Consider the following 57,671-nt stretch of genomic DNA (forward strand, 5'->3'; position numbering starts at 1 on the left):
TTGCAAGAGCAAATAGAACGCCTGAAAGCCAAAGTGCGCGCCAAAGTCGAGCATCCCTTTCACGTGGTTAAAAATCTGTTTCATTACCGCAAAACGCGCTATCGCGGTCTGACGAAAAACACGGCGCAGCTGTTCAGCCTGTTTGGCTTCGCGAATTTGCTGCTATCCAAGCGACATTTGATGCGTGCTCACGGGATAAATCCGTCTTGCTGACGGGAAATGGCCTCTACGGAGGCTGCGCTAACGCCAAAAGGCGCTAGTCATGCGGGGAATCGAGCTGGTTTTCTGATTTTGCGCTGCGAATCGGCACTGGTGCTGGTGTGAGGCTTAATAAATCAGCGTTTCCCTAGGAGTAACAGTGTTGTTTTTATTTTCATGTGTTATCTCGCTGTTGTTCTACGTGATTGTGGGTGAGCTTGTTGTGCTGTTTTTGCTAAAAGCTTTTAATTTTTCGTTTGTTATGTCTGTTCTCTGGTTTTGCCAGGAGGCAGTAAGAGTGAGTGTAAAAACATGAGTTGAGAAAATAAGATCTTTAGCAGCGCTGTCGGTGGTAAGTTGCTTGGTTCTTAAAGTATCTATATCGACAATAAACGACTCCCACCAACCCAGTCCACCACACCGTCAACCAGAACGCCTAAAGCTCCCTAGCAATAACCCCACAAACCGCCTCATAAAGCTCCACCTGTTCATCCCCCGAGCAGTCCGTGCCGTAGCGTTTTTTCAGGCCATGTTCACTCAACACTAAGGCCACGCTGGCGCTCACGCCGCGTTCGCGCAGGCAGCCTTGTACGCATTTCAGTGGGCAGCCGTCGAGGGCCAGAATGGGGCGGCCGCTTTGGGCTTTTTTTACCAGCATGGGCACGTTGCCGCCAACGCCGGCGATGCACGACATCTCGGCTAGGCCTTCACGGTCTAAGCGTAGGGCGATGTGGTTGGCCAGTTGCGCGACGTTGGAGCAACCGGAGCAGGCGTATACCAAGGGCAACGGGCTGGTCATGGCTGTTTTACGACTCGCAGTAGTGGGCCAGGCCGTGGGCGTCGATCACGTCGATACGCCGGCGGTCCATGGCGATCAGGCCGGCGTCGATCAGGCGGTGCAGGATGCGCGAGAAGGTTTCCGGCTGAATGCCCAAGCGCGAGGCAATCAGGCGTTTGGGTGCGTTGAGTTGAATGGTGCCGGCGTGATGGGCTTGCTCTTGGCAGAGGAAGCGCGCCACGCGGCGGCCGGCGTTGGCCAGTGTCAGGGTGTCGATTTCTTGCAGGCGTTGGTGCAGGCGCAAGCTGAGGTGGGCGAGGATGTCGAAGCAAATCGCCGGTTGCTCTTCCAGCAGGCGGCGGTAGTTGGCCGAGTCGATGCTGATCAGCGTGGTTTGCTGCATGGCGCTGGCGCTGACGGGGTATTGGCGCATGCCGCTGAACATCAGGGCTTCGGCAAAGGTGTGGTTGAAGGGGATGACCTCGACCAGTTTTTCTTGCCCTTCGGGCAACAGACGCAGCAGTTTGACTTGCCCGCTGACCACTAAATAAAAGCGCTCGGCGCTGTCACCTTGTTGGAAGATCGGTTGGTTGGCATCGACTTGGCGAAGCAGGGCGGTTTTACACAGTTCATCGAAAGCGGCTTGGGGCAGCTTGTGAAATAGATAGTGCCGGCGCATCTGCGCAAGCGCTTGCGGGTCGGTCAACATAAGCAACTCCTTGATGGTATCGGGGCCCATCGTTATCCCGATACTACGAAGCGCTGCTGGCTGTGCCCATTCCTCGCCGGCACTACCTCTTAGGGGTTAGGGAAACACTGATTTAATGCCTGCACGATCCAATCACTGCGTTGTGCGGTGTGGTGCGGTGCTTGAACCGTTCGGCGCTTAAATCAGCGCTTGCTTAGCTTTGCGGCAGCGCGGTGTAGGCCTTGGTGAGGGTTTCCATGTTGTGCAGCAGGCTTTCGCTGGTGGTGCCAATCAGCGTGGGCACAAACCGCGCATCGCCAGAGAGGGCAAACCCTTTACGGGAGAACTGCCACTGCGCGTCGGCTTTTTTCAGCAGGGCGCGGGTTTCGTTGGTGTTGTGGGCTGATTGCTCTAGCTGGCTGAGAGCCTGGTCGAACTCGCTCACCGCTTGGTTAAAGCGCTCGCTGTAGCTGGGCTCGGCAAGCTTCCACGACAGGGCCATGTAGTACAGGGCAATGCGCTGGCTAAGCATGCGCTGGCGGCCGGAGCGGTTGATGATCTCGGCGCTGGCAAGGCCGGTGTCTTGCTCGATGAGCTTTACGCTGGTTTCGGCGGCGCTCAGCAGCGCTTCGCTGAGTGTGATCACGTTATTGGCTTGAGCTTTGTCGGGCGCTTGCAGGGCGGCTTGGCGAAATTCTTGCCACACAGCGCCACTGTTTTTTAGCGCGGCACGGGCGGCAGCGCTTTTGGCGTATTGCTCTAGCCACAGTTGGTTTTCTTCAAAACGCGCGAGGCTGTCATCCAGCTGGCGGTTGGCAATGTCGGGGCGAATGTCTTGCCCGAGCATCAGGTAATTCTTGGTGATGCGTTGGCTGAGCATGCGCTGCTGGCCGGCGCGGTTAACCGCTTCGGCGTCGTTGCTTAGCTCGGCATGGCTGCTGAGGCTGGCGAGGCCCAGTAACAGGGCGAGGGCGGTGGTAAGCCAGTGTTTGATGGTGAGGCGGGGCATAGTTGCGTCCTTGTCGAAATAAAAACGGGGCTGCGCCGGATGCACAGCCCCGTTTGGGCGGGTGATTAGTAGGTGTACTGCAGTTGTACCCAGAGTTTTTGTGTGTCGACGGCGTAGTCGTCAGCGTTGTAGTCGGCGTATTTCACCAGCGCGCTCAAGCCTTTAACCCAAGGCAGCGGGCGGCCGTAAGCGACGTTAAATTCATCACCGTAGTGGCTGGAGCCGGCCTCAGCGCGGAAGTCGTGGTACCACGACTGCACGTTGCCACCGAGCAGCGGCATACTGCCGCCAAAGTAGGCGTCTTTCACACCGCCCTGCGGGGTGGCGAGGAAGATATCCGCCCAGCCTTGGAACATGTGCTTAGTGGCCAGCGGGGTTTGGAAGGCGCCCTTGCTGTTGTCTTTGTCACCTTCAAGCACTTCATAACCGCCTTTGAGCATCAGGCTGTTCAGGTCTTTAAAGGTGTAACCGGCTTCGACTAAGTAGTAGTCGGCGTCGATATTTTTCGGGTTGCTGGCGTATTCACTTTGGCTGGCGTATTCCGCCGCGTAGGTGACGCCAGCCACCGTGCCGTTTAAACGCAGGCCATTGGTGGTGCTGGATTGGGTGCGGTTGGCGAGGTTATCCAGCCCCAGCATGTAGCGGTACGCGGTGACGGTAAGTTCCGGCGCAAACACGTACTGAGCGTTCATCAAATGGCTGTGGCCGTCGATGTTGGCGGGGTTGCCAGCAGCGGTGAAACGGTTGTCGTCGGGGCCAAACAGGGTGTTGACCTGATCGATGTAGGCGTAGGTCAGGGTCAGGTTGTCCAGCGGCTTGAACTGGGTCAGCGCGCCGTCGTAAGTCTGCTCGTTTTGCCGCCATGCCACGCCACCGACAAAGCGTTGGTTGTCGAGGTTAATGCGTTGGCGACCGACCACCACGTTGCCCATGCTGTAGTCATAACGCAGCAGCGCTTGGTTGACTTCGCTGCCGTCCGGGTCGGCGACGATCGAGTACTGGCCTTGGCCGTTACGGGTGTCGTTGTAGTTGTCGCTACCAATGCGGCTGACGTTATCGCCTTCCACCAAGGCGGACAGGCCGTACCACTTACCCGATTGCAGGGTGATGCGGGTGCGTAAGGTTTGCGCGTTGGCGTTGTTTTTGCTGTTGTCTTCGTCGACATGCTCGTAGCGGTAGCGAGCGTCGATACCGACCTTGCCGCCTTCCCACAGTTGGCTCAGGTCTTCGGCGTGAGCTTGCCCGGCGATACCGGCTAACAGCAGTGCGGCACTCAGTGCACTTAATTGCGGTTTAAACATGATGGGTGACTCCCCGTTGGCAGATGGCGCCACGCTAACGTGCTGTAACATTCAGTAACATGACCGAGATCAACTCTGCCGTTGAATACGCTGAAACCTTCTAGCTAGAGCGTTTGCTGGGACAAGAAAGCGTGCACTGGCTACAGCCTTGGCAACCGCTGTTGGCTTGCTGCCAGAGGTGGCGCACTAACAGCACACTGGGAATGATCAACACCAACCAGATCGGGCTCATAGCCATGCTCCTATCAAGGTGACGGCATAGGCAGACAGCCACGCCGTGGTTAAGCCAAAGCCCATGCTCATTAGCGGCAAGCGCCAGCCGCCAAGGCGGCGTAGGGTGCCTAGGGTGGCTAAGCAGGGGAAATACAGCAGGGTAAACAGCATGAAGGCCAAGGCTTGGCTGGGGCTCATTTGCTGGCTTAGGGCGCCGGCCCAGCCGAGGGTTTGCGCGTCGTCATCGCCATCCACGCTGGGCAAATTGCGGGTCATCACCATGGTGGAGACAATCACTTCTTTGGCCACCAAACCGCTGAGTAGCGCTACGTTGTCTTGCCAGGTGAAGTTCAGCGGCGCGGTCACGGGGCTCAGTACTTGCCCGGCTTGTTCTAGGTAGCTGGGGCCTTGCAGTTCGCCTTGCTGGTTGGCGGGGTAGCTTTGCAGAAACCAAATCAGCATGGCGCCGAGCAAAATCACTTGGCCAATTTTGCGCAAAAAGTCGCTGCTGTGGCGGTAGGCATCGCCAAACACTTGGCCAACGCTAGGCACTTTCATGGGGCTTAAGCTGGGTTGCACGGCAATCAGCGTGGGCGCTTGCTTGCGGCTAATAAACCAACTCAGGCCCAGCGCCAAGGCTACGCCCCAAGCATGCACGGCCAAGATCACCAGCACGGCGTTGTCTTTAAAACAGGCGGCGGCCAGCAGCACATACACCGGCAAACGTGCCGAGCAGCTCATTAGCGGGGCGCTCAGTAATAACGCGGTGCGCTGTGCGCCGCGAGGCAGACTTTGCGCCGAGAGCACCGACGGCACATTGCAGCCAAAGCCCAGCGCCAGTGACAGCAGCGCTTGGCCGGGTAAACCAAAGCGCGCCATTAACGGGGCGAACAGCTGCGCGGCGCGTTGCAGGTAGCCGCTGTGTTCGAGCACCGCGAGGCCGACAAATACGCTGGCCACGGTGGGTAAAAACACCAACACCGCCGCCACGCCGGGCACGATGCCCTCGACCAATAAGCGCGTCCATTCGCTGGCGGGTAGCTGGCTATTCAGCCATTGGGCAAGGCTGGCCAGCGCGCCGTCGATAAGCTCCATCGGCCATTCGGTCAGGGTGTAGGCGAGAAAGAACAAGCCATACAGCAGCACGGCAAACAGCGCGCGGCCCCAGATGGGGTGCAGCAGCCACGCATCTACATCACGGTGCAAGGGGAAGAGGGCGGCAAGCATTGAGAATCTCCAACAAGTGTTGTTGGGAAGCATTCTCGACTTTTGTGAGTGTTTAACCTTGATGCCAATCAAGCTGCGTCGTGGCTGGTGGCTTTTTTACGCAGGTTATTACCGATGGTCAGCTGCGACTAAAGGGCTAGCGCTTAAGCGCAATTTTGTTGACGTGTATCAGCATGTTTCCGGGCCATGCGGGCACAGTGCGCCGGTCAAAAATTTAGCCGCCTTCACAAGAGGTGTGCGAGCACAGGTGATCCCATGACCGACGCCATCAGCCATAGCATTCAGCGCCTTTTGCGCGCTTTGGGTTTGCGCAGCATTAATGCGCAGTTTTTCTTCTCGTATTGTTTGATTTTTTGCTGCGCGGCCCTCACCGCAGCGGTGCTGTTTTTCTCCGAACAAGACGCTAGCCAGATCGATCGCGCCGGCGCGCAGCGCATGCTGAGCCAAAAGGTGACTAAAGAAGCCTTGTTGGTTGCGCAGGGTGTGCTGCCCATGGCCGAGCTAGAGGCCAGCATTAGCCGCTTTAATGAGGCCCAGCGCTTATTGATTGAAGGCGATGCACGACAGGGCATTGCGCCGATTAGCCACCCCAAAGCGCAGCAAGATCTCGCTCGCGTGGCGCGCCTGTGGCAGGACGTCAGTGCTGACGCCCTGCAAATTGCCAGCGGTAAGGCGCTGGACTTAGCCGCCTTTAACCAAGCGTCGCTGGAGGTGCTTAAGCAAATGCACCAGATCGTTGGCGAGCTGTCGGCCGATGCCAATGCTACGGCTCAGCAACAACTATGGCTGGCGCTGGGCTCTACTGTGCTGATTTTAATCTTAGTGGTGCTGGGCCGCGTGGCCGGCATGGGCTGGCTGATGAACCGCATCAGCCAACTGCGCGAGTGTTTGGAAAAAGTCGCCGAGGGTGATTTTTCCCGCGCGCTGAATACGCCCTACAACGACGATTAGATGGGCCAAATCACCGCTTCTTACCGGCGCTTGCGTCAGCAGGTAGGCGAGATGATTCGTGAGGTGGGCGAAGCCGCCGTCACTGCCGATGACCAGTGCCAGCGTTTAGCCGGCATGGCTGCGGACACCGCCAATAACGTGCAAGGCCAGCAAGCCGAGCTTGATCAAGTGGTTACCGCCATGAATGAAATGCTCGCCACCAGCCATGAAGTGGCGCGCAGCACGGTGGAAACTGCCAGCGCCGCCGATCAGGCAGAGCGCGAAACCGAAACCGGTGAGCGCTTGATGAGCACCTCACTCGGCGCGATTCGTGGTCTGTCGGAACATATCGAAGGCTTGGCCGAGGTTATGCAGCAGCTGATTCGCGATAGCCAAGAAATAAGCCAAGTGCTGGATGTGATCACCGGTATCGCCGAGCAAACTAACTTACTGGCGTTGAATGCGGCTATTGAAGCAGCGCGAGCTGGCGAGCAAGGCCGTGGCTTTGCCGTGGTGGCCGATGAGGTGCGTAACTTAGCAGCACGCACCCAAACCTCCGCCGGCGAAATCAACAGCCTGATTGCGCGCCTGCAAAACGGTGCCAATGCCGCCAGCGATGCCATGCAGGCCTCGAAAAACAGCAGCGAACTAACTCTTGAGCAAATCGAGCAAGCACAGCAGGCCTTTGCCCATATTGTCGAGGCCGTGCAAACCATCCGTGGCATGAGCGCGCAAGTGGCCACCGCCGCCGAAGAACAATCGCAAGTGGCGGAAACCATGAACGAGTCTTTGCACCGCATTGCTCAAGCCAGCGAACACACCGCCAGCAGCAGCCAGCAAACCGCTGCCACGGGGCAGAACATCACTCAGCGCATGGATAGCCTGCGTAATTTGACCCTGCGCTTTACCGTTTGATCTAGAGCAGGGCGCGCGGGGTTAGTTGCATAGACTTGACCCCGCGCAAGGTTAGCCGCGCGCAACCCCGTAGCCTGTACAGCAAGACTGCGAGGAACACATCATGACCGCCTGTGCTTGCGATGTATGCCCACCACAGGGCCTAAGCCCCATAGCCGATGTTCTGGATCAGCTGCGCCATGAGGCCGAAAAGTTGCCGCGCACCGAAGTGATCACCCTGCCGCTATTGGCTGCCTGTGGCAGCGTGCTGGCCTGCCATGTGCTGGCGCAGGTGACCGTGCCGCCAGCGGATAACAGCGCGATGGACGGCTATGCCGTGAACAGCGCGCAGTGCGTGGATGGTGCCTTGTTGCCAGTCAGCCAGCGGATTGCCGCCGGCCAAGCCGGTACGCCGTTGGCCAGCGGTAGCTGCGCGCGGATTTTTACCGGCGCGCCGATTCCGCTGGGTGCCGATGCGGTGATCGCCCAAGAGCAAGTTGAACTACTGGCCGATGGCCGCGTGCGTTTGCCTGCGGTGCAGCCCGGTAGCCATATCCGCCGCGCTGGCGAAGATGCGCAAGTGGGCCATGTGCTCAAACGTGCTGGTGAGCGTTTGCGGCCAGCCGATTTGGGCTTGCTGGCCTCGTGCGGGGTGGCTGAGGTGTTGGTGTATCGGCGCTTGCGGGTGGCGGTAATTAGCACCGGCGACGAGCTGCGCGAGCCGTGGCAGCCGCTCTCCGCCGGCCAGCTGTACAACAGCAATAAATACGTGTTGCTCAGCCAGCTCGATGAGCTGGGCTTCGATGCTTTTGATGCAGGCACGTTAGATGACGATTACCAGCGCACTTGTGAGCGTTTAGAGGAGCTGGCCGGGCAGTTTGATCTGTTAATCACCACTGGCGGTGTGTCGGTGGGTGAAGAAGACCACGTGAAAGCCGCGGTCGATCATCTCGGTCAGTTGTTGCTGTGGAAACTCGCCATCAAGCCCGGCAAGCCGCTGGCCTTTGGTTATGCCTGTGGCACACCGATTATGGCCCTGCCGGGTAACCCGGTGGCCGCTGCGGTGACCTTTCTGTTGGTGGTGGTGCCGTGGCTGCGTTGGCGGCAAGGCGAGCATTACCAACTGCCCACGCCGCAGTGGCTGCCGGCGAGCTTTAGCTGGCGCGCGGGGCCGCGCCGCGAATACCTGCGCGTGCGCAGCGAGCAGGCTGGTTTGGCGCGCTATGCCAATCAAGGCTCTGGCGTGCTGAGCTCGATGAGCTGGGCCGATGGCTTGGCCTATGTCGAACCCGACAGCCAGATTCAAGCCGGCGATGCCTTGCCGTATTTCAGTTTTGCGCAGCTTTTAGCCTGATTTTTGCCTGACCTGCTTGTTGAGGTGCCGCCATGGCCTTAACCGATTTACTGCAACAAAACCGCTACTGGTCGGAAAGCCTACGCGCTCGCGACCCCGATTTTTTTAAGCGCTTAGCCGCGCTGCAAAAGCCCGATTACCTGTGGATTGGCTGCTCCGACTCACGCGTGCCGGCCAACGAAGTGGTGGGCATGATGCCCGGCGAGCTGTTTGTGCACCGCAACGTGGCTAACATGGTGGTGGCCACCGATATGAACTTGCTCTCGGTGCTGCAGTTCGCCGTCGAGGTGCTCAAGGTTAAGCACATCATCGTTTGCGGTCACTATGGCTGCGGCGGCGTGCGGGCGGCGTTAAGCCATAAAGAGTTTGGTCTGATCGATAACTGGCTACGCGCCTTGAAGGCTTTGTATCACCAGCAACGCGACTTGTTTGAGGGGCTGGGTGAAGACGCCCGCGTCGATCGCTTATGTGAACTCAACGTGCTGCGCCAAGTGCGTAACGTGTGCCACACCACCATTGTGCAAAACGCTTGGTTAGAAGGCCGTGAGCTGTGTGTGCATGGCTGGATCTACGGCCTAGAAGATGGCCTGATCAAAGACCTTGAAACCACGATTTGCAGCGCCGCGCAGCTGGACGACACCTTTCTTTACGAGCTGTGAGGTTGTGGCTGGTATCAGCACTGGGCGCTTAACCGCGCTCAGTGCTTGAGTTTTTCCAGCGCCCACACGGCAGCCTCTACGCGTGAGCGTAAGCCGAGCTTATGCAGCAGATTTTTCACATGCACTTTTACCGTGCCTTCGGTGATGCCCAGCTTGCGGCCGATCATCTTGTTGCTGTTGCCGCCGGCAATCATCTTCAGCACTTGGCGTTCGCGGTCGGTTAAATCCACCGCATGGCTTTGCGCCGGTTGTGGGTCGCGCAGCGCTTGAGCGAGCACGCGGGTGAGGGTGGGGCTCACCACTAAGTCGCCGTTTAACGCATCGCGCACCTGCTGAATCAGCTGCTCGGGCTCCATGTCTTTAAGCAGATAACCATCGGCGCCGTGGCGCAGCGCGGCGCGCACGTCTTCTTCGGCATCCGACACGGTAAACAGCAGCACGCGGCCAGTAAAACCGCTTTGTCGCAGCTTCTTTAAGGTTTCTAGGCCATTCATCTGCGGCATGTTGTTGTCCAGCAGAATCAGCTCGGGGTGATGCTCTTTGAGCATCTCCAGCGCTTCTTGGCCGTGGTTGGCTTCGGCAATCACCTTGAGGTCGTCTTCCATTTCCAGCAGTTGGCGCATTCCTCGGCGCATCATCGGGTGATCGTCCACCAGCATGATGGGGTGTGCGGCGGTCATGCGACGGACTCCTCTGTGGCGGTTTGTAAAAAGTCGGGGCTAAAGCGCAGCTCGACCAGCGTGCCGCGCGGTTGGTGGGGGCCGATGTGCAGCTCGCCGCGCAGGCTGCGCGCGCGCTCTTGCATGATGTGCAAACCGTGGTGCAACCGTTGGTCGACGTCTTTACTCAGGCCAACACCGTTGTCGGCAATGCGCAGGGTCAGGCTGTGCGTGTCGTGGCTGAGGCTCACCCAGACTTCATCGGCTTGCGCGTGGCGCACGCAGTTCGACAGCGCTTCGCGGGTGATTTGCAGCACATGGATTTGTTCGTTGGCGGCCAAGCTGAATGGCAATGGCTGGGCTTCTAGGTGAATGGCCAGCGCGCCGCGCTCGGCAAATTCTTCGGCGGTTTCTTGCAGCGCTTGCGCTAAGCCGCTGCTGGGCACTTGCAGGCGGAAGGTGGTGAGCAATTCGCGCAGCTGCCTGTAGGCGCTGTTTAAGCCATCGCGGATGTCATCGCTGACTTCGGCGATGTCTTCTTGCGGGCTGTCGCGTTTGATCAGCGCCTGCAGGCGGCTGACCTGCAGCTTCATGTACGACAGCGCTTGCGCCAGTGAGTCGTGCAGTTCACGGGCAATGATGGTGCGTTCCTCCAGCAGTAACAGGCGGTGGTCCTGCTCGCGTTGTTTTTCCAGCGACAGCGCGGTGCCGACTAAATCGGCCAGCGCTTGAATCAGCTCGTGCTCCAGCGGTAGCGGCGCATGGCCATCGGTAAAGCGTGCGCGCAGCTCGCCCAGTTCGCGGCCTTGGTTGGCAATGGCGAAGGTGCGCAGGTTGGGTGTTTGTTTGCGTTCGCATCCGTGGCAATCGTTGCTGGTGCAGATATCGCGCACGCGGCTGCCGTGCAGGGCAATCAGCACTTGGGTGCCGCTGTCTTGCACGGGGTTATGCAGGCACAGGCTTAGGCTTAAACCGGGCAGGCGGCTTTGAAAGTCGCTTAACAGCTGATCGAGCCGCGCGGCGTTGACTTGCTCGCTGGCTAAGCTGCGGCTGCTGCGATAGAGCAGGGCGAGGGCGTTGTTGGCGCTTTCTAGGTAGGCGGTTTTCGCTGCCACGCGGCTTTCTAGCGTGCGGTGCGACTCTTCAATGGTGGCGGCCATGGCGTTAAAGCTGCGCGCCATCTGGCCCAGTTCGTCGTCGCTTAAAAACTCCACCCGCGCGCTGTGATCGCCACGGCGAAAACGCTCGGCGGCGCTGACCAGCTCTTGCAGCGGGGCGATCACATTGCTTTGCAGCTCAAACATGCCGACTAACAAGATCACCACCGTGATCAGTAACGCCGCGCCCTGAATGGCCTGCTGCCAGCTTTGCTTGCGCTCGCTGTGGCGCTGTAGCAGCAGCACAAAGGTATCGAGCTGCTCGACAAAATTGTCGGCATTTTTTTTAAACAGGCTGTAATCGCGGCTGATTAGCGCCGGTTTTAACTCGTTTTTCCAGCGGCTAGTGAGGGTTAAGTAACTGCTGTGCAGCGGGCCTTGCGGGTTGCTTTCCAGTACTTGGGTCAGGTCGCTGCTGTGCAGGCGCTGCTCAAGGTTATCGCGCAGCTCGTTAATGCGCGGGGTGTCGGCTTGCGCTTCGAGCTTCCACGTCAGGCGGTAGGTGGCCATGCGTAGCGAGCCGGCGGTGTTGATGGCCGCCGCGTCATCTTCGCTCAGCCAAGCAATCACCCCAGCGCTTAAGGCACTGGTAAAGGCCAAGAGGGCAATCAGAGCCACCGCAAGGCCGGCACGGGCGGGAAGTGATGAGCGCAGCCAGCGCAGCATGGCTACCTCCAAAGAGGTTAAGGGTTAGAAAAGGTCTTAGTGGCTTCCTTGAAATGTTGCTAACCAGCTGATTTTGCTTGGGTTTTCCGCTGTTTGGCGGGCTATCCCGAAAGTGGTAGGCGTGCTCATGGTAGGCGCAAAAGCGCCAGACACATCTTGATACAGGTCAAGTCTCAGACGGGGACTGGCTCCTAGTGTTCGCTCAGGAAAACCTGAAACGAGGAGTCCCATCATGGCCAGTGAGAAGATGCAGCAAGGTCTAGTGCTCGGCATGAGCACGATGGCGTTCACCATCTGCTTCATGATCTGGATGATGTTTGCCGTACTCGGCGTGCCGATCAAAGAGCTGTTGCAACTCAACGAAACCCAATTCGGCTTAATGGCCGCCACCCCAGTGCTGACCGGCTCGTTGGTGCGTTTGCCGCTGGGCATGCTCACCGACAAGTTTGGCGGGCGCATCGTGTTCTTCGTGCTGATGCTGGTGTGTGTGTTGCCGATTTATCTGATCAGCGCCGCCACTGAGTATTGGCACTTCTTAGTGCTGGGCTTGTTTGTCGGTTTGGCCGGCGGCTCGTTCTCGGTGGGTATCGCCTATGTGGCCAAGTGGTTTGGCAAACAAACCCAAGGCACGGCGATGGGCGTGTTTGGTGCCGGTAACGCCGGTGCCGCGCTGACCAAGTTTGTCGCCCCGGCGATTATCGCCGCGGCCAGCTGGCAGATGGTGCCGAAGGTGTATTCGGCCATCATGTTTATCACCGCCTTGCTGTTCTGGTTCTTCACCTACCAGAAAAAAGAACACCTGGTGCCCAGCTCAGTGTCCTTTATGGACCAGCTGAAAACCCTTAAAGACCCGCGCGTTTGGCGCTACTGCCAGTACTACTCCATCGTCTTCGGTGGCTATGTGGCGCTGTCGCTGTGGATGACCAAGTACTACGTGCAGGAGTACGGCTTCACTCTGCAAACCGCAGCGTTGCTGGCTGCGTGTTTCTCCCTGCCGGGCGGCGTGTTGCGCGCCATCGGTGGCTGGATGAGTGACAAGTGGGGCGCGCATCAGGTGACTTGGTGGGTGATGTGGGTGAGCTGGATTTGCTTGTTCATCCTCTCGTATCCGCAGACTGAGCTGGTGGTGCAAACCGTCAACGGGCCGAAGCAGTTCTCCATTGGCCTGAACGAATACGTGTTCACCGCGCTGATGTTCATCATCGGTATCGCTTGGGCGTTCGGTAAGGCCTCGGTGTTCAAGTACATCTCCGATGACTACCCGCAAAACATCGGTGCCATCAGCGGCATTGTCGGTCTGGCCGGCGGCTTGGGTGGCTTCATTCTGCCGATTCTGTTCGGCGCTCTGGTGGACCTCACCGGCGTCCGCTCTTCCTGTTTCATGCTGATGTACGGCGTGGTCTGGGTCTCTCTGATCTGGATGTACCTCAGCGAAGTTCGCAAAACCCCTGTGCTGGGCACCGGCTCGTCGAGCCCGGTGGGCAGCGCGTCCTGATCGCCTGAAGGAGACACGACCATGGCCAGTAGTAAACCCCTGTCAGCCGGTTCGGACGCCAAAGCGTCCGGCCCGGTGATTCACGATTGGCGCCCAGAAGACGCACATTTCTGGGCCGAAACCGGGAAGAAAATCGCCACCCGCAACCTGTGGATTTCTATCCCCGCGCTGCTGTTAGCCTTCTCTGTGTGGATGGTGTGGAGCGCCGTGACGGTGCGCTTAAACAGCATCGGCTTTACCTTCACCACCGATGAGCTGTTCTGGCTGGCGGCGCTGCCGGGCTTGTCCGGCGCGACCTTCCGTATCTTCTACAGCTTTATGGTGCCGATCTTTGGTGGCCGTAAGTGGACCACCTTAAGCACCGCCTCGCTGCTGATACCGGCAATCTGGATGGGCTTTGCCGTGCAAGACCCCAGCACGCCCTACAGCGTGTTTGTGATCATCGCGCTGCTGTGTGGTTTTGGTGGCGGCAACTTCGCCTCCAGTATGTCCAACATCAGCTTCTTCTACCCCAAAGCGCAGCAAGGCACCGCGCTGGGCTTGAACGCTGGCTTAGGTAATTTGGGTGTGTCGGTGATGCAGTTCACTGTGCCACTGGTGATTACCTTTGCCTTGTTCGGCGGCATTGCCGGTACACCGCAGCAAACCGCCGACGGCGGCCAGCTGTGGCTACAAAACGCCGGTTTTGTTTGGGTGCCGTTCTTACTGCTGGTGACCATCGCGGCTTGGTTCGGCATGAACGACTTAAGCAGCGCCAAGGCGTCGTTCAGCGAGCAAGCGGTGATCTTCAAGCGTAAGCACAACTGGTTAATGTGCTGGCTGTACATCGCCACCTTTGGCTCGTTCATTGGTTACGCCGCAGGCTTCCCGCTGCTGATCAAAACCCAGTTCCCGGGTGTTGATCCGCTGAAGTTCGCCTTCTTAGGCCCGTTAGTCGGCGCCTTGATTCGTCCGGTAGGCGGTTGGCTGGCCGACAAAATGGGCGGCGCGCGCGTCACCCTGTGGAACTTCGTGGTGATGATTGGCGCAGTGTTCGGTGTGCTCAACTTCCTGCCGGTGGGCGGCGAGGGCGGTAACTTCTACGGCTTCCTTGCCATGTTCATGCTGCTGTTTATCACCACCGGTATCGGTAACGGCTCTACCTTCCGGATGATCCCGATCATCTTCCGCACCCATCACGAGCGCGCCTCTGCAGGCGCGAGTGCTGAGGCTAAAGAGCTGGCGATGAAAAACGCCGGTAAAGAGTCCGCCGCGGTACTGGGTTTTAGCTCGGCGGTGGCCGCCTACGGCGCCTTCTTTATTCCCAAATCCTTCGGCACCTCCATGGCCCTGACCGGCGGCCCAGAAATGGCTCTGTACGTGTTCATTGCCTACTACGTGAGCTGCATTTTCGTCACTTGGTGGTGGTACTCGCGCAAGAACGCCGAAGTGCCTTGCTGAGTCGTGCCTTGTTGATTTGCTGAATTACGGGCGCAGGCCAAGACCTGCGCCCAGCCTGAGAGGAAATAACCATGAGCCATATACTCGACCAGCTCCGCTTCTTTAAGCGCAAGCAAGGCGAATTTGCTGAAGGTCACGGCGAAACCCGCAAGGAGTCACGTGATTGGGAGAACGTCTACCGTGCCCGTTGGCAATACGACAAGATCGTGCGCTCCACCCATGGGGTGAACTGCACCGGCTCTTGTTCGTGGAAGATCTACGTAAAGAACGGCCTGATCACCTGGGAAACCCAGCAGACCGACTACCCACGCACCCGTAACGACCTGCCTAACCACGAGCCGCGTGGTTGTCCGCGTGGTGCCAGTTACAGCTGGTACATCTACAGCGCTAACCGCCTGAAGTACCCAAAAATTCGTAAGCCGCTGTTGAAGCTGTGGCGCGAAGCGCGGCGCACGAAGGCGCCGGTCGAAGCCTGGGCGAGCATCGTTGAGGACTCCGCCAAGGCCGAGAGCTACAAGAGCAAGCGCGGCATGGGTGGTTTTATTCGCTCCAGCTGGGACGAAGTGACCGAAATCATCGCCGCGGCCAACGTCTACACCGTGAAACAGCACGGCCCCGACCGTGTGGTGGGCTTCTCGCCGATTCCGGCCATGTCGATGGTCAGTTACGCCGCCGGTAGCCGTTACCTGTCGCTGATCGGTGGCGTGTGCTTGAGCTTCTATGACTGGTACTGCGACCTTCCTCCCGCGTCACCACAAGTGTGGGGCGAGCAAACCGACGTGCCGGAATCGGCCGACTGGTACAACTCGAACTACATCATCGCGTGGGGTTCTAACGTCCCGCAGACCCGTACCCCAGATGCACACTTCTTCACCGAGGTGCGCTACAAGGGCACCAAGACCGTGGCGATTACCCCGGACTACTCCGAGGTTGCCAAGCTCACCGACCAATGGCTGAACCCCAAGCAAGGCACCGACGCCGCGCTGGCGCAGGCCTTTGCCCATGTGATCTTCAAAGAGTTCCACCTCGACAAGCCCAGCGAATACTTCCGCGACTACGCCAAGCGCTACACCGATATGCCGGTGCTGGTACTGCTTAACGAGAAAGACGGCAGCTACCGCGCCGAGCGCTTCCTGCGCGCCAGCGACTTGGCCGATAACCTCGGCCAAGAGAACAACCCCGAGTGGAAAACCATCGCCATTAACGCCGATGGCGAGCTGGTCTCGCCGCAAGGTTCGATCGGCTATCGCTGGGGCGAGAAGGGCAAGTGGAACATCGAAGCGCGTGAAGGTAAGGACGGCCGCGATGTCGATCTTAAGCTCAGCTTGATCGACGGCGGTGAGCATGCCGAAGTGGCCTTCGCCTACTTTGGCGGCCAAGCGCATGAACACTTCATGCACGCCGAAGGCGATGACATCCAACTGCGCCGTGTACCGACCAAGACCATTACCTTGGCCGATGGCACCAGCGCCAAAGTGGCCAGCGTGTTCGACTTGATGGCCGCCAACTTAGGTATCGACCGTGGCTTGGGTGGCGCTAACGTGGCGAGCAGCTACGACGACGCCAGCGTGCCGGGCACCCCGGCTTGGCAGGAAGTGATCACCGGCGTTAGCCGTGAGAAGGCGATCCAGATCGCCCGCGAGTTCGCCGACAACGCCGACAAAACCCATGGCCGTAGCATGATCATCGTCGGTGCGGCGATGAACCACTGGTACCACATGGACATGAACTACCGTGGCCTGATCAACATGCTCATGTTGTGCGGCTGCGTAGGGCAAACCGGTGGTGGTTGGGCGCACTATGTGGGCCAAGAAAAACTGCGTCCGCAGTGTGGTTGGTTGCCGCTGGCCTTTGGCTTGGATTGGCACCGTCCGCCGCGCCAGATGAACGGCACCAGCTTCTTCTACAACCACAGCTCGCAGTGGCGTCACGAGAAGATGAGCATTCACGAAGTGCTCTCGCCGCTGGCTGACAAGAGTCAGTTCCCTGAGCACATGCTCGACTACAACATCCGCGCCGAACGTGCCGGTTGGTTGCCGAGCGCTCCGCAGCTTAACCGCAACCCGCTGCAAATTACCCGCGATGCGGCAGCCGCCGGTATGGACCCGAAAGAGTACGTGCTCAAGAGCCTGCAAGACGGTTCGCTGCGCTTCTCGTGCGAACAGCCGGATCACCCGAACAACTTCCCGCGCAACATGTTCATCTGGCGTTCCAACTTGCTGGGTAGCTCCGGCAAGGGCCACGAGTACATGCTCAAGTACCTGCTGGGCACCAAGAACGGCGTGATGAACGAAGACCTCGGCAAGCGCGCCGATGGCTTCAAGCCGCAGGACGCTGAGTGGGTCGACGAAGGCGCCATCGGCAAGCTCGACTTGGTCACCACGCTGGACTTCCGTATGTCCTCCACCTGCGTGTACTCCGACATCGTGCTGCCAACGGCGACCTGGTACGAGAAGGACGACATGAACACCTCGGACATGCACCCCTTCATTCACCCGCTGTCGGCCGCGATTGACCCTGCTTGGGAGTCCAAGAGCGACTGGGAAATCTACAAACTGATCGCCAAGAAGTTCTCCGCCATGGCCGAAGGGCATTTGGCGCAAGAGAAAGACTTCGTCACCATCCCCATGCAGCACGACAGCGTGGGCGAACTGGCGCAGCCGTTCGGCGGCACCGACTGGAAAACCGAAGGCGTTGCGCCAGTGCCGGGCAAAAACTGCCCGAACATGGTGGTGGTCGAGCGCGATTACCCCAGCACTTACAAAAAGTTCACCTCCTTAGGCCCGTTACTGGAAAAACTCGGTAACGGCGGCAAGGGCATCAACTGGAACACCGACCACGAAGTCGAGTTCTTGGGTGAGCTGAACTACAAAGTGCGCGAAGAAGGCGTTAGCCAAGGTCGGCCGAAGATTGAGTCGGCCATCGATGCGGCCGAGGTGATCCTCTCACTGGCCCCAGAAACCAACGGCCACGTGGCGGTAAAAGCCTGGGCGGCGCTGTCGGAGTTTACCGGTCGCGATCACAGCCACTTGGCACTGCCTAAAGAGCATGAGGCGATTCGCTTCCGCGATATTCAAGCGCAGCCGCGCAAGATTATCTCCAGCCCCACGTGGTCGGGCTTGGAAGACGAAAAGGTCAGCTACAACGCCGGCTACACCAATGTTCACGAGTACATCCCGTGGCGCACCATCACGGGTCGCCAGCAGTTCTACCAAGATCACCCGTGGATGCAGGCCTTCGGTGAGCAAATGCAAAGCTACCGTCCGCCGATCAACACCCGCACCGTGGATTACGTGAAGGGCAAGAAGAGCAACGGCAATACCGAGATCGTGTTGAACTGGATTACCCCGCACCAGAAGTGGGGCATTCACAGCACCTACACCGACAACCTGATCATGCTCACCTTAAGCCGTGGTGGCCCGATTGTGTGGATGTCGGAAAACGACGCGAAAAAAGCCGGTATCGAAGACAACGACTGGGTCGAATGCTTCAACGCCAACGGTGCGCTCACCGCGCGTGCGGTGGTTAGTCAGCGGGTTAAAGACGGCATGATCATGATGTACCACGCTCAAGAGCGCATCGTGAACGTGCCCGGCGCGGAAAGCACCAAAACCCGTGGCGGTCACCACAACTCGGTAACCCGTGTGGTGCTCAAGCCCACCCACATGATCGGCGGCTACGCCCAGCAGGCCTACGGCTTTAACTACTACGGCACCGTGGGTTGTAACCGCGATGAGTTCGTGGTGGTGCGCAAGATGGCCAAAGTCGACTGGCTGGATGGCACCGATGTCGGCGGCCTCGGCGGCGACGCCCTGCCGCAACCACTGCCTACCGATATTGATTGAGGAGAGCTGACATGAAAATTCGTTCACAAGTCGGCATGGTGCTGAACCTAGACAAATGCATTGGCTGTCACACCTGCTCGATCACCTGTAAAAACGTTTGGACCAGCCGCGAGGGTATGGAATACGCCTGGTTCAACAACGTCGAAACTAAGCCCGGCATTGGCTACCCCAAAGAGTGGGAAAACCAAGAGAAGTGGAAGGGCGGTTGGGTGCGCAATGCCGACGGCAGTATTCAGCCGAAGATCGGCGGTAAGTTCCGCGTGTTGGCGAATATCTTCGCCAACCCCGACTTGCCGAGCATCGACGACTACTACGAGCCGTTCGACTTCGATTACCAAAACCTGCACACCGCGCCGCTGGCCGAACACCAGCCGGTGGCGCGGCCACGCTCGGTGATCACCGGCAAGCGCATGGAGAAAATCGAGTGGGGCCCCAACTGGGAAGAAATCCTCGGCACTGAGTTCGCCAAGCGCCGTAAGGACAAGAACTTCGATCAGGTACAGGCCGACATCTACGGTGAATATGAAAACACCTTCATGATGTACCTGCCTCGCCTGTGCGAACACTGCCTGAACCCGGCGTGTGCGGCATCGTGCCCGAGTGGCGCGATCTACAAGCGTGAAGAAGACGGCATCGTGCTGATCGATCAAGAAAAATGCCGTGGCTGGCGGATGTGCATCAGCGGCTGCCCGTACAAGAAGATCTACTTCAACTGGAAGAGCGGTAAGTCCGAGAAGTGCATCTTCTGTTACCCGCGTATCGAAGCCGGTATGCCTACTGTGTGTTCGGAAACCTGCGTGGGCCGTATCCGCTACTTAGGTGTGCTGCTGTACGACGCCGACCGCATCGCCGAAGTGGCCAGCACCGCTAACGAGCACGATCTGTACACCAAGCAGTTGGAGATCTTCCTCGACCCCAACGACCCAGCAGTGATCAAGCAAGCGCTGGCCGATGGCGTGCCGATGTCGGTGATTGAAGCTGCGCAGAAGTCGCCGGTGTACAAGATGGCGGTGGACTGGAAGCTGGCCCTGCCGCTGCACCCGGAATACCGCACGCTGCCGATGGTGTGGTACGTGCCGCCACTGTCGCCGATTCAAAACGCCGCCGAAAAAGGCAGCGTGAGCATGGATGGCGTACTGCCGGACGTCGACAGCCTGCGGATTCCGGTGCGCTATCTGGCCAACCTGCTCACCGCCGGTGACGAGAAGCCGGTCAAGCTGGCGCTCAAGCGTCTGCTCGCGATGCGTGCCTACAAGCGCGCCGAGCAAGTGGATGGCAAGCAAGACTTGGCCGTGCTGGAAAGCGTGGGCTTGTCGGTCGCTCAGTGCGAAGACATGTACCGTTACCTAGCGATTGCCAACTACGAAGACCGCTACGTGGTGCCCTCAGCGCACCGTGAAGAAGCTATGAGCGATGCCTTTGCCGAGCGCTCGGGCTGTGGCTTCAGCTTCGGTAGCGGTTGCAGTGGCAGCTCCGACACCAACATGTTTGGGGCCAAAAAGGCCAACAAACGCGACATCCTAAAAACTGTGCAGTTGTGGGAGGACTGAGCATGCAAATCCTCAAAGTTATCTCCCTGTTGTTGGACTACCCGAGCGCGGCGCTGCAAAGCGCCCGCGACGAACTTGATCAAGCCATCAGCACGGCTCGTGAAATCAGCCCTGAGCAGCGCCGCGCGTTAGTTGCGTTGCTCAATGAGCTGGCCAGCGGCGATCTGATGGATGCCCAAGAGCGCTACAGCGAGCTGTTTGATAAGGGCCGCTCGTTGTCGCTGCTGTTGTTCGAACACGTGCACGGCGAATCACGCGATCGCGGCCAAGCCATGGTCGATTTGATGGCCCAGTACGAGGAAGCCGGTTTTGCCATCGGCGTTAAAGAACTGCCCGATTACATCCCCTTGTATCTGGAGTATCTGGCCAGTCGTGACGACCTTGAAGCGCGCGAAGGCTTAGCCGATGTCGAGCATCTGCTGGCGTTATTAGCCGCCCGTTTGGAAGAGCGTCAAAGCCCTTACGCGGCCTGCTTGCGTGCCTTGCTACAAATTGCCGGGGTAGACCCCAGCGAGAAGCTTGGCGAAGTGCGTCAGCAAGTTGCCCACGAGGTGCGTGACGACTCGTTAGAGGCGCTGGACAAAATTTGGGAAGAAGAAGCCGTGGACTTCATGCAGGCCGAGCAGCAAGAGCGCTGCCCAAGCCAGAGCATGCTGCCGGGTAAAGCCAAAGAAGAGACCGCAGTGCCGCTGCACTGGGTTGATTTCAAGCATGAGGGGCAGGCCCAGCCGGCTGCTCAGGAGGTGCGTAATGTCTGACTTTAACTTTCTCGCCTTTGGCGTTTATCCCTACATCGCCTTGGCGATCTGCCTGATTGGCAGCTGGGCGCGTTTCGACTTGGCGCAATACACCTGGAAGGCCTCGTCCAGCCAGTTGATGTGCCGCACCCGCGAAGAGCATCGGCAGATGCGCATCGCCAGCAACCTGTTCCACGTCGGGGTGATCTTTATCCTCGCCGGGCACTTTGTTGGCCTGCTGATGCCCGAGGCGCTGTACCACTCGGTAATCAGCACCGCCAACAAGCAACTGCTGGCGATGGTCTCCGGCGGCTTCTTCGGCATTCTCTGCCTGATTGGCTTAGTCATGCTGATTAAGCGTCGCCTAAAAGACGACCGCGTGTTGGCAAGCTCTAGCACCAGCGAGATCGCCATCTTGTTTGTGCTGCTGGCACAACTGGTGTTGGGCCTGCTGACCATCGTGGCTTCCACCCAGCACTTAGACGGCTCGGTGATGGTGATGCTGGCCAACTGGGCGCAAAGCGTGGTGACCCTGCAACCGGTCGAGGCCGCTGCCGCCATTGCCCCGGTGGGCGTGGTGTACAAGCTGCACGTGTTCTTGGGCCTGACCCTGTTCGTGCTGCTCCCATTCACCCGCTTGGTGCACATCGTCAGTGCCCCTGTGTGGTACTTGGGGCGCCGTTATCAGATCGTTCGGCAAAAAAGTCTGTAATGAGGTACCGATTAATTGGCTGCACAGTCCAATCACTGTGTTGCGCGGTGCTCGCAAGCTCGGCTACCAACGCGGTATGCCTCGCTTGCTGTGCTCCGGGCGCCTAGTGCTTGAACCGTTCGCCAAATTAATCGCTACCTCAAATTTAAAACAGCGCTGGCAGGAGACTGCCAGCGTGGTTCTCCACCACAGTGAGGAAACCATCATGGGATGCGGATGCGGCGGTAAAAATGGCGGTGGCGGTTGTGGCGGCGGTGGCCGACCCGAGCAACCGGAAAGCCTGCCTGACACACCTTTTGAAGATGCCGGTAGTTCGTCGGTACCAAGTCAGGCGAACGATGCCAGCGACACCCCGAGCGAACAGCCAGCGGCGCCTGAGGAGGCGCCCAAGGCGAGCTTAAGTTTAATCGCCAGCAGCGTGCGTAAAGACTTTCCCAGCGTGAGCGTCAATGGTTTGCCGATTGCCAGCGAAGCCATCGCCCAAGAGCTGCAATTTCACCCTGCAGCCAGCCGTGAGGATGCGATCTTTGAGGCCTGCCAAGCGCTGGTGATACGCGAGTTGCTGCAGCAGCGTATTCAAACCCTTGGCTTGCAAGTCACCCCAGCGGCTGGGGAGAGCGAAGAAGAAGCGCTGACCCGCACTCTGCTGGCGCAAGAAGTGGCCATGCCGCAGGCTGATGAAGCCGCGTGCCGACAGTATTTCGAGCAAAACCGCACTAAGTTCGCCAGCGCGCCGTTAGTGGCTGCGCGGCATATCTTGCTCGCCTGCGCCGATGACGACATCGACACTCGCAGCCAATTGCGTGAACAGGCAGACGCTTTAATTACCCAGCTAACCAGCCACCCTGAGCGTTTTGCCGCGTTGGCGGCTGAGCACTCGGCTTGCCCATCCAAAGCGCAGGGCGGGGCGTTGGGCCAGCTGAGCAAAGGGCAGGCCGTGCCAGAGTTTGAGCGGGCGATATTCCGCCTGCCGCTGGGCTTAGCTGCCCAGCCCATCGAGAGCCGATATGGCTTTCACGTGGTGATGATCGATCAGCGTATCGAAGGGCGTTTATTGCCGTTCGAGGCCGTGCAACAAGCCATCCGCAACGAGCTGGACCAGCGCGTGTGGCAAACCGCCGTGAGCCAATACCTGCGCAAGCTGGTCGGTGAGGCGGAGATTGCCGGCATTCAGTTAGAAGCGAGTTAAATCAGCGTTTCCTTAAAACACGATTTATCGCGGTATATGGGCAAGTGGTCTATGAGAGTCTCCCCTCTCATTGTCTTAGCCGCCAAGCGTGCTTGGCGGCCTTTTTTATGCGCTCTTGGCGGGCTTATTAACCTGTAATTGCAGCCACTGACGCAGGCGTGCCAACTGCTTTGGGGTAGCCACAATCAGCACATTGCCCAACACTACCAGCGCCATGCCCAGTAACGCCTCAGAAGACCAGCGATAGCCTTCAAACAGGGTCGATAACCCCAGCGCCACAATGGGGAAGAGCACCATGCAATAGGCGGCTTTGTCGGCGCCGATGCGGCCCAGAATGGTTAAGAAACTGCCAAAGGCCAGTACCGAGCCAAACAGTGCTAAGTAGAGCAGCGAGCCGCTATACGCCCAGCTGGCTTCGTAGCTGAACGAGGCACCTTGTGCCACGGCAATCGCGGCTAAGGCCACTGCGCCATAGAGCATGCCATAGGCATTGGTCTGCACCACCGGTAGCTTGGCCTGCTGATTGCGCGCCGACACCATGTTGCCCAGCGAGGCAATAAACGTCCCCAGCAGGCTCAGCAGCAAGCCGGTTAAGGCATGGCTGTCGCTGTTCAGCTTGGCCAGCTCAGGCTTAAACACCAAGCTGATGCCGACCAGCCCAATCAGCGCGCCAAACAACACCGAGCGGTCGGAGCGCTTACCAAAAAACAGCATGCCGTTGACGATGTTCATCAACACAATGGTGCTGAACACCACGGCAATCAGCCCGCTGGTGAGGTCTGCCGAGGCCCAGTACACCAGCATGTAATTGAAGCCGAACAAGGTTAAGCCTTGGGCAAACATCCACAGGTGCTGGCTTAGGCTAAAGCGCATCGGCAGTTTTTTTACTGCGCACCAGACTAGCAAGATCAGCGCCGCAATGGCAAAGCGGTAAGCCACCGAAACCTCCGGCGCCACTTCGCCCAGCTGCAGGCGAATGGCAAAGAAGGTCGAGCCCCAGATCAGAACAGTGGTTAAGTACAGCGTGGCGGTGTGCATCAGCATGATCGCGGCCTAGCGGTGAGCGTGTTGGGGCCTTTATACGTCGCGCCTTTGCATTAATTAAGCGTATTATTTTTATGCCAATCATTACGCTATCTAATGTGAATCTATGACCCGTGACATCGATATCAGCCTTATTCGCACCTTCTTGGCTGTTGCCGAATCCGGCGGCATGACGCCAGCAGCGCTGGCACTCAACCTCACCCAAGGGGCGGTTAGCCAAAAGATTCAGCGCCTAGAGAGCCTGTTTGAAACCACCTTGTTTGAACGTCATCACCGCACCATTCGCCTCACCGCCGATGGCGAGCGCTTCATGTCGCGGGCCTATCGGCTGATTTCCTTAAACGATGAAACCTGGCAGTTCATGACCCGGCCCGAGTTCAGCGGCGAAATCAAACTCGGCGTGCCGCTGGATATCATCCGCCCCATGCTGCCCAACATCATGCGGCGCTTTAATCGTGAGCATCCGAAAATCCAGCTGACGCTAGTCTGCGACATGACCGAAAAACTCTTGGGCGCCCTGAAAGCCGGCGAGATCGACTTAACCCTGACCACCGAAAGCGTGCCGGGCAAAGAGGGCACCTTGCTGCTCAGCGATACCCTCGTGTGGATTGGCGCGCCCAATGGCGAAGCCTGCCGGCAGAAGCCGTTGCCGGTGTCGTTAGGCTCGGAGTTTTGTGCCTTTCGTGCGCCCACCTTAAAAGCCTTGGACAAGGTCGGCATCGACTGGCTGGCGGTGTGCAATGTGGGCAATCTGGAGTCGATTCTGGCCACCGTAGAAGCCGACATGGCCGTGGCGCCGTACCTCTCCAGCCTGATTCCCGCGAACCTGAGCGTTGTTGCCGCCGACGTTGGCTTACCAGCGCTGCCAGCGCACTTTATCAACCTGCGCCTGCCCGACTCGGGCGGCACGCTGATCGCCCAAGAACTCGCCCAGTACATTCGCCAAGGCTTTGCCAGCGTCAGCAGCGCGGCGGCATAAGCGCTGGGCTTGCTCTAGGTCAAGCGGGTACGACAGGAGAGGTCTAGGCTGAGAGAACCTCAGCATAGGGTTTCTGTATGCCAGCGTCACAAACACCATTGCGTCAGGTTGTAGGGCTGCGCGAAGAGATCAAAACCATCAACAGCATTGCCTTTCAGGTCAATTTGTTGGGCCTGAATGCCATCTTGCTGGCCAAGCAATTTGGCGAAGTGGCGCGTGGTTTTGGGGTGATCTCCGCCGAGCTGCGCGCCTTTAGTAAGCAGTTGGCCAGCCACATGCAAGCCATTGCCCAGCACAGCGTGAACTTGGTGAGCTTAGAAACTCAGGGATTGTGTGTGCAAAAGCGCCATCGCTTGTTATGCAGTGCACATGGCCGTTCGACCAGCGATTGGCTGATACAAGCTCAGCAGCGCCAGCAGGGCGTGCTCAGCAACTTACAAGCCGAGCGTGAAAGCACCTTTAAACATATGCGTGAGTTCTTGGGTGAGGCCTATCAAACCTGCCTGTTCGGCACGGTGATCGCCCGTTCCGCGCGTATCGAAGCGGCTTATGCCGGCAATCAGGGGATGGTGCTGACCACCACCTCGTTAGATTTCTCCTCGCGGGTTGACCAAGTGCTGGCCAGCCTCGATCGACTCAAACAAGCCACCGGAGGGTAGGGATGAAGAAGGCTATCAGCCTGTATGAGCGCGGCTCACACCGCTGGTTTGTCATCGCCCGCGACCCCGACAAGCCCAACTGCCTGATTGATACCAACGAATACGTGGTGACGCATGCCGGCGCGGCACTGCTCACCGACCCCGGTGGGTTAGAGATCTTTCCCGCCGTGTTTAGCGCCGTGAGCGAGGTGATCGACCCCGCGCAGATCGGGCGTATTTTCGCCAGCCACCAAGACCCCGACGTGATCTCTTCGCTGGCGCTGTGGTTAGAGTTCAACCCTAACTTGCGTTGCCATGTGTCGGCCTTGTGGAAGAGCTTTATTCCGCACTTTGGCGGCGATGAAAACACCTTGCTGAGCATCGCCGACGGCGGCGCGGAGCTCGACTTGAAAGGCCTCACCCTGCAGGCCATGCCGGCGCATTACCTGCACTCCTCAGGCAACTTCCATCTGTGGGATGCCGAGGCGCAAATATTGTTCACCGGCGATGTCGGCGCGGCGCTGCTGCCGCACGAGTCGCAGGATATTTTTGTGCGCGATTTCAGCACACACATCCGCCATGCCGAGGGCTTTCATCGTCGCTGGATGGGCTCTAACGCGGCCAAGCGCAACTGGTGCGAGCGGGCGGCCAAACTGCCCATCGACATGCTGTGCCCGCAGCACGGGGCGATTTATCAGGGCGATGATGTGATGCGATTTATTAACTGGTTTGATGAGTTAAAGGTGGGGTTGTTTTAGTGGTGTTTTTTGTCATAGGGCTTGGCTGTTTGACGGCCTCACGCATTCGAAAAAGCTGGTAGCGAGGCAGATTACTGAGCGTGACGAACCTTTTTGTTTCGCCCTCCTGGGCGAGTCACTTTTGGCAGTTGCGCCTAAAGTAACCAAAAGCGCTTACACCCCTGCAGCCGTTGGTAAACTGCCTTCACTCCATCATTGCTCCAGAGGCCCACCGCGAAGGGCCGTCCTTGCCCATCGCGGCTTTCGCGGCGTCCTTGCCGCTCAACCTCTTACACAACGACTGCGCTCAGCCGGCTGAAAGGGGCGTTGGGTGTGGGTCGATATTTTTGTATTAGAACCAAGACGCGCAGTGCTGTATTTGGGCTCAAAAGCTACTGCGTAACAAAGCTGTTCGAGCTGCTGGGCGCCTTGGCGTCTTCAGCTGATTATTGATGGGTACTTAGGCATTTGTTCCGCCCTGCTGGGCGGCTTCCTTTTGGCAGTCGACCCAAAAGGAAGCAAAAAGTCTTGCCCCTGCAGCCGGGTTTGGCCGTTGGCCAAACTGCCTTCACTCCATCATTGTTCCAGAGGCCCACCGCGAAGGGCCGTCCTGGCCCATCGCGGCTTTCGCGGCATCCTTGCCGCTCAACCTCTTACACAACGACTGCGTTCAGCCGGCTGGAAGGGGCAGAGGGTGCCAGCTCTAAAACGTCTAGTTTCTTCGGCTGCAAAATGCAGCAATCAACCAGAAAAGCAGTAGCTCGATCAGGCGACTCGGACAAAGTCCCCGTCAGAAGGCTGACTGGAGGTGTTGCGCAGAGGGGCGAGCGGCCCGGATGGCCGCGCGAGGTATAACGGGCCATGGATGGCCCGTGTATGCCGACCCTCGGAGCAGCACCGGAAGGAGGGTAGTTTGGTGGCGCAGCCGCCAAACCCGTATGCCGGGGTGCCCTTCTCTTTGGTTACTTTCTCTTGGGCACGCAAGAGAAAGTGACTCGCCGTAAGGGCGAAAACGAGGTATCGATTTGGCTAACTTGCCGATAAAATAAGCCCATCCCCTTTTATTTTTTATTGCTCTAAATCTACCTTTTCTTGATCGGCTATTAATTGATTCGCAAAGGAAGCTAAGAGCTCGGCTCGCTCCGCCGCAAAGTTTGCGAAATTGTCATCAAATAGCTCTTCCTTGCAGAAGGCTGAAGAAAGTATTGCCGCTCGTTGAGGGGCAGGGGGAAGGGTTTTTATATACTCGGATGGATTTTTCCTTCCTATGTTTTTGTTTTCTGCAGAGCTAAGGAAGCAGAAATTTGTTAGGGAGTTTATTGCTGAATCACTGATACCTTTTTCACGAAGAAAGGCTTTTGGGTAGATGTGATGAAATTCTGATCTATTGTATCTCTGTAGGACTTTGTCCAAGTCTATTTCTTTTCCAGATATAAAGCTCCGAGGCGTATTGTTAGCAAGAATCAGCACAAAAGTCTTGGTGTTTGCGGTCGTGACTCTGAAAATATTATCATTAAAGAAGGATGCTGTAATTGCTGTATCGATCTCATCCAGCCTGCTTTCCTTTCCGTACTTTAATTTTTCTATTTCTTGAATGTCCTTTATGGCGGCTCGGCGTGTTTGGCTGCCGTACCGTGATGATATACAGGTTCTCCAGAACCAACGGCGTATTTTTGAGTATGTTTCAGAGCTGTAGGAGACCTCTTTTCCATCGGGCTCTGCAAAAAATACAGACAGGGGCACGAGAAGCATTGGATATGGAAGATTTTTTAGATTGAACACCTTCAGCTGTGTTCGGAGGAAGTCAATTGCTCCCTTGATTCCATTTTGAACTCTAGAAAATTCAGCCCTTACTTCATTTCCGTTTAATTCAAGAAGCTTTTCGGCTCCTGGCTCCCCTTTTAATACAGCAGAGGCGCAGTCAAGTATAAGGTCAGAGTCATCACCTACTCCTTCAAATCCAAAGTCGGATAACTCATCTTTAAGCTCTTTGAATTTCTCTAAAAGATCAAAGTCCTCGTTCCATGTCCAGGCGGCCAGAAGTTGAAGTGTGTCCAGTTCAAGCCCTAGCCTGTTGATTCGTTCAAACACAATAGCAACTATCGATCTGTTCTCGGTTTTTAGTATTTGAACGGGGATAGTTATCTCTTTGAATTTTTCTTGAAGCTTGTCAATTGTTGATATTTTTTCTGCAGATAGTCCTTCTGTTGCTTCGCGATATTTTACAGAGTCGAAGAGTACGCGAAGCGGAAAGAATCGTTCCCTGTCATAATCGGCTTCCGATATTGATGTGAGCTGGCAATCTTGAGCATTATCTTCGGCGGCCATGTCGAAATAAATATCTGACCAGTTATGGTCTTCTTTTGGAGGTAGCTCATTTTGAAACACGGTAAATATTGAGGTCAGTCGTTGTTGACCGTCTAGGACGTAGTCTATTGGGTATTCTTCCTCTGGCTTGGGGAGCTCGAATCGTCCTAGATTTCGCTCAACTGCGAGCTGGCTCTTGGTGCGCCAAAATAGAAGTGAACCAAATGGGTAGCCTTTATATATGCTATCCATTAGATATGAGACGCGATCCATATCCCACACAAAACCGCGTTGAAATGCTGGAATTCGAATAGCACCATTCTTTGTTGATTCGAGAAGCTTTCTAATTGAGAAGGGTTGGTATTCCACGGTATTTCCTTAATCGTTAAAAAAAACCCCGCACAAGGCGGGGCTTCATCTTTCTATTCGCCGCCCCAAACATCCCTTTCAGGTAACCGCGTTTTTTATTGCCTAATGGTCTTGCCCCACCTCAATCCCAACTCAGCGCCCCACCGGTTTGATACTCAATCACGCGAGTCTCAAAGAAGTTCTTCTCCTTCTTGAGGTCCATGATTTCGCTCATCCACGGGAAGGGGTTGCTGGTGCCGGGATATTCTTCTTTCAAGCCAATCTGGGTCAGGCGGCGGTTGGCGATGAACTTGAGGTAGTCCTCCATCATGGCCGCGTTCATGCCCAGTACGCCGCGCGGCATGGTGTCACGCGCGTATTCGATCTCCAGCTGGGTGCCTTGGAGGATCATCTGGGTGGCTTCGTCTTTCATGGCGGCATCCCACAGGTGCGGGTTTTCGATCTTGATCTGGTTGATCACGTCGATGCCGAAGTTCAGGTGCATGGATTCGTCGCGCAGGATGTATTGGAACTGCTCGGCGACGCCGGTCATCTTGTTGCGACGTCCCATGGACAGAATCTGGGTGAAACCACAGTAGAAGAACACGCCTTCCAGCACGCAGTAGTAGGCGATCAGGTTGCGCAGCAGTTCTTTGTCGGTTTCTACGGTGCCGGTGTCGAACTCGGGGTCGGAGATGGCACGGGTGTACTTGAGGCCCCACGCGGCTTTTTTCGCCACGCTGGGGATCTCGTGATACATGTTGAAAATCTCGCCTTCGTCCATGCCCAGCGATTCGATGCAGTACTGGTAGGCGTGGGTGTGGATCGCCTCTTCGAAGGCCTGACGCAGGATGTACTGGCGGCACTCGGGGTTGGTGATCAGGCGGTACACGGCCAGCGCGAGGTTGTTGGCCACCAAGCTGTCGGCGGTGGAGAAGAAGCCGAGGTTGCGCTTAACGATGCGGCGCTCGTCTTCGGTGAGGCCGTCTTTGCTCTTCCACAGGGCAATGTCGGCGTTCATGTTCACTTCTTGTGGCATCCAGTGGTTGGCACAGCCATCCAGATACTTTTGCCACGCCCAGTCGTACTTGAACGGTACCAGCTGGTTGAGGTCGGCGCGGCAGTTGATCATGCGCTTGGCATCGACGGTCACGCGCGAGCCTTCGCCTTCCAGCTCGGTGAGGCCTTCTTCGATGTCCAGATCATTCAGCGCGGCTTTGGCGCGGGCCACGGCGTCGGAGTCTTGGCTGTCCACTTCGCGGGCGTCGTGGGCGGCGGCGTCGCCGGCGTTATCGAGCTTTTCTAGCGCGGCTTGGGCGACTTGCGGCTGCGGCTTTTCGGCAGCGGGTTGCTTGGCGGCAACGGCGGTGTCTTCTTGATCAAATTCGTCCCAACTCAACATGGGCTGTCTCCTGTTTGGTCGAGCGGGCCGGTGGTCCGGCCTGAGTATTCTTAAATAGTCAGCAGGCGAGGGCAGTGGTTTAACGCTGCCCTCGCGCTGGGCTTATTGGCAGGCTTCGCAGTCTGGGTCGTCCAGCGAGCAGGCTTTGGGCACCGCGGCTGGGGCCGGGGCGCTGGCCAGTGGCTCGCTGCCGCCAGCAGATACCGCGTTGAGCTTGCCGGTGCTGATGGTTGACTTCTCGGTGCTGGTCGCAGCCAAGGCGCGCAGGTAGTAGGTGGTTTTCAGGCCACGGAACCACGCCATGCGGTAGGTGATGTCGAGTTTCTTACCGCTGGCACCGTTGATGTACAGGTTCAGCGATTGGGCTTGGTCGATCCACTTCTGGCGGCGGCTGGCAGCATCGACAATCCACTTGGTTTCCACTTCGAAGGCGGTGGCGTAGATGTCTTTGATGTCCTGCGGGATGCGCTCGATCTGCTGCACGGAACCGTCGTAGTACTTGAGGTCGTTAACCATGACGCTGTCCCACAGGTCGCGGGCTTTGAGGTCGCGCACCAGATAGGGATTGATCACAGTGAACTCACCAGACAGGTTCGATTTCACGTACAGGTTTTGGTAAGTCGGCTCGATGGACTGCGACACGCCGGTGATGTTGGCGATGGTCGCGGTCGGCGCGATGGCCATGATGTTCGAGTTACGGATGCCTTTCTGCACACGCGCGCGCACCGGTGCCCAGTCGAAGCTAGCCGATTGGTCCATCTCGATGTACTTGGCGCCACGGGCTTCTTTCAGCAGTTCGATAGAGTCCAGCGGCAGTACGCCTTTGGACCACAGCGAGCCGTCGAAGCTGGAGTAGCTGCCGCGCTCATCGGCCAAGTCGCACGAGGCTTGGATGGCGTAGTAGCTGATCGCTTCCATGGAGCGGTCGGCAAATTCGATGGCTGCGTCGGAGCCGTAAGCAATGTGCTGCAGGTACAGCGCATCTTGGAAGCCCATCAAGCCAAGGCCCACGGGGCGGTGCTTGAGGTTGGAGTTCTTCGCTTGCGGCACGCTGTAGTAGTTGATGTCGACCACGTTATCGAGCATGCGTACGGCGGTGCGCACGGTTTTTTCCAGCTTGGCGAGGTTCAGTTCGCCGTTCTCGATGTGGTTGACCAAGTTCACTGAGCCCAAGTTACACACGGCGATTTCATCGGCGTTGGTGTTCAGGGTGATCTCAGTACACAGGTTGGACGAGTGCACCACGCCGACATGCTGCTGCGGGCTGCGCAGGTTGCATGGGTCTTTGAAGGTCAGCCACGGGTGGCCGGTTTCAAACAGCATGGAGAGCATCTTGCGCCACAGGTCTTTGGCGGCGATGGTCTTGTGCAGCTTGATCTTGCCGTAGCCGGCCATGGCTTCGTAGTACTCGTAGCGCTCTTCGAAGGCCTTGCCGGTTAAATCATGCAGATCAGGCACGTCGGACGGCGAGAACAGCGTCCACGGGCCATCTTCAAACACGCGCTTCATGAACAGGTCGGGAATCCAGTTCGCGGTGTTCATGTCGTGGGTACGACGGCGGTCGTCACCGGTGTTCTTACGCAGCTCGAGGAATTCCTCGATGTCCATGTGCCAGGTTTCCAAGTAGGCACACACCGCGCCTTTGCGCTTGCCACCTTGGTTAACGGCCACGGCGGTGTCGTTGACCACTTTTAAGAAGGGCACCACACCTTGGCTCTTGCCGTTGGTGCCTTTGATGTACGAGCCCAGCGCACGAACCGGCGTCCAGTCGTTACCCAAGCCGCCAGCAAACTTAGACAGCATGGCGTTGTCGTGGATGGCGTTGTAGATGCCCGACAGGTCATCCGGCACGGTGGTCAGGTAGCAAGAAGACAGCTGCGGACGCAGGGTGCCAGAGTTAAACAGGGTCGGCGTCGAGCTCATGTAGTCGAAGCTGGACAGCAGGTTGTAGAACTCGATGGCGCGTTCTTCTTTCTGCGGCTCTTCCACGGCCAAGCCCATGGCCACGCGCATAAAGAAGACTTGCGGCAGCTCGAAACGAATGCCGTCTTTGTGGATGAAGTAACGATCGTAAAGGGTCTGCAGACCTAGATAGGTGAACTGCTGGTCGCGCTCGTGCTCAATCGCGGCACCCATTTTAGCCAGATCGTAGTCGGCCAGTTTGGGGTCGAGCAGTTCGAACTCGACACCTTTCTCGATGTAAGCAGCCAGCGCTTGCGGGTACAGCTTGGCCATCTCGTGGTGGGTGGCGCGCTCGGCCACGCTCAGGAAGCTCAGCGCTTCGCCACGCAGGGTGTCCATCAGCAGACGGGCGGTCACGTAGGTGTAGTTGGGCTCGCGCTCAACCAAGGTACGTGCGGTCATCACCAGCGCGGTGCTGACGTCTTTTTCGGTCACGCCGTCGTAGAGGTTCTTCAGCGTTTCGCGCTGGATCAGCTCGGCGTCGACTTCTTCCAAGCCTTCACAGGCTTCGCGGATCAGCACCTGCAGGCGACCCAAGTCGAGGGCGACTTTCTGGCCGTCGGCCAAGGTCACGCGGATGCTCGGGTGCGGCTTAGCCGGTTCTGCGGCAGTGCGCTTGGCACGCTCTTGCGCGCGCGATTCGCGGTACAGCACGTAGTCGCGGGCGACTTTTTGCTCGCCGGCACGCATCAGCGCCAGTTCGACTTGGTCTTGAATTTCTTCAATGTGAATCGTGCCGCCAGACGGCATGCGACGCTTGAAGGTGGCGGTGACTTGTTCCGTCAAACGCTCAACCGTGCTGTGAATGCGTGAAGAGGCTGCTGCAGTGCCGCCCTCTACCGCTAAAAAAGCCTTGGTGATGGCTACGCTGATCTTGTCATCGGTGTAGGCAACGACAGTACCGTTGCGCTTGATCACACGCAGCTGGCCAGGGGCAGTGGCGTTCAGCTCGTTGGGGTTGTCCTCCAGAGGAACGCTGCCTGCTTGAGGCTTCTCGCGCGAGAGGTCGGTCTGCATGGGTGTCTCCACGTCTTCTTAATTGGGCATTGGTTAAAAGGCGCCGGGGCATTCCATGCCCCAGCGAGACCCAGGCGAACCTGAGTCAAACAGACTGGGCGGGGAAGGGACGAACAGCGCCTTCCTGGCCCAAGTCGTCGATTGATCACAGCAAAAGATCAACCACAACACCTAGTGGTGGCACAACCGCTAGGTCAATCACTACTGCGGCTACCGGCGTTGGCTCGGTAACAAACTTTGCAGCGGCCGTAGCGGGCTGCAAAGCGGCAAATCGGTGTTGCGTGAGCAAGTCATCAGTGTGGCTTTTTAATGGCGTTTTAGGGGTTGACAAGCTAAGCAAAGCTTGTGTTGCCATCAAAAGAAAAACCCAACATATAGTGGCTCGCCTTGATTGGGCTACAAGATAATGCGCCCCCTACGGCAATGCAAGCGCAAGAAAAGCGCGCAAGCTGTGGATAACTTGTGGGTGATTTGTGGGTGATTTGTGATAACCCCAGCAAAGCCAGAGCACACGGCACCTTGACCGTTCGTCGCTGCTGGCGAGCTGATTTATGCCGTTGCCAGCAGGCTTGCGTTGAGTGGCGCAGGGGCGAAACCTGTACTAAAGCAACCACTACATCTTGTGTGTGCAGCTTGAGACGTTTTGCAACAGCTAAGCGACATCGTGACGCCGGTTGCTTGCTAGACTAGCCAGCCCGAAAACCTGCCGGAGCCCGCATGCACCCCGAAGGCCGAGAACATATTCTGATTGTTGAAGACGACGCCCGTCTGGCCGAGCTGACGGCAGAGTATTTGGCCGAACATGGCATGCGGGTTAGCCACGAAGCCGATGGCAGCCAAGCCGTGCAGCGCATTCTTAACGAGAAACCCGACTTAGTGGTGCTCGATGTGATGCTGCCCGGCGAAGACGGCATCTCGATTTGCCGCCGTTTACGCCCACGCTATGACGGTTTAGTGCTGATGCTCACCGCGCGCACCGACGAAATGGATCAAGTCTTAGCGCTGGAAATTGGTGCCGACGACTATGTCTGCAAGCCTGTGCGCCCACGCTTGCTGTTAGCCCGGATTCGCGCCTTGTTGCGTCGCCTGCGGGGCGAGGTGAGCGAAGCGGGGCAGAGCACACGCCTGTTATTTGGCCGCTTAGCGCTAGATGCGGCAGCGCGTGAAGTGACGCTGGATGACGAGGTGCTGGATCTGACCTCCGCCGAATTTGATCTGCTGTGGCTGCTGGCCAGTCACTCCGGGCAGATCCTCTCGCGCGAGTCGATTTTTTCTGCCTTGCGCGGCATTGAATACGACGGCCAAGACCGCTCTGTGGATGTGCGCATTTCGCGAATTCGCACCAAGATCGGCGACGACCCTGTGCAGCCACGCCTGATTAAAACCGTACGCAGCAAGGGCTATCTGTTCGCCGGTGACAACGCCTGATGCTCAACTCGATCTTCGTGCGCATCTATCTGGGCTTGCTGCTGGCAGTGTTGTTGGTCGGCGGGCTAGGGGTGCTGGGCCTGCATCAAGTGAATCAACTGCGCGAGCAGGCCTACCGCGAGTCTATGGCAGCCGGCACCATGCATTTGTTGGCCAGTCAGCTGGCCGAGCAAACCGCCTTACAGCGCGGGCGTAGCGTGGCGACATGGAGTCGTTTATTCGCCAGCCGCTTGCGTTTACTACCGTGGCGGGCGCTGGACGAGCTTAGCGATGAAGCGCTAAGACGCCTTGAACGCGATCTTGTGGTGGTGGAAGTCGATGGCGACGACCTGGCCATGTATCAACGCGTGGATGCGCAATTGGTGTTGAACATCCGCCTTAGCCAAGTCAGCGAGCAGTGGGGCAGAGCGACCTTATTTGTGGTGATGGATGAGCTACTGCGCCTGCCTGAAGCACAGCGCGCTGAACATTTAGAAAACCTGCTTAAACAGCACCTGTTTGGCGTGCCAATCCAGCTGTACGAGCCCAAAGCTGCCGGTCTAGACCCAGACCAGTACCGCCGCTTAGACGAAGGCGACAGCGTGATCACCCTGTCGGCCTCAGGCGATGCGGTGACTATCTATCTGGGCGTGCTAGGCAGCGCCAAAGTATTGGGGCTCGGGCCCATTCAACGTTTTGATCCGTATCCGCCGCGTTTGATGGTAACGAGCTTTCTGGTCTTGGTGCTGCTGATTGGTTTGACCTTATACGGCTTGGTGTACCGCTTAGAGCGCCGTGTGCGCGCGGTGGATATGGCCGCCGCGCAAATTGCCGCCGGCGATTTAGGCACTCGCGTGCCGGTCATCGGCCGCGATGCAGTAGCTCGCTTGGGCAGCAGCTTTAATGACATGGCGGCGCGCCTGCAGCGCTTGATCGTGTTGCAGCGCGAGATGATTCGTGGCGCCTCCCATGAGCTGCGCACGCCGGTAGCACGTTTGCGGTTTGGCTTAGAAATGCTCGAAGAGGCCCGCGATGAAGAACGTCGCCAGCGTTATCTCAAGGGTATGGATGGCGACCTGCAAGAGCTGGATAAGCTGATCGATGAGATCCTTACCTATGCACGGCTGGAGCAAGGCAATCCCGCACTGACCTTTGAGCGCGTCAATGTGCCGGATATGCTCCAGCAAGCCGCCGACGAATTGGGGCCATTGCGGCAAAGCGTGCGCATCGAGGTGATGCCCGTCGACTCCAGCTTAGCGCCAGAGCGCTGGTTGGCTGAGGCAGCGCCGTTTTACTTAAATCGGGCAATTCAAAACCTGATTTCTAACGCCATGCGCCACGCGCACAGTCACGTGCGCCTGACCTATCACGTGGGCCGGCGGCGTTGTCAGATTGATGTGGAAGACGATGGGCCGGGCATCAGCGAAGCCGATCAAGAAAACCTGTTCACACCGTTTATGCGCTTAGATGACAGCCGCACACGCAGTTCTGGCGGTTACGGTTTGGGCTTATCGATTGTGCGCCGGGTGATTCTTTGGCACGGCGGGCGTGCCTTGGTTGGCCGCAGCCAAAGCTTAGGCGGTGCGCGTTTCAGCTTGCTATGGCCGCGCCGGCAAAATTTAGCCCACGAAAATACAGCCGATGCATTGCTTACAAAAAATTACACAGATGATACACAGCAGTCATAGACCCCTAACTTTCGATTTGTCAGACTAGCCGCGCGTTCCGGATGGAACGCAGGTGAGGTTGTAGTAGAGCCGTGCTTCGGCCGGTTCTATCCATTTTCTCCATGGTTGAGATGAGGGAGTCCTTTGGGACTCCCTTTTTTTATCGGTGTGTTTTCTCGACAGACCGCAGCGGCGCTCAGTAACGCACCTATATAACCTAATGGCTAGATTCGCATAATATATATTATGTTAAATTGCGTACATGGTTAGTGTAGCTAGCGCTAATCATGTGCCGCCGTGTTCATTGGCTTGCTTGATCTTCTGCCACGTTCTGGCGCATAACACGGTCATGACTTCTGCTTCGGTTTTACGCGCCGCTTGCCCTCCTGCGTTATGTGACTGCGGGCGTGATGCCTTGCTGGGCGAACCAAGCAGCGCGCAAGCACGGGTGTTGCTGCTGACCAAGCCGGAAGAAGCCCGTTTGCTACAGCGCTTAGAGGCCATCACCAGCCTTGAGGATTTGCACCATATGCAGCGGCGTTTATTCGAGCAGCTTGGGATTCGCTTAACGGTGCAGCCCGGGGCCAGCGAAGTGCGCAGCATGCGCGGTTTTGAGATTTGCGTTGCTGAACAGCCCGGCTTGTGCCGTAAAACCCGGCAGAGTATTCCCGCCGCGGTGCGCCGTGGTTTGCAGCGCACGCCAGAAATCGCTTACCGCATACTCGATGAACATGACCTGTTTGGGTTGTGAGTGCCGCGCTTAATGTGCGCCCTTCTCACTTTGCAACGCGGCTAGTTTGAGTTCGCGCTTAAGCCTGCGGTTTTGCAGTACGCGGCGGAAATCAAGCGCAGTCTGTGCGGAACCCAAGGCCACCAGCGCGGCGCCTGTGTAAGCCAGCACATTCAAAGGTTCGGCGGTAATCCACAGCGGCCAAATCAGCGAGCCAACCGCTGCGCAGGCGAAAGTAATCAACGGCGTTACTGCTAGCATGGCGCTAACGCGCGAGGCTTGCCAGTGCGCTAAGGCCTCTGCAAAGGCGCCGTAAGCCACTAAGGTGTTTAGGCAGCAGGCAAGCAACAGCCAGAGTTGCACAGTGTTTAACTCAAACAACTGCGCAGGCTCGGCCCACGGGGTTAACAAGCTGGCGCAGCCTAAATAGATCACCATCATGATCTGCACCGAGCTCCACTGGGTAAGCAGCTGCTTTTGCGCTAGGCCATAAAAAGCCCAAGTCAACGCGGCAAAAACCATGATCAGAATGCCGGCGGTGTACTGGGTTAACGAGGTGAGTAATTCCACCCAGCGCTGGTTGAAGAACAAGGCAAAGCCCGTCAGCAGTACCAACAGGCCAATTTGCTGGGCGCGACTGAATTCTTCGCGATAGATGACTACGCTGCCCAATAACAGAAAGATCGGCGCCAGTTGAATCACCAGCTGCGTGGTGCCCGCCGAGAGGCGTTTCAAGCCCATCAGATAAGCCACATAGTTGAGCACTAGGCCGATAATCGCCACGGCCAGCAACCAATATCGGCCATCTAACTTGCTGAATGACGGCAGACGTTTGCGCGCCGCCAACCAAACCAGCAACACCAAACCGGCGCTGATCAGGCGATACCAAGTGACGGTAATCGGGTCCATGCTCGCCAGTACGGGCTTGAGCTTGATGGGCAACAAACCCCACAAAACGGCAGTGGTCAGTGCCAAGCCAAGCCCTAGTAACCAGCGCCCTGATGAAACATGCATAACGGCATCCTACAAACAAAGGCTGAGTGTAGTCCGAGCTACCAGAAGCTCGACAGGTACAGTTGCCCTTATTTGGTGCGCACAGCTGCTGCGCTCTATGGGTTTGCGATAACCAGCGGCTACTTATTTAAAACATGACTAACCATTAGTCACCTGCCGCTTGGCCCGCTCAGCTAGCCTTTTATTGTTAGATGACCACACCCCACCTGATGGAGGATGCTGGCTATGAACCATCAAGCTATTCGTGCCAATGATTCGGTAGCGCGTACCCACTTTCGCTCTGACCGCATCAGCAATATCAATGGCAAGTTCTTTTTTGCCACCCGCGAAGGCACCCTCGAAGGCCCCTACTTCACCCATAACGAGGCTTGCCACGGGGTGGACGCCTACATCCAAGCCATGCAATTGGCTGATCAGCTATTTCGCCACAGCAAAACTGCCATGCATTGAGAGGCTCGCCGGCTAGTTAGGTCGCTTCGGCCAAGCGGGCTTCCAGTGCGTCGTTAATGGTGCGCAGTACTTTAATGCGGGCAAAACGTTTGTCGTTCGCTTCAACCAAAGTCCATGGGGCGATATGTGTACTGGTACGGTCGACCATATCGCCCACGGCATCCACGTAGTCGTCCCACTTTTCGCGGTTGCGCCAGTCTTCTGGGGTGATTTTGAAGCGCTTGTAGGGCACGCTTTCGCGCTCTTTAAAACGCTCTAGCTGGGTGTCCTGATCAATCGCCAGCCAAAATTTGACCACAATGATGCCGTGTTCATGCAGGCGTTCTTCAAAGTCGTTAATTTCGTTATAAGCCCGCAGCCAGTCGGCCTCGGCACAAAAGCCTTCCACCCGCTCAACCAAGACCCTGCCATACCAGCTGCGATCGAACATAGTGAAGCGCCCAAGCCCCGGCACATGTCGCCAGAAGCGCCATAGATACGGCTGCGCGCGTTCTTCATCGCTTGGCGCGGCAATCGGGATGATTTGGTACTGACGGGGGTCGAGCGCGGCACTTACACGGCGGATTGCGCCACCTTTGCCCGCTGCATCGTTGCCTTCAAAAACGGCGACTAAGCCATGCTTGCGGAAGGCTTTGCTCTGCACTAACTCGGCAAGGCGCTGCTGCTCCGCATGTAATTGCTGCTTGTAATCCGCTTTGTCGAGTTTTTGCGACAAATCCAGCGCGCCTAGCAGTTGGCGACGATCGAAGCGCGCGGCCAACGGTGCACTGTGTGTTGCATGGCGAGCGGTGCTTGTCTGGCTGACTGCCGCGCGCAAACCTTCTAACAAGGTGCGGCCAACGGCGAGGCTACGGTAGTTGGCATCGCTGCCATCAATCACATACCAAGGGGCGAAATCACGACTGGTTTGCTGCAGTAAACGCTCACCCGCTTCTAGCACTTTGTCGTAGGTTTTACCCTTGTGCCAATTCAGCGGGCTGGCACGCCAGTACTGCAGCGGATCATCGCCCTGCGCTTCAATGCGCTCAGTGAACGCGGCTTTGCTTAAGTGAAACCAGAACTTAAACATCAGCACGCCTTCGTCACACAACATGCGTTCGAAGCGTTCGACATAGCCAATGGCCTGATCGAGCTGCGACGATTTGATTTTCTCACGCACGGTTAAGCTAATTAGCTGGCTATACCAGTTGCCAAAGAACACGCCAATGCGGCCTTTAGGCGGCAAATGCTGCCAAAAGCGCCGTTCAGCGGGGTATTTGCGCTCATCTTCACTGGCATCGACAAAGGCATTCACCCGCACCAAACGTGGGTCAAGCCACTCGTTAAGCAGGCGTATGGTTTCGCCCTTTCCTGCGCCTTCGATGCCGTTGATTAAAATCAGCACGGCATGTTTGTTCTGCTGTTTCAATGCGTACTGCGCTTCCAGTAAAGCCGCGCGCAGCTCTGGCTCTTGCTCGGCAAAGGCAGCCTTGTCGACACAGTGGCCCAATTCGGCAGACTCAAACATCACTGGCATTCCTTTTCTGGTTTGGGCGCGGTTGCCACCCGTACACTATAGCGCCAGCCTATCCTCACTTCGCCACCCGCCATACCGCTCTATGACTGACTTTAGTAACGCAACACTTAATTGGGACGAACACGGCCAACCGCACTCCAGCCAGTTTGATGATGTGTATTTCTCCCGCGCCAGTGGCCTTGAAGAAACCCGTTATGTGTTCTTGCAGCACAACCAACTGGCGGAACGCTTTGCGGCGCTAAAAGAGCACGCACTGTTTCGTATCGGTGAAACCGGCTTTGGCACTGGACTTAATTTTCTCTGTGCGTGGCAGTGTTTTGTGGCGCAGGCACCGGCTAACGCACGGCTGCATTTTTTCAGCGTTGAAAAATACCCGTTAAGCCTTGATGACTTGCAGCGTGCGCTGAGTCTTTGGCCTGAGCTTGCAGAATTAAGCGCTGCGCTTATTCAGCAATATCGCGGTTTACAGCGCGGCTTTCAGACCCTGCATTTTGCGGGTGGCCGCGTAACCCTCACCCTATTGCTGGGCGATGTGTTAGAGCTGCTCCCTACCCTTAACGGCAGCGTTGATGCGTGGTTTTTAGATGGCTTTGCGCCGGCGAAAAACCCGCAAATGTGGCAGCCCGAACTGTTTGCCGCCCTCGCCCGCACTAGCCACGCAGGCACCACGTTAGCCACGTTTACCTGCGCAGGTTTTGTGCGTCGCGGCTTAGAGGCCGAAGGCTTTGCGCTGCAAAAAGTGTCGGGTTTTGGCCATAAGCGCGAAATGCTCGCTGGGCACTACACAAAAAACCAAGCACGCAGCGCCGCCATGCCTTGGTATGCGCAACCGGCTACGCCACCTCAAGGCCATGCCCTGGTGGTGGGTGCTGGCTTAAGCGGCTGTGCCACGGCTAACGCCCTTGCCCGCCGTGGCTGGAAAGTCACTGTGTTAGAGCGGCACAGCGATTACGCTCAAGAAGCCTCGGGCAATCGCCAAGGTATTACCTACCTGAAATTATCACCGTACATGACTCAGCAAACACAGCTGGTACTCAGCGGCTTTGGCTATACCCGTCGGCTGTTAGAGCAGCTGCCGCGTGGCAATGACGGTGCGTGGGATAACTGCGGCGTGCTGATCCTTGAAAGCGGCGGCGACAATACCGAGCGCCAACAGGCGTTGGCCAATGCTTTCCCCAATTTGCTGCAGATGGTTTCTAAGCAACAAGCCAGCGAACTGGCAGGCGTCGACATACCTAGCGGCGGCCTATGGTTGGCTAATGGCGGCTGGGTTAACCCGCGAGCGCTGTGCAAATACCTGCTCAATCACCCCAATATCCGGGTTGAGCTGAATGCCGATGTCACCAGCGTGCTGCATGCAGATCAGCAATGGCAGGTGTGCACTGGCGATGGCAGGCAGTTTTCCAGCCCTGTATTGGTGCTCGCCAATGCCGCTGAGGCAGGTCGCTTATCAGTAACCGCACATATGCCGCACAAAGCCATTCGCGGCCAAGTTACCCATGTACCGGCAACACCTGCCAGCAGCGCCCTGCGCACAGTACTGTGCGGCAGCGGCTACATAGCTCCGGCATGGCAAGGTATGCATAACATTGGCGCGAGCTTTGTTTTTGCATTCGAAGATTTACAACCGACCGCCGCCGAGCACGCCAGCAATCTCGAGATTCTCAACGAGCTGTCCCCTGCTCTGCACGATCAACTAAAACCTGATCCTGTGGCAGAGCTGGAGGCTCGGGTTGGCATCCGTTGTTCCGCCCCCGACTACCTGCCGTTAGTGGGCCCAGTGGCCGAGCCGGAAGCGTTTTGTCAGCGCTATGCCAAGCTGCGTGAAGATGCTTTTGCGCGTTTAGAGCAACCCTGCCCTTGGCAGGCAGGCCTGTACATCAACACAGGTCATGGCTCGCGCGGACTCATCACTGCGCCGCTTTCTGGCGAACTGTTGGCCGCGCATATTTGCGCCGAAACTATGCCCGTGCCTACAGCGCTAATGCATGCCTGCCACCCCAATCGGTTCTTACAGCGCGACTTGGTTAAGCGCCGCCGCTAAAAAACTGACGACAAACCTCTGGCGCAAAAACGAACACCAATGACGCGAAAACGAACATACCTAACCGAAAGTTAGGGGAGGAAAACCTGCCGCTCACCTAGCATTCATACAACTGTTTGAATGCTATTGATGATCCTGATAACGGCAACTCAGCCATCTTTATCATTCAAGCAGTCTGAATCACTCACGGGAACGCGGGGTATCCGTTGTGCGTCGACTGAGCGGCCTGATGGCTTGGCTTTTTTCTGCAGCGTTAGTGGCTGCAGAGTATTCACCGGAAGAATTGGCAAAAGCCTCTGAGGCTCAGATTAGAGGCTTTGGTGACTTATCCGCGAGCCTCACTATGACCCTGATTGACAGCCAAGGCCAACAGGCCTCGCGTCAGTTGCGGGTACAAAACCTCGAATACCCAGAAGGCGAAAAAAGCCTCATGGTGTTCGACACCCCGCGTGATGTTCGTGGCTCGGCGTTGCTGTCCTATACCCATCCGGTGGGCGATGATGAGCAGTGGTTATTCCTCCCTGCCATCAAACGCGTGAAGCAAATTGGCGCACGCAACAAGTCTGGCCCGTTCATGGCCAGCGAGTTCGCTTTCGAAGATATTGTCACGCCGTTCTGGCAGAAGTTCACTTACGCTGGCATTAGCCAAAACGAGCTGAACGGCCTCGCCTGCCACGTGCTTGAACGCAGCCCGAATGACAAAAACTCCGGCTACAGCAAGCAACGCCTGTGGATCGACCATGAGCACTTGCTGGTGCGCCAGATCGAATATTTCGATCGTCGCGGTGAGCTGCTCAAAGTCTATACAGCCGACGGCTTTACCCAGCACAACCAGCAACATTGGCGCCCGGCCAGCATGCACATGCGCAATGTGCAAAACGGCCGGCAAACCAAGCTGGAATGGCGCGATTACCGCTTTGCCCAAGGCTTAAGCGACCGCGACTTTAGCCAAAACGCCCTGCTACGAGCGCGCTGATATGCCTCTGACTATTCTGCTGCCCTCTAGGCGGCACGCTCTCGTCTGTCTGCTGTTTGCCTTAGCCAGCGCGCTGCACGCCAACGAATGGCGCCACGAGCTGAGTTTGGAACACAGCCAGTTCGCCCAGCCCGGCGTCGATGGCCAACGCAGCGGCCATACCTCGGCAGCGTGGCAAGGCGAGTGGTGGCTGCCACTGGATGACGCCAACAGCCTGACCGTAACGCCGTTTGTGCGTGCCGACGCGCAAGACAGCCGCCGCAGTCACGTGGATTTGCGTGAAGCCAGCTGGCTGCATATTGGCGACGGCTTTGAGCTACGCAGCGGCATACGCCAAGTGTTTTGGGGCGTCACCGAAGGCACCCATCTGGTCGACATCATCAACCAGACCGACCTCGTTGAACGTCTCGATGGCGAGGCCAAACTCGGCCAGCCGATGATCAATCTGGCCTTCGAGCGCGACAGCCAGCAGTGGGACTTCTTTGTCTTGCCTGGTTTTCGCGAACGAACATTTACCGGCGAAGATGGCCGTCTGCGCACGCCCTTAGTGGTCAGCAAAGATGCCCGTTATGAATCCAGCCAAGGCCAGCAGCATGTGGATTTTGCCGCGCGCTGGCAGTTCAACGGCGAGCAACTGCGTTTAGGTCTGTCGGGCTTTCATGGCACCAGCCGCGAGCCAGAACTGCGTGCCGAGCTAGACCTCAGCCGTCTGCGCTATCAGGGTCTGCAGCCAGTCGGCTTGCAAGCCGGCTACACGCCCGAACTAACGCCCTACTACCGACAAATCACCCAATGGGGCCTCGACGCGCAGTACACCGCCGGCGATTGGCTGTGGAAGCTCGAAGCGATTAGCCAACACGGCGGAGAAAATTGCCACCAAGCTTTCGACGCCGGCTTTGAATACACCCAAGTCGGTGCCTTAGAGGGTCCGGAAGACTTCGGCTGGCTGATCGAATACCTGCACGACAGCCGCGATCAGCGCGCCACCACACCCTTTGAGCACGACTGGCTGCTCGGCTGGCGCCTGAGCTTGAACGACCCAGCCAGCACCCAACTGCTGGCCAGCGTGATTGTCGATGCCGAGCACAACGAGCAACTGCTCAGCCTTGAAGGCCAGCGCCGACTTTCCGACAGCTTATTGCTGGAGCTTGAGCTGCGCGCCTTCTTCAGCCCCAAAGCGCCGCAAGAGCCTTGGGCCTTCCTGAGCCAGCCCGATAGCCAGCACAAGCTGCGCTCGCTGGCCGATGACGATTACCTGCGGCTGACGCTGCGCTATTTCCTTTGAGGTGTGCCATGTCGCCAACCGCCCTACCCAATCAACCACTAACACGCCGCCGCGCCGTGGCTAATTACTTAGCCGCGCAGATTGTCGCCCACCCGTGGTTGAGCATGCTGCTGGGCTTCGTGGTGTTATTGGCCTGTGCTGCCGGCGCAGGTGGCTATCACTACTCGCTCGATCACCGCGCGTTTTTCAGTAGCGACAACCCGCAGCTGGCCGCTTACGAGCAGCTGAATAACGACTACAGCAAAACCGATGCGGTGCTGATTGCGGTTAAACCGGCAGAAGGCGATGTGTTTACTGCCGACACCCTGCAAGCGCTTCGCGAGATCACTGAAGCCGCTTGGCAGCTGCCCTTTGTGCAGCGGGTTGAGTCGCTGAATAACTTTGCCCATGTGCAGGTCGATGGCGACAGCCTGAATACCGATGATCTGGTGCCGCAAGACGCGCAGTTAAGCGCCAAGCAGTTGGCCGAGATTCGCGATGTAGCGCTAAACGAGCCGTTTCTCACCCGCGCCTTAGTCGCCGATAACGGCCAGATGGCCGCCGTGCGTTTAACCCTGAACATGCCCGGCGTGAAGCCGCGCGAAGAAATCCCCACCTTCGTGCTCGCCCTGCGTGAACAAGTGGCTGCCGCCCAAGCACAGCACCCGACGCTGACCTTCCACTTAGCCGGGCAAACCATTGCCAATCAGGCCTTCCCAGAAGAGTCACAAGCCGACTTCGTGCGTGTGTGGCCGTGGTTCACCCTCACCTTGCTGGCCGTGCTGTGGCTGCTGTTCCGCAGCCTCAAAGCCACCTTGGTGATCTACACCGCCTGCCAACTGGCGGTAGTCGCCGGCGCAGGCTTGGTTGGCTGGTTTAAGCCCACAGTGAATGACGCGGTGATCGTCGCCCCGGTGATGATTCTCGCCCTAGCGCTGGCCGACGGTATTCACCTAGTGGTTGGCTGGCTGCAGGCGCAGCGTCGTGGTCACGACAAACAAGCGGCGATGTTCGACAGCCTGAGCCGCAATATCGGCCCCATGACCACCACCAGTGTGCTCACCGCGCTGGGCTTTTTGAGCCTGCACTTTAATGACTCGCCGCCGTTTCGCGTGATGGGCTACATCGTCGCCTGCGGCGTGCTGTTTGCCCTGCTGTTTACTGTGCTGTTTAGCGCCCCGCTGCTGAGCCGCTTGCCGGGCAAAGCACCCAAACAAGTACCGACACTGCTGGAAGGCGACCAACGCGGCATGGCCCGTTTGGCCGATGTGCTGGAGCGCCACCCGCGCTGGATTCTCACCGCTGTGCTGCTGGTAGCCGGCGTCATGCTCGCGGGCCTGAGCCAAAATCGCATCAACGACGATGTGGTCAAGTACTACACCCCCGGCACCCAGTTCCGTATCGACATGGACGCGGTGAATGCCCAGCTCACCGGCACCAGCGAGCTGAATTACAGCCTCAAAGGCCAAGGTGACAGCGGTATTCTCGAGCCCGAGTACCTGCGCGCGGTTGATGCCTACGCCAGCTGGCTGAAGACTCAGCCGTATGTCACCCAAGTCAACTCGCTGGCGGACATCATCAAGCGGGTTAACCAAGTGATGCACGGCGACGATCCGGCCTATTACCGCATCCCCGATAGCCGTGAAGAAATCGCCCAGTACCTGCTGCAATACGAGCTGTCGCTACCCTTCGGTGCCGACCTTAACTACCTGCTGCGTTTAGACCGCAGCGCGGCGCGGGTGCGTGTAGCGGTGGCCACCACCAGCGGCCAAGCCCTACTGAGCCTTAATGAGCGCGCCGAAGCTTGGCAGGCGCAGCATCTACCGGCCTCCATGCAAGCGCCGGGTGCTTCGCTGTCGCTGATGTTTGCGCATATTGGCGAGCGTTCGATCAGCGGCATGTTCGCCGGCATGTTGGCCTCACTAGTGCTCGCCTCGTTAGCCGCCGCCTGGCTGTTTGGCCATGTTCGCCATGCGCTGACCTGCTTTGTTGGCAACCTGTTGCCCATCGGCATGGCTTTCGGTGCCTGGGGTTGGCTCAACGGCAATATCGACCTAGGCCTGACCGTGGTGCTGGGCATCGCCTTCAGCGTGGTGATCGACGACACCATCCACTTCATCAGCAAGTACCAACGCGAATGCGACGAGCTACAGCAAAGCGCCAGCGCCGCGCTGCGGGGGGCGCTCAAGCATGTCGGCTACGCGATTCTGACCACCAGCTTAGTGCTCGGGCTGGGCTTTGCTTGGCTGGCCAATTCGAACATTCAGATCACCGTCAACACGGCGATTGTTACCTGCTTAGCTATCGGCTTTGCCCTGCTGGCTGACCTATTGCTGATCCCCCTTATGTACCTGTGGCTCGACCGTCGCCGCAGTGTCACTTCTGCTTTCTCATCCTCTCGGAGTGTTTGATATGACCACTGCAACCCTGACGCTGGCAGCGCCACTGCCCAGCCGTATCTTGGCCTGGATGCACGAGCGCTTTCCGTTTGCCAACGCTTTGCTGTTTTTCATCCTCTACCTGACCACCGCGGCGGTAGCCCGTGCCGGTGAAGGCGCGCTGAGTCTGAGCTTGGCCGACTTGGCCGGCTGCTTGGTGACGTGGTCGTTCTTCTTGCTGCTGCGCGTATTTGACGAGCACAAAGACTACGCGTTGGACTGCCAAAACCATCCGCAGCGCGTACTGCAAAGCGGCTTGATTAGCCTTAATCACCTTAAAGTGCTCGGCGTGTTGGCCGTAGCCGCACAGCTGGGCTATTCGCTGTGGCTGGATCAAGGCATCGGCCAAGTCACCCTGAGCTGGCTGGCCCTGATGGTCTGGACCTGCCTGATGGGCAAAGAGTTCTTTGTGGGCGAATGGCTGAACAAGCATCTGACGTGGTACGCCGTGTCGCACATGCTGGTGATGCCGCTGGTGGTGTTCTGGCTGGCTAATTTGGCGCTGCCAGAAGTCGCTTTAAGTATCGAACTTAAGGCCATGATGTTATTGGCCTTTATCAGTGGTTTTTGCTTTGAAATTACCCGCAAAACCAAAGGTACTGACGAAGAGCGCGACACGGTGGAATCCTACTCGCGCATCTTCGGCACCCAAGGTTCGGCGTGGGTGGTGCTGGCGTTGGTCAGTGCCATGTTGGCCTGTCAGCTGTGGCTGCTGTGGTTGCTCGCCGGTACGCCAAGCTTGTGGACGCTGATCATCCTCGGCGCCTTCTATTGCTTGGCGCTGCGCCAAGTGTGGCGCTTTATGGACACGCCCACCGCCGCTCTGCGTGAGAAAAACGAAGCCGTGGTAGCCCTCGACATGCTCGCCGGCTACGCCGTGGTGATCGGCGTTAGCGTCAGCCAACAAGGCGTTAGCCTGCTGTGGTGGGGGGTATGAACATGGGCACCTTAGCGACGCGTACCGCCTTCCAGCAGTGCCACGATGCACGCTGCCTGCTCACCTGCGGCAGTAACCTGAGCATCACCCCCATCGACGTCAGCAAAGGCCACCTGTGCGTGGCCATGCCGGGTGGGCAAGAGCTGCCGAGCCTTGGCACTGTGTATGACGAACTAGAGCTGCAAGTGCAAGGCCGCAGCTATCCGCTTAAGCGCATGCGCGTGCGGCAAATTCGCGAGGTTAAAGGCCAAGCGCATCTGGTGTTGGCTTGCGATGGCTGCGCCGATACCGAAGAACAACTGTGGCAACTCAGCTACCAACTGCGTGTTGTCGAGCCGACGCCCAGCAGCGAGGTCAGCTACGACGAATTCACCCTGCCCAAAGTACCGGCCCGTGGCCTGTACAGCGAAGAAGCGCGCCAAGAGCGCCTGGCCTTTGTGCGCGAAGAAACCGGCGCAACGCTTAGCGAAGTAGCCTGCACGCGCCTTGAACCGCGCAAGTTGGTGAGCAATATCGAAGCGCTGATTGGCTCGGTAGAAATCCCCGTAGGCCTCGCTGGCCCGCTGCATATCAAAGGCCGGCATGCTGGCGGTTTGTACTACGCGCCGATGGCCACCAGTGAAGGCGCTTTGGTGGCCTCGGCGACACGCGGCGCCACGGCGCTGTCGCGCGCTGGCGGCGTGCAAGCGCGCGTGCTTGGCCAGCGCATGATGCGTGTGCCGCTGTTCTGCTTCGATGGCATGCAGCAGGCGATGTTCTTCGCCGATTGGGTGCAAGACCACTACAGCGAGCTGGCCAGCGAAGTGCGCAAGTACTCCAACTTCGCCCAGTTGGTGGAAGTGCAAGCACAGGTCATGGGCCGCAACGTGCACGTGCACTTTATTTACGAAACCGGCGATGCCGCCGGGCAGAACATGACCACCACCTGCACCTGGCAGGCGTGTCAGTGGATTCTGCGTCAGATTCAACGTTTCGACGGCCTGAAAGTGCGCAACTTTATGGTCGAGGCCAACCTGTCTAACGACAAGAAAGTCACCTATCAGACCTTCCTCAAAGGCCGTGGCGTCCGGGTGATGGCCGAAGCGCGGCTGTCCGACGAAATCTGCCAGAAGGTGCTTAAAGTCAGCGCCGCGCAGCTGGTCAGCGCTTACCAAAACTTCGTCACCGGCTCGCTGGCCGCCGGCATGGTCGGTCTGAATATCAACGTCGCCAACGTGGTGGCGGCGATGTTTACCGCCCTTGGCCAAGACATCGCGTGCGTGCACGAATCAGCCCTCGGCCAACTGCATATCGAGCTGACCGCCGAAGGCGACGCCTACTGCACCATGACCTTGCCCTCGCTGGTGATCGGCACCGTGGGTGGCGGTACTAACCTGCCGCAGCAGCGTGAATGCTTAGAGGTGCTGGACTGCGCTGGCCCCGGCAAAGCGCACAAGCTGGCGGAGATCATCGCCGGTTTCTGCTTGGCGCTGGATATCTCCACCCTGTCGGCGATTGCTGCCGACCAGTTCGCCCGCGCTCACGAGCGTTTGGGCCGCAACCGCCCGGTGAATTACTTAAAGCTGGGCGATTTGAATGCCGAGTTCTTCCGTGAAGCGTGTCAGCTGTCCGACCTGCGCCCGCTGGCTGCCGAGGCGATCAAGTTTGAAAGCAAAGGCTCGAGCATCATCACCGAGCTGACCTCGCACAAGGTCAACAAGCTGCTCGGCCATTTCCCCTTCAAGCTGGATACCCAGCAAGGCGAAGTGGCGGTGATGGCCAAGGTCAAACCGCTGGATGACGAAGCCATCATCATGCTCAGCAGCATGGCCGCCATGTGCGATGCGCGTTTGGCACAGAGCTTTACTCAGTTCCGCAACGAGCTGGGCTTTAAAGGCTGCCACGTGCGCGAACTGGCGGTGATGAGCCAACAAGACCCGCGCTTTACCCGCAACGCACCGAAGGTCTACGGCGTGGTGGCCGATGCCGAGCGCGAAGCCTATGTGATTGTCGAAGAACTGCTGCAAGACCTGACCTTGATGGACAGCGCCGACGACACCTGCGGCTGGCAGCGTGAGCATTTGGAAGCCGCCATCACCGGCATCGCCGAGGTGCACAGCATCTGGTATGGCCGCGAAGACGAACTGAAAGCGCAAGACTGGCTAGTCGACTACCCGACGGCCGCCGGCATGAGCGCCAAGACCCGTCTGTGGGAACTGCTCGGCGCACACGCCCGCGAAGAGTTCCCTGAGTGGTTCAGCGAAGACGATCTCAACGTGTTCCGCAGCATCGTCGCCGGTGTCGGCGACTGGTGGGCGGATATCGAAGCCATGCCGCGCACCTTAATTCACAACGACTTCAACCCGCGCAACATCGCCCTGCGCGAAAGCGCCACAGGCCTGCGCCTGTGCGCCTACGACTGGGAGCTGGCCACCCTACACCTGCCGCAGCACGACCTGGCCGAGCTGTTGTGCTTCACCCTGCAAACCCCAGAAGACAACAGCGAGGTGGAGTACTACCTCGAGCTGCACCGCAAAACCCTTGAGCAACACAGCGGCCAAGCCATCGACCCCGAGCAGTGGCGCTACGGCTACAAACTGGCGCTGCGCGACCTGCTGATCAACCGCCTGCCCATGTACCTGATGGCGCACACCTTCCGCCATTACCCGTTTATGGAGCGCGTGTACCGCACCTCGCGCCGCCTGCTGGAGCTGGAAGGAGTTCGCCTGTCATGAGCCGTTTCTTACTCAGCCAAGAAGACGCCTTGTTTGTGCCCGCCGAGCAGCTGGGCGGCAAGGCAGAAAACCTCGCCTGGTTAACACGCAATGGCCTGCCGGTGCCGCGCTGGTGGGTGCTGACCACCGAGGCGTTCTCGAGCCTGATCACCAGCAATGCGCTAGATGAGCTGGTGCGTCAAGAACTCGATGGCCTCGGCACTCAGGCTGATATCAGTGAGGTACAGCCACGCGCCGAACGCATCCAGCAAGCGATTCTCGCCGCCAGCCTGCCGCAAGCGCTGCGCACCGAGTTGCAGCAGACCTTTAGCGAACACGCGCAGGTGCAGTTTGCCGTGCGCTCTTCGGTGCTCGGTGAAGACGCCCAAGGCGCCTCGTTTGCCGGGCAGATGGACAGCTACCTGTATCAGCGCGGTTTAGCCGCCATCGAACAGAGCGTGCTGCAAGTCGCCGCCTCGGCGTTTAACGCCCGCGCCTTGATGTACCGCTTGGCCAAGAAACTGCCGCTGACTGATATTCGCGCGGCAGTGATTATTCAGCAGATGATCGACGGCGATGCCTCCGGCGTGCTGTTTACCGCCCACCCGCTCACCGGCAGCCGCCAGCACATGCTGATCAGCGCCGCGTGGGGCTGTGGCGAAGGCGTGGTGGCCGGCATCTGTAACGCCGACGCGTTCAGCGTGGCGCACAGCGGTAGCCAGATCAGCGCCGAGCTGGCCGATAAAGACGTCGCTGTGGTGTTCGACCACGCCGGCGGCTTAGGCACCGTCGAGTGCGAGGTGCCTGAGGCCAAGCGCCACAGCGCCTGCTTAACCGACAGCCAAGTGCTGGCCCTACGTGATTTGGGCTTGGCAATTGCCACCTTAAAAGGCTGCCCGCAAGACATCGAATGGACGCTCGCTCAAGGCCGTCTGCACATACTGCAAACCCGCCCGGTCACCGCCCTGCCTGCACCGCAGCAACCGGTGGGCCGCCGCGTGGTGTTCGATAACTCGAATATTCAGGAGTCTTACTGCGGGGTCACCACGCCACTGACCTTTAGCTTTGCCAACCGCGCCTACGCCACCGTCTACGAGCAAACCATGCGCGTGCTCGGCGTCAGCGAGGCGGCCATCCAAAGCCACCGCGATATGCTGGATAACATGCTCGGCCTGATCCACGGCCGCGTGTACTACAACATCAACAACTGGTATCGCGGGTTGCAGTTCCTCCCAGCCTTTAAAACCAACAAGGCCGACATGGAACGCATGATGGGCCTTACCGACCCGGTGGACCTGATTGAAGACCGCGAACTGACTGGTCGCGAGAAGCTCGCCAAACTGCCGCAAGTGTTGCGCGCCGCCTGGCATTTGCTGCAAGGCTTCCGCCAGATGGACCGCCGCGTCAGCGAATTCCGCGCCTTGTTTGAAGCCGCTTACCAAAGCGTGCCGCGCACGCAGCTGCAGAGTCTGTCGGTGGGTGAGCTGGTCGAATTGGCCCGCCGTTTAGACCGCGAGGTACTGGCGCGCTGGACCACGCCCATCGTCAACGACTTCTACGTGATGATGATGAACGGCCGCGTACATCGCGCGCTGAGCGAGGCCGGTGTCGAGCAACCTGAGCTGGTGCAGAACAACCTGCTCTCCGGCGAAGAAGGCATCGAAAGCACCGAGCCGACTAAGTGGCTGCTGAGCATGTGCGCCGAAGTGCGCGGTAAGCCCGCACTGGCCGAACTGCTGCAAAACCACGACAACGCCACCTTGCTGGGGCGTATTCAGGTGCACGATGCGGCGTTTTATGCGCGCTGCTTGGAGTACATCGAGCGCTACGGCGACCGCACTATGGGCGAGCTGAAGCTGGAATCCATCACCCTGCGCCAAGACCCGAGCTTCTTGTTTGCGGTGCTGAAAAACTACCTGTCGCGCCCCGACTTAACCCTGGAAACCCTCGCCGCGAACGAAGCCCGTTTCCGTCAGGAGGCCGAAGCCACCGCTTTTGCTGCGGTCAGCAAACAAAGCGGCAAGCGCGGCCTCAAGCGCTTAAAAAAGCACTTGGCGGCGCTGCGTGCGGCGATTCGCAACCGCGAGAACATGCGTTTGGCACGTACCCGTCTATTTGGCCTGTACCGCGATATCTTCTTGGAAATCGGCGCGCAGTTTGCGCTGGATGGCGAGCTAGAAAACGCCCGCGATATTTTCTACCTAAGCCTCGATGAGCTGTATGCGATCAACGATGGCCGCGCCGTGCAAACGCGCTTAAAGCCCTTGGTCAGAGCCCGTCAGGCCGAATATGCCGACTATCAGGCCCACGACCTGCCACACCACTTCCACACCTGGGGCATGGTTTACCGGCATAACGCCTTTGCCTATCCGCATGCTGAGAACGTCAGTCTGGAAGGCGATCTGCGCGGCACCGGCTGCTACCCCGGCATTGTCGAAAACCGTGTGCGGCTGATCTTCTCCCCCGAAGACGAGCTATCGCTCAACGGGCAGATTCTCTGCACCGTACGCACCGATCCGGGCTGGGCGCCGCTGTTCCCCACCGCCGGCGGCATTCTGGTGGAGCGTGGCTCAACCCTCTCGCACTCGGCGGTGGTCGCCCGCGAGCTGGGCATTCCGGCGATTGTTGGCATTCCCGGCGTCACGCAGCGCTTGCAAGACGGTCAATGGGTACGCATGGATGGCAGCACCGGCAACATCGAGCTGCTCGATGCGCCCAACACCACACCCACCGCCAAGCCCGACACAGAGGCCGCGCATGTCTAAATTCGCCAGCGAATTGCCGAGCACCGAGATGCACGCCGGGCCGTGGAACCCCAACGACTTGCTGCCGGTGGCCTTCGCTACCTTGCCGCAGCATTTATACGCCGCAGACCCACACTGGCTGGGTGAAGACCCACTGGCCTTGGCGCAAGCGTTTAGCATGGCTAACCCGTGGTTTGCCCAGCCCAACCACCGTGCTTGGCTGGGTGTGATTCCCGGCCAAGCGCGGCTGGCCGGCTTTTACAGCGGCCAAGAGGTGGACGGCGAGCGCGTGGCGTTTTTCGGTTTTTGGGAAGGCATCAACGAGCTGGCGCCGCATCAAGAACTCTTTCAAGCGCTGTGCCGCTGGGCCAAAGCGCAAGGCGCCACGCGGGTGTATGGGCCGATTAACTTCTCGACCTTCGGCGCCTACCGCGTGCGTTTAGATGGCTTTGAAGCCGGTTGTTTTCCCGGCGAGCCGTGGAACCCGCCCTATTACGCGGCACTGATGACCCAGCTGGGCTTTAGCGAGCGTTATCGCTACCTCAGCACCAGCAACCAAGTGGCCGATGTGGTGGCGCAGGTCGGCCCCGATTACGCCCGCTATAAGCCCAAGCTCGAGAGTGTCGTGAGCTTTAGCGCGCTGTCTGGCGAGTTCTGGATGGACAACTTGGATGAGCTGTACGGCTTTGTCGACAACGTGTTTGGCGGCAACTTCGCCTACAGCTCACCGAGCCTTACGCAGTTCAAAGCGCAGTGCGGCAAACCCTTTGCCGACAAGCTGTGCCCGCACACCTCGGTGCTAGCCACCGCGCATGACGGGCGCATTGCCGGGTTCTTTCTGGTGTTCCCCGATTACGCGCCGCTGATCAAGCGCGGCATACGCAATATCAGCTATCACGAGCACGCCCACTTGCTGCCCGAGCCGCGCCATGCACTGGCGAAAACCGGCGGCGTGCTACCGGCATTTCGTGAGCTGGGCCTGTTTACCGCCATGGGCTGCGAGCTATCGCTGCGCGCCGAAGGCCGTTACCAGCAGATCAGCGCCTGTTTAGTGCGTGCCGACAACCCTTCCCGGCAGTTTGCCTTGCGTCATGGTGTGGCCAGCCAACGCCAGTACGCCTTGTATCAGCAGGCCTTGTTATGAGCCAAGCCAACTTCTGCCAAGCCATTTTGGCCAACGCCACGCGCCACCCCGAGCGCTTGGCGCTGCGCTTAACCGACCCTGTCAGCGGGCAAATCAGTGAGGCCAGCTATGCCAGCTTGCTCAGTCAAGCCGCCAGCTGGCAGCAATGCTTGCAGCGTCGCGGTCTGGTTATGGGTGATCGGGTGTTGCTGGCCAGTAAAGTCAGCATCGAAATGTATGCCTTATTACTGGCGCTATTGGGCCTCGGTTTAGTGCCGGTGTTACTCGACCGCGGCATGAGCCGTGGCCGCTTGTTAGCCGCCATGCGCGCCAGCAAAGCGCAGGCGGTGGTCGGCGAACACGCGCTGATCAAGCGCTGGTACTTGCTGCCCAGCCTGTGGCGTATGCAGCGCTTGTGCATTGACGGTGCAGGGTTTGGCTTGACGGATTTACGCCGCGACTATCAACCAGCCAGCCTCGCCGCGTTTCGCTGCGTGGCACTGCCCAGTGCCGACAGCCACGGTTTAATCAGCTTCACCAGTGGCAGTACCGGCGCACCCAAAGGCGCCGACCGCACGCACCACAGCCTCATTGCCCAGCATGAGGCGATTCGCGCCCACTGGCCCGATCAAGACAGCGATATCGACGCGCCCTGCTTCCCGGTGTTAGTGCTGCATAACTTAAGCTGCGGCATTCGCACTGTGCTGCCGGCGATTGACTTGGGCGCCCCCGGCAAAGCCGACGGTGCACAGGTGCTGGCGCAGTTCGTCCAAGCCGGCGTTACTCGCATTGCCGCCGCGCCTGCGTTTATGCAGCGCCTGATCAGCACTGCGCAGGCAAACGGGCAAACCTTGCCGCAGGTGCGCTCGCTGGTGGTTGGTGGCTCTACGGTGAGCCGCGAATTGCTCGAAGCCTGTGCGGCAGTCTTCCCCAACGCCCACGGCCGCGTGGTGTATGGCAGCACAGAAGCCGAGCCGATTGCCGAAATCGACATGCCCGAGCTGCTCGCCCAGTGGGGACAGCACAGTGGCTATTTAGTTGGCCGCCCCGTGGCGCAAGCGCAGGTTGTGCTGGTCAAGCCCGGCAGCGCGTTAACCTGCGAAACGCATGTACACGCGGCGCAGGTTACGCCCGGTGCAACCGGCGAGATTCTGGTAGCTGGCGCGCATGTGCTGAAACGCTACGTGGATAACCCCGCAGCCTGTGCGGAAAACAAAATCCCCCGTGCCGATGGCTTGGTGTGGCACCGCACCGGCGACTGCGGTTTTCTCGATGCACAGGGCCAGCTGTGGCTCACCGGCCGCGTGAAAGACGCGATCAGCACCGTGGCTGGCGAGCTATTTACCTACCCGCTGGAAATGCAAATCGACGCCCTGCAAGGCGTGGTGCGCAGTGCCTTGATTCAGCCCAGCCAGCAATCGCCGGTGTTGGTGCTGCAAGGGCTGCCGCATAACTGGGCCGCGCTACAACACATCTTGGCCCAGTGGCCGCTGCCGATGCTGCGCTGGTGTCAGGTCGAAAGCATGCCGGTTGATGGCCGGCATAACAGCAAGATCGACCGCCCCGCGCTGCGCGAAAGCTTGCCGCAACTGACCTTGCAGGTGCTGCCATGAGCCGTTTTATCGTGCAGTTAAACCGTGTCGATGTGCTGACCTTAAGCGGCATCATCACCAGCACCTTAGCGGCCGCGTTTGCCTTACAAGGTTTGCCGTATTTGGCAATCACTTGGCTGTTTATTGCCATGCTCGGTGATGCGCTGGATGGCCTGTGGGCACGCAAGCGCGGCATCGAACGCGCCTTTGGCCGCTATCTGGATGGCTTTCTCGACACCTTTATCTATCTGGCCGTGCCGGCCTTAGTGTTCTGGCAGCTGGGCTTCGACGGTGCTTGGGCGCTGCTGCTGTGGCCCTGGTTGATGGCTGGCGTAGTTCGTCTGTCGGTGTTTAACGAGGTGGGCAACTTAAAAGAAAGCGACGGCTTGGCGTACTTGGGCATGCCGGTGTTTTGGGGGGTGTTCATTCTCGCCGCTTATGCCTTGCTGGGCTTAATGCTGCCGCAAGGCTTAGTCAACAGCCTGCTGGCGCTGGGCTTAAACGCCTATGCCGTGGCCATGCTCTGGCATGGGCGTTTTTTTAAATTCAAACAGTTAAGCCACATTTTTGCCCTCACCTTAGGCGGCGCTTTGCTGTTTGCCATCGTGCAAGGAGTGCTGGCATGAGCCTGATCGACCTGCTGTTTAGCGCTTGGTATTTGCAAATCCCCGTGGTGATCGGCGGCGTGCTGCATATGCTGGCCGTAACCCATAACTGGCTGCCCACGCTAAAAAAACCGATTCAGCAGCGCTTGTTCGGTGCCAACAAAACCTGGCGCGGCATGCTGCTGGTGCCGCTATTTACGGCCTTAGGCGCAGCGTGCCTGTGGCCTGCCGAACAAGCGCTGGGTGAATCCGCGCTGTTTGCCGATCAGCTGTTACTGGCCGGCTTAGTGGCTGGCATTGGCTATGTGCTCGCCGAGCTGCCCAACTCGTGGATCAAGCGCCGTTTAGGCATTGGTGCTGGTGAGTTACCCACGCGCTATCGCTACTTCGTTATGGCTGGAGATCAGTTGGATTCCGCCCTTGGCGTAGCTATCGCCTACGGCTTGCTGCTGAACCTCAGTTGGCCAGTGCTGATCACCTATGTGCTGAGCTTTCCGTTTACCGCCCTAGCGGTGAAGCGTTTGCTGTTTATCGCCAAGCTCAAGCGCTCGGCGGTTTAAGCGCCAACTAACAGGCTTCAATTGCGAAAAATGCGCGGTCGGTCACGCGCTGACCGACCGGTTTGTTACTTTTTGTAATATTCCGGTAACATGCGCGCCCCTTCCGATTGATCCATAGGTATGTGCATGTCCGTTATTTCCGGCATCTCGCAACGTCTTGCCGGCTTGCTGTTAGCAGCCTGCGCCCTGCCGGCTGTTGCCGCTTCCACCACCCTTCCTGTGCCGAATGCTGGGCAAACAGCTTTGCGCATCGAAGGCTCCAACACCTTAGGCGCACGTTTAGTGCCGGCGTTAGTGCAAGGCCTGATGCAGCAGCAAGGCTTGCAGTCGATCAAGGTTGAAGAACTAAGCCAAGGCAGCCGCATTACCGGTTTGACCGCCGCCAATCAGCCGGTGCCGGTTGAAGTGATTTCCGAAGGCTCGGGCAGCGGCTTTACTGCGCTCAGCCAATCGCGTGCACAACTGGCCGCCTCATCGCGCCCGATTAAAGACAGCGAAATGCAGCTGCTGGCCAAGGCCGGCGATATGCAAAGCGCTCAGGCCGAGAAAGTGGTCGCGCTGGATGGCGTGGCCGTGATCGTGCACCCCAACAACCCTATCGCCCAGTTAAGCACCGAGCAGCTGGCTGCCGCCTTTGCTGGCGAAGTGCAAACCTGGGAGCAACTGGGCGCCAGCGGCGGGCCGATCAAGATCATGGCGCTGGATCAGCTGTCCGGCACCTTCGACACCTTTAACAGCGGCGTGCTGAGCCCGCTGGGCAAACAAGTCAGCGCCAA

At 58.3% G+C, this 57,671-nt stretch carries 45 protein-coding genes (1 of these 45 running past the window's edge); 31 read left to right on the forward strand and 14 right to left on the reverse strand.

Annotation, left to right across the window (positions count from 1 at the left end):
• On the forward strand, positions 1 to 213 hold a 213-nt coding region (locus BMX80_RS15640; RefSeq protein ID WP_139214064.1), incomplete at its 5' end, for a transposase.
• Between the two features lie 421 nt (positions 214 to 634).
• Here BMX80_RS15640 and BMX80_RS15645 read toward each other — a convergent pair.
• From BMX80_RS15645 to BMX80_RS15665, 6 genes are all read right to left on the reverse strand, one after another.
• Positions 635 to 997, reverse strand: coding sequence for a putative zinc-binding protein (locus BMX80_RS15645; protein ID WP_074870309.1), 363 nt, complete (start codon positions 995 to 997; stop codon positions 635 to 637).
• 7 nt (positions 998 to 1,004) lie between these two features.
• Positions 1,005 to 1,685 (reverse strand): Crp/Fnr family transcriptional regulator, encoded by a 681-nt coding sequence (locus BMX80_RS15650; RefSeq protein WP_074870310.1) that lies wholly within the window; start codon positions 1,683 to 1,685, stop codon positions 1,005 to 1,007.
• Positions 1,686 to 1,878: 193 nt separating this feature from the next.
• The gene (locus tag BMX80_RS15655; protein WP_074870311.1) at positions 1,879 to 2,673 is read right to left on the reverse strand and encodes a type IV pili methyl-accepting chemotaxis transducer N-terminal domain-containing protein; all 795 of its coding nucleotides are present in this window, start codon (positions 2,671 to 2,673) and stop codon (positions 1,879 to 1,881) included.
• A gap of 65 nt (positions 2,674 to 2,738) precedes the next feature.
• Entirely contained in the window at positions 2,739 to 3,974 is a 1,236-nt protein-coding gene (locus tag BMX80_RS15660) for an alginate export family protein (protein ID WP_074870312.1), read from the reverse strand.
• A gap of 100 nt (positions 3,975 to 4,074) precedes the next feature.
• Positions 4,075 to 4,206 carry a hypothetical protein gene (locus BMX80_RS18010; RefSeq protein ID WP_268875142.1) on the reverse strand — a complete coding sequence of 44 codons (132 nt, stop codon included), beginning with the start codon at positions 4,204 to 4,206 and terminating at the stop codon, positions 4,075 to 4,077.
• Positions 4,203 to 5,414, reverse strand: coding sequence for a ferrous iron transporter B (locus BMX80_RS15665; protein WP_074870313.1), 1,212 nt, complete (start codon positions 5,412 to 5,414; stop codon positions 4,203 to 4,205). The genes BMX80_RS18010 and BMX80_RS15665 overlap by 4 nt, the downstream gene beginning before the upstream one ends.
• Positions 5,415 to 5,669: 255 nt before the next feature.
• Between BMX80_RS15665 and BMX80_RS17980 the strand changes: the two genes are divergently transcribed.
• The 4 genes from BMX80_RS17980 to can all read left to right on the forward strand — a co-directional run bounded on the left by BMX80_RS17980 (position 5,670) and on the right by can (position 9,251).
• Positions 5,670 to 6,365, forward strand: coding sequence for a type IV pili methyl-accepting chemotaxis transducer N-terminal domain-containing protein (locus BMX80_RS17980; RefSeq protein ID WP_175474919.1), 696 nt, complete (start codon positions 5,670 to 5,672; stop codon positions 6,363 to 6,365).
• Positions 6,366 to 7,259, forward strand: a complete 894-nt coding sequence (locus BMX80_RS17985) for a methyl-accepting chemotaxis protein (protein WP_139214179.1) — start codon at positions 6,366 to 6,368, stop codon at positions 7,257 to 7,259. It abuts the gene before it with no gap.
• 103 nt (positions 7,260 to 7,362) lie between these two features.
• Positions 7,363 to 8,592: a molybdopterin molybdotransferase MoeA gene (locus BMX80_RS15675; RefSeq protein WP_074870316.1), complete on the forward strand. Its 1,230-nt coding sequence runs from the start codon at positions 7,363 to 7,365 to the stop codon at positions 8,590 to 8,592.
• A gap of 32 nt (positions 8,593 to 8,624) precedes the next feature.
• Entirely contained in the window at positions 8,625 to 9,251 is a 627-nt protein-coding gene (can, locus tag BMX80_RS15680; RefSeq protein ID WP_074870318.1) for a carbonate dehydratase, read from the forward strand.
• A gap of 38 nt (positions 9,252 to 9,289) precedes the next feature.
• Here the strand turns inward: can and narL are convergent, their stop codons facing one another.
• Both narL and BMX80_RS15690 read right to left on the reverse strand, forming a co-directional pair.
• Positions 9,290 to 9,931: a two-component system response regulator NarL gene (narL, locus tag BMX80_RS15685; RefSeq protein ID WP_074870320.1), complete on the reverse strand. Its 642-nt coding sequence runs from the start codon at positions 9,929 to 9,931 to the stop codon at positions 9,290 to 9,292.
• Positions 9,928 to 11,733, reverse strand: a complete 1,806-nt coding sequence (locus BMX80_RS15690; RefSeq protein WP_074870323.1) for a histidine kinase — start codon at positions 11,731 to 11,733, stop codon at positions 9,928 to 9,930. Before BMX80_RS15690 ends, narL begins: the two co-directional genes overlap by 4 nt.
• 232 nt (positions 11,734 to 11,965) lie before the next feature.
• Here BMX80_RS15690 and BMX80_RS15695 point away from each other — a divergent pair, with 232 nt between their 5' ends.
• From BMX80_RS15695 to BMX80_RS15725, 7 genes are all read left to right on the forward strand, one after another.
• A complete protein-coding gene (locus tag BMX80_RS15695; protein WP_074870325.1) occupies positions 11,966 to 13,228 on the forward strand; it encodes an MFS transporter in 1,263 nt (420 codons plus the stop codon).
• A 21-nt stretch (positions 13,229 to 13,249) separates the two neighbouring features.
• Entirely contained in the window at positions 13,250 to 14,668 is a 1,419-nt protein-coding gene (locus BMX80_RS15700; RefSeq protein ID WP_074870327.1) for a NarK family nitrate/nitrite MFS transporter, read from the forward strand.
• Positions 14,669 to 14,739: 71 nt separating this feature from the next.
• Positions 14,740 to 18,513, forward strand: coding sequence for a nitrate reductase subunit alpha (locus BMX80_RS15705; protein WP_074870328.1), 3,774 nt, complete (start codon positions 14,740 to 14,742; stop codon positions 18,511 to 18,513).
• Between the two features lie 11 nt (positions 18,514 to 18,524).
• The gene (gene narH, locus BMX80_RS15710) at positions 18,525 to 20,063 is read left to right on the forward strand and encodes a nitrate reductase subunit beta (protein WP_074870330.1); all 1,539 of its coding nucleotides are present in this window, start codon (positions 18,525 to 18,527) and stop codon (positions 20,061 to 20,063) included.
• A 2-nt stretch (positions 20,064 to 20,065) separates the two neighbouring features.
• Positions 20,066 to 20,821 (forward strand): nitrate reductase molybdenum cofactor assembly chaperone, encoded by a 756-nt coding sequence (gene narJ / locus BMX80_RS15715; RefSeq protein WP_074870332.1) that lies wholly within the window; start codon positions 20,066 to 20,068, stop codon positions 20,819 to 20,821.
• Positions 20,814 to 21,512 carry a respiratory nitrate reductase subunit gamma gene (narI, locus tag BMX80_RS15720; RefSeq protein ID WP_074870334.1) on the forward strand — a complete coding sequence of 233 codons (699 nt, stop codon included), beginning with the start codon at positions 20,814 to 20,816 and terminating at the stop codon, positions 21,510 to 21,512. The genes narJ and narI overlap by 8 nt, the downstream gene beginning before the upstream one ends.
• Before the next feature lie 205 nt (positions 21,513 to 21,717).
• Positions 21,718 to 22,701, forward strand: coding sequence for a peptidylprolyl isomerase (locus tag BMX80_RS15725; RefSeq protein ID WP_074870381.1), 984 nt, complete (start codon positions 21,718 to 21,720; stop codon positions 22,699 to 22,701).
• Between the two features lie 105 nt (positions 22,702 to 22,806).
• Here the strand turns inward: BMX80_RS15725 and BMX80_RS15730 are convergent, their stop codons facing one another.
• Complete coding sequence (locus tag BMX80_RS15730) at positions 22,807 to 23,745, reverse strand: DMT family transporter (protein ID WP_083394354.1); 939 nt, start codon at positions 23,743 to 23,745, stop codon at positions 22,807 to 22,809.
• A gap of 106 nt (positions 23,746 to 23,851) precedes the next feature.
• Between BMX80_RS15730 and BMX80_RS15735 the strand changes: the two genes are divergently transcribed.
• From BMX80_RS15735 to BMX80_RS15745, 3 genes are all read left to right on the forward strand, one after another.
• Positions 23,852 to 24,724 (forward strand): LysR family transcriptional regulator, encoded by an 873-nt coding sequence (locus BMX80_RS15735; RefSeq protein WP_074870336.1) that lies wholly within the window; start codon positions 23,852 to 23,854, stop codon positions 24,722 to 24,724.
• Between the two features lie 77 nt (positions 24,725 to 24,801).
• Positions 24,802 to 25,383, forward strand: a complete 582-nt coding sequence (locus tag BMX80_RS15740; RefSeq protein ID WP_074870338.1) for a methyl-accepting chemotaxis protein — start codon at positions 24,802 to 24,804, stop codon at positions 25,381 to 25,383.
• 2 nt (positions 25,384 to 25,385) lie between these two features.
• Positions 25,386 to 26,120 (forward strand): oxygen-binding di-iron domain-containing protein, encoded by a 735-nt coding sequence (locus BMX80_RS15745; RefSeq protein WP_071870253.1) that lies wholly within the window; start codon positions 25,386 to 25,388, stop codon positions 26,118 to 26,120.
• 1,047 nt (positions 26,121 to 27,167) lie between these two features.
• On the opposite strand, the gene BMX80_RS15750 is transcribed toward BMX80_RS15745, so the two are convergent.
• From BMX80_RS15750 to BMX80_RS15760, 3 genes are all read right to left on the reverse strand, one after another.
• Positions 27,168 to 28,775: a GmrSD restriction endonuclease domain-containing protein gene (locus tag BMX80_RS15750; RefSeq protein ID WP_074870340.1), complete on the reverse strand. Its 1,608-nt coding sequence runs from the start codon at positions 28,773 to 28,775 to the stop codon at positions 27,168 to 27,170.
• A gap of 121 nt (positions 28,776 to 28,896) precedes the next feature.
• Entirely contained in the window at positions 28,897 to 30,156 is a 1,260-nt protein-coding gene (locus tag BMX80_RS15755; protein WP_074870342.1) for a ribonucleotide-diphosphate reductase subunit beta, read from the reverse strand.
• 102 nt (positions 30,157 to 30,258) lie between these two features.
• Positions 30,259 to 33,135, reverse strand: a complete 2,877-nt coding sequence (locus BMX80_RS15760) for a ribonucleoside-diphosphate reductase subunit alpha (protein ID WP_074870343.1) — start codon at positions 33,133 to 33,135, stop codon at positions 30,259 to 30,261.
• Between the two features lie 717 nt (positions 33,136 to 33,852).
• On the opposite strand from BMX80_RS15760, the gene BMX80_RS15765 reads away from it, so the two are divergent.
• The 3 genes from BMX80_RS15765 (at position 33,853) to BMX80_RS15775 (ending at position 36,960) form a co-directional block, all read left to right on the forward strand.
• Positions 33,853 to 34,563 carry a response regulator gene (locus tag BMX80_RS15765; RefSeq protein ID WP_071872334.1) on the forward strand — a complete coding sequence of 237 codons (711 nt, stop codon included), beginning with the start codon at positions 33,853 to 33,855 and terminating at the stop codon, positions 34,561 to 34,563.
• Positions 34,563 to 36,230 (forward strand): ATP-binding protein, encoded by a 1,668-nt coding sequence (locus BMX80_RS15770; protein ID WP_074870345.1) that lies wholly within the window; start codon positions 34,563 to 34,565, stop codon positions 36,228 to 36,230. Before BMX80_RS15765 ends, BMX80_RS15770 begins: the two co-directional genes overlap by 1 nt.
• 328 nt (positions 36,231 to 36,558) lie before the next feature.
• Entirely contained in the window at positions 36,559 to 36,960 is a 402-nt protein-coding gene (locus BMX80_RS15775) for a hypothetical protein (RefSeq protein WP_074870346.1), read from the forward strand.
• Between the two features lie 9 nt (positions 36,961 to 36,969).
• Here the strand turns inward: BMX80_RS15775 and BMX80_RS15780 are convergent, their stop codons facing one another.
• On the reverse strand, positions 36,970 to 37,953 hold the full coding sequence (locus BMX80_RS15780; protein ID WP_074870347.1) for a DMT family transporter: 984 nt from the start codon (positions 37,951 to 37,953) through the stop codon (positions 36,970 to 36,972).
• A 225-nt stretch (positions 37,954 to 38,178) separates the two neighbouring features.
• Between BMX80_RS15780 and BMX80_RS15785 the strand changes: the two genes are divergently transcribed.
• Positions 38,179 to 38,403: a DUF6316 family protein gene (locus tag BMX80_RS15785; RefSeq protein ID WP_071872714.1), complete on the forward strand. Its 225-nt coding sequence runs from the start codon at positions 38,179 to 38,181 to the stop codon at positions 38,401 to 38,403.
• Between the two features lie 16 nt (positions 38,404 to 38,419).
• Here the strand turns inward: BMX80_RS15785 and pap are convergent, their stop codons facing one another.
• On the reverse strand, positions 38,420 to 39,910 hold the full coding sequence (gene pap / locus BMX80_RS15790; RefSeq protein ID WP_074870349.1) for a polyphosphate:AMP phosphotransferase: 1,491 nt from the start codon (positions 39,908 to 39,910) through the stop codon (positions 38,420 to 38,422).
• A 91-nt stretch (positions 39,911 to 40,001) separates the two neighbouring features.
• Between pap and mnmC the strand changes: the two genes are divergently transcribed.
• From mnmC to BMX80_RS15850, 12 genes are all read left to right on the forward strand, one after another.
• Positions 40,002 to 41,963, forward strand: a complete 1,962-nt coding sequence (gene mnmC / locus BMX80_RS15795; protein ID WP_074870351.1) for a bifunctional tRNA (5-methylaminomethyl-2-thiouridine)(34)-methyltransferase MnmC2/FAD-dependent 5-carboxymethylaminomethyl-2-thiouridine(34) oxidoreductase MnmC1 — start codon at positions 40,002 to 40,004, stop codon at positions 41,961 to 41,963.
• Between the two features lie 343 nt (positions 41,964 to 42,306).
• On the forward strand, positions 42,307 to 42,939 hold the full coding sequence (locus BMX80_RS15800) for an outer membrane lipoprotein-sorting protein (protein ID WP_217641982.1): 633 nt from the start codon (positions 42,307 to 42,309) through the stop codon (positions 42,937 to 42,939).
• Position 42,940: 1 nt separating this feature from the next.
• Complete coding sequence (locus tag BMX80_RS15805; protein ID WP_074870354.1) at positions 42,941 to 44,224, forward strand: hypothetical protein; 1,284 nt, start codon at positions 42,941 to 42,943, stop codon at positions 44,222 to 44,224.
• Positions 44,225 to 44,232: 8 nt separating this feature from the next.
• Positions 44,233 to 46,614: an efflux RND transporter permease subunit gene (locus BMX80_RS15810; RefSeq protein ID WP_074870356.1), complete on the forward strand. Its 2,382-nt coding sequence runs from the start codon at positions 44,233 to 44,235 to the stop codon at positions 46,612 to 46,614.
• A 1-nt stretch (position 46,615) separates the two neighbouring features.
• A complete protein-coding gene (locus tag BMX80_RS15815) occupies positions 46,616 to 47,578 on the forward strand; it encodes a UbiA family prenyltransferase (RefSeq protein ID WP_074870357.1) in 963 nt (320 codons plus the stop codon).
• Complete coding sequence (locus BMX80_RS15820; RefSeq protein WP_074870359.1) at positions 47,575 to 50,292, forward strand: phosphotransferase; 2,718 nt, start codon at positions 47,575 to 47,577, stop codon at positions 50,290 to 50,292. Before BMX80_RS15815 ends, BMX80_RS15820 begins: the two co-directional genes overlap by 4 nt.
• Positions 50,289 to 53,036 (forward strand): phosphoenolpyruvate synthase, encoded by a 2,748-nt coding sequence (locus BMX80_RS15825; RefSeq protein WP_074870361.1) that lies wholly within the window; start codon positions 50,289 to 50,291, stop codon positions 53,034 to 53,036. The genes BMX80_RS15820 and BMX80_RS15825 overlap by 4 nt, the downstream gene beginning before the upstream one ends.
• On the forward strand, positions 53,029 to 54,159 hold the full coding sequence (locus BMX80_RS15830; protein ID WP_074870363.1) for a hypothetical protein: 1,131 nt from the start codon (positions 53,029 to 53,031) through the stop codon (positions 54,157 to 54,159). The genes BMX80_RS15825 and BMX80_RS15830 overlap by 8 nt, the downstream gene beginning before the upstream one ends.
• Positions 54,156 to 55,751: a fatty acid CoA ligase family protein gene (locus BMX80_RS15835; RefSeq protein ID WP_074870365.1), complete on the forward strand. Its 1,596-nt coding sequence runs from the start codon at positions 54,156 to 54,158 to the stop codon at positions 55,749 to 55,751. Before BMX80_RS15830 ends, BMX80_RS15835 begins: the two co-directional genes overlap by 4 nt.
• Positions 55,748 to 56,356: a CDP-alcohol phosphatidyltransferase family protein gene (locus tag BMX80_RS15840; RefSeq protein WP_074870367.1), complete on the forward strand. Its 609-nt coding sequence runs from the start codon at positions 55,748 to 55,750 to the stop codon at positions 56,354 to 56,356. The genes BMX80_RS15835 and BMX80_RS15840 overlap by 4 nt, the downstream gene beginning before the upstream one ends.
• Positions 56,353 to 56,895, forward strand: coding sequence for a CDP-archaeol synthase (locus BMX80_RS15845; RefSeq protein ID WP_083394356.1), 543 nt, complete (start codon positions 56,353 to 56,355; stop codon positions 56,893 to 56,895). Before BMX80_RS15840 ends, BMX80_RS15845 begins: the two co-directional genes overlap by 4 nt.
• Positions 56,896 to 57,039: 144 nt before the next feature.
• On the forward strand, positions 57,040 to 57,671 hold the 5' end (the start) of the coding sequence (locus BMX80_RS15850; protein WP_074870386.1) for a phosphate ABC transporter substrate-binding/OmpA family protein. The gene runs 706 nt beyond the window's last position; the window shows 632 of its 1,338 coding nt (coding positions 1-632); it begins with the start codon at positions 57,040 to 57,042; its stop codon lies beyond the right edge, outside the window.

The organism is Atopomonas hussainii (genome assembly GCF_900109735.1).
Lineage (GTDB): Bacteria > Pseudomonadota > Gammaproteobacteria > Pseudomonadales > Pseudomonadaceae > Atopomonas > Atopomonas hussainii.

Coding starts and splice junctions, on each gene's coding strand:
- BMX80_RS15740 (WP_074870338.1), top strand. CDS start 24,802: ATGCCAGCGTCACAAACACCATTGCGTCAGGTTGTAGGGCTGCGCGAA.
- BMX80_RS15775 (WP_074870346.1), top strand. CDS start 36,559: ATGACTTCTGCTTCGGTTTTACGCGCCGCTTGCCCTCCTGCGTTATGT.
- BMX80_RS15785 (WP_071872714.1), top strand. CDS start 38,179: ATGAACCATCAAGCTATTCGTGCCAATGATTCGGTAGCGCGTACCCAC.
- BMX80_RS15770 (WP_074870345.1), top strand. CDS start 34,563: ATGCTCAACTCGATCTTCGTGCGCATCTATCTGGGCTTGCTGCTGGCA.
- BMX80_RS15695 (WP_074870325.1), top strand. CDS start 11,966: ATGGCCAGTGAGAAGATGCAGCAAGGTCTAGTGCTCGGCATGAGCACG.
- BMX80_RS15840 (WP_074870367.1), top strand. CDS start 55,748: ATGAGCCGTTTTATCGTGCAGTTAAACCGTGTCGATGTGCTGACCTTA.
- BMX80_RS15845 (WP_083394356.1), top strand. CDS start 56,353: ATGAGCCTGATCGACCTGCTGTTTAGCGCTTGGTATTTGCAAATCCCC.
- BMX80_RS15760 (WP_074870343.1), bottom strand. CDS start 33,135: ATGCAGACCGACCTCTCGCGCGAGAAGCCTCAAGCAGGCAGCGTTCCT.
- BMX80_RS17985 (WP_139214179.1), top strand. CDS start 6,366: ATGGGCCAAATCACCGCTTCTTACCGGCGCTTGCGTCAGCAGGTAGGC.
- BMX80_RS15660 (WP_074870312.1), bottom strand. CDS start 3,974: ATGTTTAAACCGCAATTAAGTGCACTGAGTGCCGCACTGCTGTTAGCC.
- pap (WP_074870349.1), bottom strand. CDS start 39,910: ATGTTTGAGTCTGCCGAATTGGGCCACTGTGTCGACAAGGCTGCCTTT.
- BMX80_RS15655 (WP_074870311.1), bottom strand. CDS start 2,673: ATGCCCCGCCTCACCATCAAACACTGGCTTACCACCGCCCTCGCCCTG.
- BMX80_RS15755 (WP_074870342.1), bottom strand. CDS start 30,156: ATGTTGAGTTGGGACGAATTTGATCAAGAAGACACCGCCGTTGCCGCC.
- BMX80_RS15650 (WP_074870310.1), bottom strand. CDS start 1,685: ATGTTGACCGACCCGCAAGCGCTTGCGCAGATGCGCCGGCACTATCTA.
- BMX80_RS15730 (WP_083394354.1), bottom strand. CDS start 23,745: ATGCTGATGCACACCGCCACGCTGTACTTAACCACTGTTCTGATCTGG.
- BMX80_RS15765 (WP_071872334.1), top strand. CDS start 33,853: ATGCACCCCGAAGGCCGAGAACATATTCTGATTGTTGAAGACGACGCC.
- BMX80_RS15805 (WP_074870354.1), top strand. CDS start 42,941: ATGCCTCTGACTATTCTGCTGCCCTCTAGGCGGCACGCTCTCGTCTGT.
- BMX80_RS15815 (WP_074870357.1), top strand. CDS start 46,616: ATGACCACTGCAACCCTGACGCTGGCAGCGCCACTGCCCAGCCGTATC.
- narI (WP_074870334.1), top strand. CDS start 20,814: ATGTCTGACTTTAACTTTCTCGCCTTTGGCGTTTATCCCTACATCGCC.
- BMX80_RS15820 (WP_074870359.1), top strand. CDS start 47,575: ATGAACATGGGCACCTTAGCGACGCGTACCGCCTTCCAGCAGTGCCAC.
- BMX80_RS15745 (WP_071870253.1), top strand. CDS start 25,386: ATGAAGAAGGCTATCAGCCTGTATGAGCGCGGCTCACACCGCTGGTTT.
- BMX80_RS15810 (WP_074870356.1), top strand. CDS start 44,233: ATGTCGCCAACCGCCCTACCCAATCAACCACTAACACGCCGCCGCGCC.
- BMX80_RS15780 (WP_074870347.1), bottom strand. CDS start 37,953: ATGCATGTTTCATCAGGGCGCTGGTTACTAGGGCTTGGCTTGGCACTG.
- can (WP_074870318.1), top strand. CDS start 8,625: ATGGCCTTAACCGATTTACTGCAACAAAACCGCTACTGGTCGGAAAGC.
- BMX80_RS15835 (WP_074870365.1), top strand. CDS start 54,156: ATGAGCCAAGCCAACTTCTGCCAAGCCATTTTGGCCAACGCCACGCGC.
- narL (WP_074870320.1), bottom strand. CDS start 9,931: ATGACCGCCGCACACCCCATCATGCTGGTGGACGATCACCCGATGATG.
- BMX80_RS15705 (WP_074870328.1), top strand. CDS start 14,740: ATGAGCCATATACTCGACCAGCTCCGCTTCTTTAAGCGCAAGCAAGGC.
- BMX80_RS15690 (WP_074870323.1), bottom strand. CDS start 11,733: ATGCTGCGCTGGCTGCGCTCATCACTTCCCGCCCGTGCCGGCCTTGCG.
- BMX80_RS15725 (WP_074870381.1), top strand. CDS start 21,718: ATGGGATGCGGATGCGGCGGTAAAAATGGCGGTGGCGGTTGTGGCGGC.
- narH (WP_074870330.1), top strand. CDS start 18,525: ATGAAAATTCGTTCACAAGTCGGCATGGTGCTGAACCTAGACAAATGC.
- BMX80_RS15675 (WP_074870316.1), top strand. CDS start 7,363: ATGACCGCCTGTGCTTGCGATGTATGCCCACCACAGGGCCTAAGCCCC.
- BMX80_RS15700 (WP_074870327.1), top strand. CDS start 13,250: ATGGCCAGTAGTAAACCCCTGTCAGCCGGTTCGGACGCCAAAGCGTCC.
- BMX80_RS17980 (WP_175474919.1), top strand. CDS start 5,670: ATGACCGACGCCATCAGCCATAGCATTCAGCGCCTTTTGCGCGCTTTG.
- BMX80_RS18010 (WP_268875142.1), bottom strand. CDS start 4,206: ATGAGCCCGATCTGGTTGGTGTTGATCATTCCCAGTGTGCTGTTAGTG.
- BMX80_RS15825 (WP_074870361.1), top strand. CDS start 50,289: ATGAGCCGTTTCTTACTCAGCCAAGAAGACGCCTTGTTTGTGCCCGCC.
- BMX80_RS15830 (WP_074870363.1), top strand. CDS start 53,029: ATGTCTAAATTCGCCAGCGAATTGCCGAGCACCGAGATGCACGCCGGG.
- BMX80_RS15665 (WP_074870313.1), bottom strand. CDS start 5,414: ATGCTTGCCGCCCTCTTCCCCTTGCACCGTGATGTAGATGCGTGGCTG.
- mnmC (WP_074870351.1), top strand. CDS start 40,002: ATGACTGACTTTAGTAACGCAACACTTAATTGGGACGAACACGGCCAA.
- BMX80_RS15800 (WP_217641982.1), top strand. CDS start 42,307: ATGACCCTGATTGACAGCCAAGGCCAACAGGCCTCGCGTCAGTTGCGG.
- narJ (WP_074870332.1), top strand. CDS start 20,066: ATGCAAATCCTCAAAGTTATCTCCCTGTTGTTGGACTACCCGAGCGCG.
- BMX80_RS15735 (WP_074870336.1), top strand. CDS start 23,852: ATGACCCGTGACATCGATATCAGCCTTATTCGCACCTTCTTGGCTGTT.
- BMX80_RS15645 (WP_074870309.1), bottom strand. CDS start 997: ATGACCAGCCCGTTGCCCTTGGTATACGCCTGCTCCGGTTGCTCCAAC.